We start from the raw sequence: 57671 nt of genomic DNA on the forward strand, positions 1-57671 counted from the left end.
ACCAGAACACCCTGTATTTTTACGATCTGAATGGTAAAATGAACTTTACCCTGGGCAGTAAAGACAGGCTGTACCTGAGCGGTTATTTTGGCCGTGATAAACTGGGCGTAGGTAAAACCTTTGCGCTTAACTGGGGTAACGGAACCGGTACCCTGCGCTGGAACCACATTTTCAGCAACAAGTTGTTCAGCAATACCTCTTTAATATTCAGTAACTACGATTATAAAATTTCTATCCGCAGCGGCAGTAACGATGTGGATGTGTTTTCACAAATCAGAGACTGGAACATTAAGGAAGAACTGCAGTGGTACGTGAGTGATAAGCACAACCTGCGTATGGGGGTAAACGCTATTTACCACACTATGCGCCCTGGTGAAATTACCTCTTCTGAATCATCCAACTTTAACAACAGCATTCTGCAGCGCAGATACAGCTGGGAAAATGCGGCTTATGTAAGTGATGTGTGGAAGGTATCGCCTAAGTTTAACCTGAGCTATGGCGTACGTGCTACTGCCTTCAGCATACTGGGTAAAGGCGATTTTTATAATATAGATGCAGATGGGAAGGTAACCGATACGGTACATTACAATGATGGCCAGGTAGTAAAAACCTATTTTAACCTGGAGCCACGCGCAGCGGCCAGCTATCAGCTGAACAGTTCTACCTCGTTAAAAACATCTTATGTACGTAACGTACAAAACCTGCACCTGATTTCTAACTCCACCTCTGCTTCCCCTACCGATAAGTGGGTGGCCAGTACCAATATTATTAAGCCGGAGATATCTGACCAGGTATCGCTGGGTTATTATAAAAACCTGGGCAACAATGTGTATGAGTTAACGGTAGAAGCGTACTACAAAACCATGCAGAACCAGGTGGATTACCGCGATGGTGCAGATGTGTTTAACAACGATGCTATTGAAACGCAACTGCTGTTTGGTAAGGGCCGTGCGTATGGTATTGAGTGGTTGCTGAAAAAGAAAGCAGGACAGTTTACCGGCTGGTTAAGCTATACGCTGTCTAAAACAGAGCGTAAGATTAACGGTATTAACAACGGCGAATGGTACAATGCCCGCCAGGACAGAACGCATGATATTGCTATTGTGGGTATGTACCAGTTGAACGATAAATGGACATTCAGCGCTAACTGGATTTTCTATACCGGTGATGCCATTACTTTCCCCAGCGGTAAGTATAAGGTGGATGACCAGGTGGTGTATTATTATACCGAGCGTAACGGTTACCGTATGCCAAACTACCACAGGCTGGATTTGGGTGCTACCTTACAGCTGGCTAAAAGGAAGAAGTTCAGCAGTGAGCTTACTTTCAGTCTGTACAACGCTTACGGCAGGGAGAATGCGTATACCATCAACTTCCGCGAAAGCAAAGACGATCCTAACAAAACAGAAGCGGTACGTGTAGCGTTATTCAAGTTTGTGCCGTCTGTTTCTTACAACTTCAAATTCTAATATTCATGCGAATGAAAAAGATACTTCACTTATCGCTTACACTGCTGGCGGCCGGAATGTTTGCCTCCTGCGAGCGGGTAATTGATATTAACCTTAACAATGCCGCCCCCAAATATGTAATTGAAGGGGTAATTACCAACCAGCCTAATGTGCCTGCAAAGGTGCTGATTACGCAAACCAAAAACTTTTCGGAAGACAATACTTTTCCGCCGGTAACAGGTGCTACTGTTACGGTAAGCGATAACGGCGGCGCGCCGGTTACGCTGGAAGCTAAAGCAGATGGCAGTTACCAGACATCTGCTTTTGTGGGTACACCGGGCCATACCTACGTGTTAAACGTGGTAATAAATGGCGCTGCTTTTACTGCTACCTCTACCATGCCGCAGCAGGTAAATATGGATAGCCTGTATACCAGCGATGAAAATTTGTTTGGGGATGTTATTAAAATAGCGAACGTAGATTTTAAAGATCCTGTGGGTAAGGGCAATGCGTACCGCTGGGTACAATACATTAACGGCAGAAAAGAGAAAACCATTTTTGTGCGCGATGATGATTTAACCGATGGTAAAGATGTACAGCGTAAACTGTTTTATTTTAACGATGATGATGACGATGATACACGTGATATTAAATTAAATGACAACCTGCGTATTGAGCAGTTGTGTATTGATATGAACGTATACAAATACTGGTACAGCTTAGATGCCAGCGCTACCGGCGAAAACCAGCAGGCTACCCCTGCCAACCCGGTAACCAATATTAAAGGTGGTGCGCTGGGGTATTTTAGCGCACATACCTACCAGGTAAAAGAGATTACAGTAGCGCAGTAAGCGATTATAAAGTTTGAAGGAAAAAAAGGAAGCTGTTTCCACGTTGGGGCAGCTTCCTTTTTTTTATTTATGTGCGGCTACAGATGCAGGTAATAAGGGCTTAACAGCTGTGTAAATTCAGGCGTGTAAGCGTTATCCGCATCTTTAATAACTATGCTTTCGGTAACGGCGTTGTACGCCTGCGTAGCGCCACGGCTCAGCAGCAGCATGGTGCGGAAGGGCGTGTGCCTGGGCGTTTGCTGTACGGCTGCTGCGGCCTGTACCTGCCATTGGTGCTTATGGGCCAGCGCCAGCGCTTCCTGGTTACGGTGCCAGGGCAGCAGCAGTGCAAACTGAGCCCGTGGCTGTGCCAGCGTGCCGGCAGCAATAAACAACTCATCCAATGAAAGGGCTGCACTGTGCAGGGCCAGGTTGCGTTTGTTATCGCTGCTTTTAAGATCGTTTTCAAAAAACGGAGGATTGCTCACCACCAGCTCATATCCATTGTCTGTACCCCCGTATAGCTGCACCGGCAGGGTATGTACCCGCAGGCGCTGCTGCCAGGGGCAGGCTGCAAAATTACTGCCTGCCTGTAAGGCCGCCTGCTCATCAATCTCCACCGCATCAATATCCGCTTCAATAGCCTGCGCCAGCATCAGCGATAACAAACCGGTACCCGCGCCTATATCCAGTATTTTTTTGATTTTTCCCTTTTGACTTTTAACTTTCTCCACCACCCATGCACCAAACAAACAGGCATCGGTACACACCTTCATAGCACAGGCTTCCTGGTGTACGGTAAACTGTTTAAACTGAAAATATCCGTTGGGCATTGCTTATTCTGTAATGCCTTCCAGCGTTAATAAAAAGGCGTAGTCCTGCGCAATATCTTTCAGGTAATCAAACCGGCCGCTGGCTCCGCCATGCCCAAAGTCCATATTGGTATGCAGTAACAGCAGGTTGTTGTCTGTTTTAGTGGCACGCAGTCTGGCTACCCATTTGGCTGGTTCAAAGTACTGTACCTGACTATCGTGCAGGCCGGTAGTTACCAGCATATTGGGGTAGGCTTTGGCCTGTACATTTTCGTAAGGCGAATAGCTTTTCATATAATCGTACGCCTCTTTGTTTTTAGGGTTACCCCATTCGTCAAACTCGTTGGTGGTAAGGGGTATGCTTTCATCCAGCATGGTGTTTACCACATCTACAAAAGGCACATCGGCTATTACGCCATGCCACAGTTCCGGTGCCAGGTTAACCACAGCGCCCATTAACAGGCCACCGGCGCTGCCACCCTGTGCATACAGGTGTGCTTTGCTGGTATATTTTTCCTGTATCAGGTATTCCGCACAGTCAATAAAATCAGTAAACGTGTTTTTCTTTTTCAGCATTTTACCATCTTCATACCATTGGCGGCCCATTTCCTGCCCGCCTCTTATATGTGCTATGGCATATACAAAACCACGGTTAAGCAGGCTAAGGCGTGCGCTGCTGAAAGTGGCATCCATACTGCTGCCGTACGAGCCGTAAGCATACAGCAGTAAAGGAGCATTGCCATCTTTTACAAATCCTTTCTTATACACCAGCGATATGGGCACCTTTGAACCGTCTTTTGCGGTAGCATACAGCCGCTCAGAGGCATAATCGCCGGGGTTATATCCACCCACAATTTCCTGCTGCTTTTTAAGTGTTTTTTCGCCGGTAAGCAGATTGTAATCGTACACGCTGCTGGGTGTGGTTAAAGAGGTATAGGCATACCGCAGGGTAGTGCTGTTGTATTCCGGATTGCCGGAGGTGTAGGCCATGTAAGCAGGCTCGCCAAAATCCAGATAATGCTCGCTGTTATCGGCCAGTTTGCGTATACGCAGCTGCATCAGGCCGTTTTTACGTTCAGATACTACCAGGTAGTCTTTAAACACTTCAATATCTTCCAGCAATACATCTGTACGGTGGGGGATGACCTCTTTCCAGTTTTCCACGCCGGTTTTATCCAGCGGGCATTCCATTAACCGGAAGTTTTTGGCGTCTTTATTAGTAATGATAAGGAATTTGCCTTCTACCGGAGTGGCATAGTACAATACCTCTTTCAGGCGCGGCTGAAACAGCTGAAACTGGCCGTTGGGCTCGTTGGCGTTAAGAAAGCGTACCTCGGAAGAAAGCGTAGCTTCGGATGATATAAGAATGTAAGCGCCGGATTTGGATTTGCCTACACCTATGTAATTGCTTTTATCCTGCTCCTCATACACCACTACATCCTGTTCAACCGGGGTATGCAGGGTATGCCTTTTAATTTTTTCCGATAACAGTGTTTCCGGGTTGTTGGCGGTGTAAAACAGGGTTTTGTTATCGTTAGCCCAGGCTACGCCACCGCTGGTTTGGGCAATAACATCCGTATATATTTCGCCGGTGGCCAGGTTTTTAATATGAATGGTATACTGGCGGCGCGATACGGTGTCTACCCCAAAAGCCAGCAAATTGTTATCGGGGCTTATGCTAAAGCCGGCAGCGGCATAGTAGGCGTGGCCCTTGGCCATTTCATCCACATCCAGCAGCAGTTCTTCCGGTGCTTCCAGCGTGCCTTTTTTGCGGCAGTATTTGTAATACTGTTTACCATCTTCGGTACGGGTATAATAGAAGTAGCCGTTTTTAAAAACGGGCACCGATTCATCTTTTTCTTTAATACGCTTTTTCATTTCGTTGAAAAGCGTGGTTTGCAGTGGTTTGGTACCGGCCATCATGGTATCCAGATACGCGTTTTCTGCTTTCAGATAATCTACCACCGCAGTGCTGTCAGGCCCTTTTTTAAAAAAGTCTATCATCCAGTAATAGGGATCGTTTACCGTATCGCCGTGGATGGTTCTGATATGCTCTTTTATGGCGGCTACAGGCGGCTGTACGCCCTGGGGCCATTGGTATTCGTTCTGTTTCATGTTTGCATTATTACGGGTGTTACAGGCTGCCAGTAACACGGGCAGCATACAGGCCAGGGTGTGTAGTTTCATTACGTTACAGGTTTACAATAAATATAGTATTAAAACACAGAAGACTGTTCGTGCAGGAACAGTCTTCTGGCTATTGGTACAAGTATGTATGTAAACCGGCACTCCGGCTGGTTTCAGTTATTCTGAAATCAGCGAAGCCAGGGTATACTCTTTGTTTAAGCGGGCAATATTGCTGAGGGAGATACCTTTAGGACAGGTAGCTTCGCACGCACCGGTGTTGGTACAGCCGCCAAAGCCTTCTTTGTCCATCTGGGCAATCATGTTCAGTACCCTGCTTTCTTTTTCCGGTTCGCCCTGTGGCAGTAAGGCCAGGTGAGAAACCTTGGCGCTTACAAACAGCATAGCAGAACTGTTTTTACAGGCCGCTACGCAGGCACCGCAACCAATACAGGCAGCAGCAGCAAAAGCAGCATCTGCATGGTCTTTCTTAATAGGCAGTGAGTTGGCATCTACTGCGTTACCGGTATTTACAGAGATGTAACCACCGCTCTGAATAATACGGTCGAAAGATGAACGGTCCGTTACCAGATCTTTAATAACCGGGAAAGCCTTGGCTCTCCATGGCTCCACCACAATGGTATCGCCATCTTTAAACGCACGCATGTGCAGCTGGCAGGTGGTGTTAAGCTCCCACGGGCCATGGGGCTTACCGTTGATATACATAGAGCAGGCGCCACAGATACCTTCACGACAGTCGTGATCAAATGCAATAGCGTCTTTACCCTCGTGAATCAGTTGCTCGTTCAGCACATCAAACATTTCCAGAAAAGACATTTCAGAAGAAATGCCATTTACCTTGTATGTTTCAAATTTGCCTTTCTTGTCGCTGTTCTCTTGTCTCCACACTTTCAGTGTGAGGTTCATATTATAATGTTCCATAGCAACCTCCGTTATCCCCGTGAGGGGAGGGTTTTAATGGTTTGAGTATTTAATTATTTGTAGTTACGTTGTGATGGTTTAATCACCTCGTACTTCAGTTCTTCTTTACACAGTTCCCAGTCGTGCTCGCCTTTGTACTTCCATGCAGCTACATACATGTAGTTGGCATCGTCGCGCAGTGCTTCACCATCTTCTGTCTGAGACTCTTCCCGGAAGTGACCGCCGCAGCTTTCATTTCTGTTCAGGGCATCAATACACATCAGCTCACCCAGCTCAATAAAGTCAGCCACACGGCCTGCTTTATCCAGTTCAGGGTTATACTCATTAATGGTACCAGGAATCTTCACATCACTCCAGAATTCTTTTTTCAGCGCGCGTATTTCTTCAATCGCTTCTTTTAAGCCTTCTGCAGTACGGCCCATACCGCACTTTTCCCACATAATTTTACCCAGGCGCTTGTGCAGGCTTTCTACCGTTTGCTTACCCTTAATGTTCATGAGGGTGTTTAAGCGGTCGGCCACCTCTTTTTCTGCCGCAGCAAATGCAGGGTGATCGGTAGATTCGGCTTTTTTATAAATTTCATCGGCCAGGTAGTTACCGATAGTGTAAGGAATAACAAAGTAACCATCGGCCAGGCCCTGCATCAGTGCAGAAGCACCTAAGCGGTTTGCACCGTGGTCGCTGAAGTTGGCTTCGCCCAGGGCATACATGCCGGGTACAGCCGTCATCAGTTCATAATCTACCCAAACACCACCCATGGTATAGTGTACCGCAGGGTAAATACGCATTGGGGTTTCGTATGGGTTTTCGCCGGTAATTTTGTCGTACATATCAAACAGGTTACCGTACTTCTCTTTTACTACCGCCAAACCGTGCTCACGAACAATCTGAGGGGTAGGATCGATACCCAGTTTACCACATTCAATTTTACCGTAACGGATAATCGCATCTGCAAAATCCAGGTATACCGCCTGCTTGGAAGTACCTACACCGTAACCGGCATCGCATCTTTCTTTGGCAGCGCGGGAAGCCACGTCGCGTGGTACCAGGTTACCAAAGGCAGGATACCTTCTTTCCAGGTAGTAATCGCGCTCATCTTCCGGTATGTCAGCCGCTTTGCGGGTATCGTTCTGTTTTTTAGGCACCCAGATACGTCCGTCGTTACGCAGCGACTCAGACATCAGCGTAAGCTTGCTCTGGTAATCGCCCGATACGGGGATACAGGTGGGGTGAATCTGCGTATAGCAGGGGTTGGCAAAGTGTGCGCCTTTTTTGTGTGCTTTCCATGCGGCAGTAACGTTGCTGCCCATGGCGTTGGTGCTGAGGTAAAACACGTTACCATAACCACCGCTGCACAACAGTACAGCGTGGCCAAAGTGGCGCTCCAGTTTACCGGTTACCAGATCGCGGGCAATAATACCGCGGGCAACACCATCAATAGTAACCACTTCCAGCATTTCGTGGCGGCTGTACTGGGTAACCGTACCCAGTGCTACCTGGCGCTCCAGTGCCTGGTAAGCACCTATCAGCAACTGCTGACCGGTTTGGCCTGCAGCGTAAAAGGTACGTTGTACCTGTGTACCACCAAAAGAACGGTTGCTTAATAAACCACCATATTCACGGGCAAAAGGTACACCCTGTGCCACGCACTGGTCAATAATAGCGGCGCTTACTTCCGCCAGGCGATGCACGTTGGCTTCGCGTGCGCGGTAGTCGCCACCTTTAATGGTATCGTAAAACAAACGGAACACAGAGTCACCGTCGTTCTGATAGTTTTTTGCGGCATTAATACCACCCTGTGCGGCAATGGAGTGCGCGCGGCGGGGGCTATCCTGGAAACAGAAGGTTTTAACTTTATAACCCATTTCGCCCAGTGCGGCAGCAGCAGAAGCACCTGCCAGACCGGTTCCTATAATAATTACTTCCAGTTTACGCTTGTTGGCAGGGTTCACCAGTTTACAATGACCCTTATAATCAGTCCACTTTTCCTCTAACTTTCCTGCAGGAATCTTTGAGTCTAACATTTTTTCGAGTTTATAAGTTTACAAGTTAACAGGCTGCAAAGCCTGCGTATTGTTCTTACGCTAAGAGATTATTTTACCCAGCCAAAGTACATGCTGATGGGCATCATGGCAAAAGCCAGTGGTACGATAACAGAGAAACCGTAACCGATAGCTTTAAGCATAGCTACATAACGTTTGTTATGCACACCCATGGTTCTGAAAGCGCTCTGGAAACCATGCGCCAGGTGATAGGCCAGAGAAATACAGCCAATCACATACAGAATAACCACTCCGATGTTTTCCTGGAAAGTAGCCATCATCAGTGAAAACAGGTCGTGTACTTCCACACCATTAGGCAGGGTAGTTTCTGCAACGCCGGTAAAACGGGAAGGAATCCAGAAATGCACCATGTGCACTACCAGAAACAGCAGAATAATAGTACCCAGCAAACCCATGCTGCGGCTGTACCATTTACTACCTCTGTTTCCATAGCTAACGGCATAAGGGGTGCCTCTTTTGCTGCGGTTGCTTGCTTCCAGCATTAAACCCTGAATAATGTGTAACAGGATAAATACAAAAAGCCCGATTTCGAGTACGCGGGGCACCACATTATCACCCATGAAGTGAGCGGCCCTGTTAAACATAACACCACCGTCCATAGCCCAGATACAGGCATTCAGCCCTGCGTGAACTATTAAGAATAAAATCAGGAAAATTCCGGAAAGGCCCATTGTCAGTTTTTGGCCAACAGAAGAAGTAAACACTTGTTTCCAGGTCATAATGAGATATTTGTGAAGAAATTCTGCGCAAAGGTATAACAGGAACGTCAGTTTACGTTTTTTGGAAAAATTTATTTTTCAGTAAGTTTTGAAATACTCAATGATAACGGGCGTTAGCTACCGCTCATAAAAATGACTGCGGTTGCTTTGTACAGGGGCTGTAAATTTGAAATATATGATTAAGGTAGCCGGTATTTTATGGAACAGCTTTATGATGGCTTTACAGGAGCTAAAGGTAAATAAGCTGCGTACTTTTTTATCGCTCTTTGGTATTACCATTGGTATCTTCTGCATTATTGGCGTACTGGCTACCGTAGGCAGTATGGAAGCGCAGATACAGAGGGAAATAAGCGATATCGGCTCTAATAGTATTTATATAGATAAATGGGAATACACCAACAGCAACGATTACCCCTGGTGGAAATATGTAAACAGGCCCGTGCCTAAATACAAAGAAGTGGCTTTTATAAAAGAGCGTAGCCACCTGGCTGCTTATGTAAGTTACTATAACTCTGTTACCACCAGCATTGCGTATGAGGATAACCAACTGAGCAACGTGGCGGTATATGGGGTAAGTGAAGACTTTGATAATATACAAACCGTAGATATTGCCTATGGCCGTTATTTAACAGATGCAGAGTTTTCACGTGGCTCGCCGGTAACAGTAATTGGTTACGAAAACGCAGAGCAGTTATTTGGTAATGCAGAGCGCGCGGTAGGTAAGGTAATTTCGTTTGATAAAAAGAATGTAACGGTTACCGGGGTGGTGGCCAAGCAGGGCGCCTCTATTATGGGCGGTGGTGGGTACGATTATGACCACGCGATAATAGTAAGCTATCGTTTTTTTGCTTCCAAATACAATGTAAACGCTACGTATCTGGACCCTTATATAATGGTGAAGGCAAAAGAAGGGGTGCCTTCCACAGCCTTGCAGGATGAGCTGAAAGGCGTAATGCGCCAGATACGTCAGCTGAAGCCTACGGAAGAAGATGATTTCTCCTTAAACGATATCAATTCATTCAGCGAGCAGATAGGCAGCTTCTTTGGTTCAGTAAACCTGGGTGGCTGGCTGATAGCCGGGTTAAGCCTGGTGGTGGGTGCTTTTGGGGTGGCTAACATTATGTTTGTTACGGTAAAAGAAAGAACCAGCCAGATTGGTTTAAAGAAAGCGATTGGTGCCAAAAGCAGCATTATACTGTACGAGTTTTTAATGGAAAGCGCCTTCCTGTGTATCATGGGTGGCTTTTTTGGCTTGCTGCTGGTGTGGTTGCTGGCGGCTGGTTTAAGTGCGGTAATGCCTTTTAAAATTATAGTAGCGGGTAATATTATTATACTGGCCTTTTCTATCTGCCTTATTTTAGGGGTGGCTGCGGGCATAATACCGGCGCGGATGGCCGCGCGCATGAACCCGGTAGATGCTATACGCTCTAAATAATTGCGGTATGCGAAAATATTGTGTGGCTGAATAAGGGGCGTTGGGTGTAACTTGCAGCCCGTGAAGCATCTGGTAGCACTTTTAACCCTTACAGGCAGGTACATATTTTTTATACGATCGGCATTTCGCAAACCGGAGAACCGTAATGTTTACTGGCGGGCTTTTATTGAGCAGTGTGAAGAGATTGGGCTGCGTTCGTTTTGGGTAGTATTGGGCATCTCTGCCTTTTTGGGTATGGTAACCGTTGTACAAACGGCTTACATGATTACTATTCCTGTTATTCCCAAGTTTGTAATAGGTATGGTAGCGCGCGATTCGGTAATACTGGAACTGGCGCCTACCGGTCTGGGCTGTGTGCTTTCTTCCATTGTAGGCTACCGCATTGCCGCGGAAATTGGTTATATGCGTTTGAGCGAGCAGATTGATGCACAGGAAATGATGGGCATTAATACCAAAGCATTTATTATTCTGCCACGCGTGTTTGCGGGCCTGTATATGATACCGTTGCTGATGATTTTATCTATAGTGGTAAGTTTGGTAGCAGGTGGTATTGCCGGCGTATCGCGTGGTATTTTAACGGAGCATCAATACCGCTTTGGATTGCTGAACGATTTTAAGCCATCGGGTGTAACCATGGCCTTTGTAAAAATATTTGTGTTTTCTTTTCTTATACCTACCATTTCCAGCTTTATGGGGTATTATGCAAAAGGCGATGAGCTGCAGGTAACCAAAGCGGCTACCCGGTCGGTTACGGTAAACTGCGTATTGATATTGCTGGCAGACTATATTATCACCTCTATCATGCTGGACTTTTAAGCTGCATTTTTCGCCGTAGTTTTGCGGCGTGAAACAAGACATCAGAATACTGGCCATTGAGTCAAGCTGCGACGAAACCAGTGCGTCCATTTGCGAAAACGGGAAAATTTTATCGAATTATATAGCCGGGCAGGCAGTGCACGAAAAGTACGGCGGGGTGGTGCCCGAGCTGGCCAGCCGTGCACATATGCAGAATATTATTCCGGTAGTACATGCTGCTTTAGAAACGGCAGGTACGGAATTACATGCTATAGACGCCATTGCTTTTACCCAGGCACCGGGCCTTATAGGCAGTTTGCTGGTAGGGGCGCAGTTTGCCAAATCGCTGGCGCTGGCGCTGGATAAACCCCTGATTGCCGTACACCATATGCAGGCGCATGTACTGGCTAATCTGATAGAAGACCCCAAGCCGGAATTTCCCTTTCTGTGCCTTACCGTAAGTGGTGGCCATACCCAGATAGTACTGGCACACAGCCCTTTGCACCTGGAAGTGCTGGGCGAAACCATTGATGATGCGGCGGGAGAGGCGTTTGACAAAACAGCCAAATTACTGGGGTTGCCTTACCCTGGCGGGCCACTGGTTGATAAATATGCCCAACAGGGCGATGCTAAAGCATTTACGTTTGCCGAGCCGCAGATACCCGACCTGAATTTCTCGTTCAGCGGTTTAAAAACCTCAGTGCTGTATTTTTTACAGGCGCAAACCAAAGCTAACCCGCAGTTTGTGCAGGAAAACCTGGTAAACCTGTGTGCCAGTGTACAGCATACCATTATAAACATTCTGATGAAAAAGGTAAAAAAGGCGGTGCAGCAAACAGGCATTCGCCGGGTGTGCATTGCCGGTGGGGTAAGTGCCAACAGCGGCCTGCGCAGTCGTTTGCAGCAGATGGGGCAGGAGCAGGGCTGGAAAACATTTATTCCTTCGTTTCAGTATTGTACCGATAATGCGGGTATGATTGCCATTACTGCCTACCACCAGTACCTGGGTGGAAAATTTACCACACTGGATGCGGGACCATCGGCCCGGTCGGAATGGTAGCTGTAGGGGCGCATAACTGATTTAAGGGGTTAGATTACAGTGGTTTATAAAATACAAGCCCTAATTTTGGCACTGCAATTGCATTTGGAAAACTAAAAAATAACTTTATGTCAAAGCATCCGAGGTACCTGGTTATTCTGTTAATGACAATGGTTACCGTGGCTTTTACTGCCTGCGGACCTACAAAAGGTATTACCAACAGCGAAAAAAGAGGCTATTCCGGTACGTGGACTTTAAATAACATCCATTTTGAAGGCATGCCTGCCGGTGCCAAATTTAAAGCCACCGTTTTTGATGATGTAACGTATTCCTGCCTGCAGGGCAGCCAGTGGAACCTTCCCGCAAGCGGCAAGGGCAGTTATGTAGTAAATTCCGGCGGGGCAGATTGTGTGCCTGGCGAGCGTTTTATTTTCTGGAGCACAGAAAAGGTGAACGATGTACAGTATTTTCAGTTTAAGCGTGTAGATGGCGGCATTAAGCCTAAAAATGTAACCACCGGTTACCGTATGGAAGTGAGTGGTTTAAACGAAACAGCAATGCAGCTGCGCGCACCTATTAACTTTGAAGGAACCAACGTGTATATTGTTTACGACTTTAGCAAACAGTAATACCGTTTTATTGTTTTTTGCCCATTGCGGGAATAGCGGGATACATGGTATTCTCCTGTTCCCGCAATGTTTTTATAGCTATTTATGTGCTACTTTTGCGGCCGGTTCGCAAAACAGCGGAATCTTAAATTAAGGAGCAATACGCATGATCAGTGTTAAAAATGTTACCCTGGCCTACGGTAAAAGGGTGTTGTTTGATGAAGTCAATATCAATTTCATGAAAGGCAACTGCTACGGTGTGATCGGAGCAAACGGAGCAGGTAAATCCACTTTCCTGAAAATTCTGAGTGGCGAAATAGAGCCCAACAAAGGATCGGTGGAGATTACCAAAGGTGAGCGTATGTCGTTCCTGAAACAGAACCAGTTTGAATTTGACGAACATACGGTATTGAATACCGTGCTGATGGGCCACAAGAAAATGTGGGAAGTGATGCACGAGAAAGATGCCATTTATATGAAGGAAGATTTTACCGAAGCTGATGGTATACGCGCAGGCGAGCTGGAAGCAGAATTTGGTGAAATGGGTGGTTATACTGCCGAAAGTGATGCCGGTACCATGCTGGGCCACCTGGGTATTACAGATGATATGCACTACAGCCTGATGAAGGATATTCCTTCTAACATGAAAGTGCGGGTGCTGTTAGCGCAGGCGCTGTTTGGTAACCCCGATATTCTGTTGTTGGATGAACCTACCAACGGCCTGGATATTGAAACCATCGGCTGGCTGGAAAACTTTCTGGCGGAATACGAGAACGTGGTACTGGTAGTAAGCCACGACCGTCACTTTCTGGACCAGGTGTGTACGCACGTGGCAGATGTGGACAGAAGTAAGATTAAGGTGTTTACCGGTAACTATAGCTTCTGGTACGAATCATCTCAGTTAGCGGCACGCCAGGCGAACGATAAGAATAAGAAAACCGAAGAGAAGCGCCAGGCCCTGATGGACTTCATTGCCCGATTTAGTGCTAACGCCTCTAAGAGCAAGCAGGCTACTTCGCGTAAGAAAGCTTTGGAAAAACTGACCATTGAAGAAATTGAACCTTCTAACCGCCGCTACCCTGGTATCATCTTCCAGCCACAGCGTGAAGTAGGTAACCAGATTCTGAACGTGGAAAACCTGAGCAAAAGCATTGATGGCAACAAGCTGTTTGATAAATTAAACTTCAGCGTAAACAAGGGCGATAAAATTGCCTTCCTGAGCCGCAACCCGCTGGCAGTAACTACTTTCTTTGAAATTATTAATGGAAACGCCGAAGCAGATGGCGGTAAGTTTGAATGGGGTACTACCATTACCAAAGCTTACCTGCCTATTGAAAACGGTGAGTTTTTTAAAGAGGGGCTGAACCTGATGGATTGGCTGCGCCAGTTTGTGCCACCGCACGTTACGGATGCAGATGAACCATTCCTGAGAGGCTTTTTGGGTAAGATGCTGTTTAGCGGCGATGATATTGCCAAGAAAACGAATGTATTAAGCGGTGGTGAAAAAGTGCGTTGTATGGTTAGCCGTATGATGTTACAGAACCCCAACCTGGTAGTGCTTGACCAGCCAACCAACCACCTGGACCTGGAAAGTATCCAGAGCTTTAACGAAGGTTGTAACACCTTCCCGGGTGTGGTACTGCTTACCTCGCATGACCATACTTTTATGCAAACCGTGGCCAACCGTATTATTGAGTTAACGCCTAAAGGTATTATTGACCGCCTGATGACGTTTGACGAATACCTGGCCGATGCGCGCGTAAAAGAACTGAGACAGGAAATGTATAGCTAGTTATAACATTATACAGAATGATGTACGGTGCGGATTGTCAACCCCCGCACCGTACATTTGAAAAAACTATTTGCTTGAACCTACCGGAAGTTGCTATTGTTATACTGAATTATAACGGAAGAAATTATCTGGAAAGATTTCTTCCCTCGGTTCTGGCTTCCACTTATCCCAACAAACGGGTAATTGTAGCGGACAATGCTTCGCTGGATGACTCGGTAGCCCTTTTAAAAGAACAATTCCCCACTGTAGAAATTATTCTCAACACCAGTAATTACGGCTTTGCCGGTGGCTATAACAAAGCGCTGGCACAGGTACAGAGCGATTACTATGTGCTGTTGAACTCTGATGTAGAAGTAGCGCCTGACTGGATTGAACCGGTGATAGCGCTGATGCAGCAGCAACCCACTATAGCTGTATGCCAGCCTAAGTTGCTGGATTACCACCGCAAAGATTTTTTTGAATATGCCGGTGCGGCCGGTGGCTGGCTGGATTTTTTAGGCTACCCCTTTGCCAGAGGCCGCATATTTGATATACTGGAGCAGGATACCCTGCAATACAACGAGCCTAAGCCTGTTTTCTGGGCATCGGGCGCTGCTATGTTTATTAAAACATCCGTTTACCACGAAGTGGGCGGGCTGGATGAATACTTTTTTGCACACCAGGAAGAAATTGATTTGTGCTGGCGGGTGCAACTGGCGGGGTATCAGTTGTATTGCTGCCCCGCTTCGGTAGTATACCATGTGGGCGGGGGTACTTTGCCTAAAGGGCACCGCAAAACCTACCTCAATTTTCGCAATAACCTGGTAATGCTGTTAAAGAACCTGCCTGCGGCAGAAAAGTGGTGGAAGTTTCCTTTTCGCCTGCTGCTCGATTGGGCTTTTGCTGCCAAATGTTTGCTATCGAAAGATGTGAACAGCGTAAAGGCCATTATGCAGGCGCATTGTGATGTATGGAAATGGATGTTTGCACAGAAGCCGCAGAAGCGGCTGGTTACCAAACCCATGAAACAACTGGCTGGCGTAAGTTATCGTTCCGTTGTATGGTCGTATTTTATAAAAGGCCGCAAACAATTTACAGAAATTGTTCATTAACAGGCTGGTTATATACCTCTACATCCTTATTTTTGCCACGCAATATTCAGACTATGTCACACGAGATAGAAGATAACTACAAAGAGAAAGATTTCAGGTACAACAGAGTAAGCTCATCACGTTTTGTGTTTTATGTGTCTTTTTTCTGCATCCTGGCATTTGTTTTAGGTGGATGTTTCCGTTTGTACAAGCAACGTTACAAGGGCAAGCCTGATGTTGAAATTCAGAGCAGCACCAAGTATACCCCAGAGTATAAATAAAATAGTTATCAGCCGGCAAACGGTTATTCATTTGCCGGTTGATCATCAGTTCTTATAGTGTAAATGCGGAAGTAGCTCATTTGGTAGAGCACGACCTTGCCAAGGTCGGGGTGGCCAGTTCGAGCCTGGTCTTCCGCTCAGAGAAGGAATCCCGCTTTGTGGCGGGATTTTTTTCCGGGATGCCCTTGTGGTGGAATTGGTAGACACGCAGGACTTAAAATCCTGTTCGCAGCAATGCGAGTAACGGTTCAACTCCGTTCGGGGGCACAGATTATCAGTAAATTATGTAAGCCGCGCATTGCGCGGCTTTTGCATTTCAGGGCTTCTTTCAAACATCTTTCAAACAACACCCTGTTAATGTATACTCCTTCCGGTAAAAACTATATCCGACCTTTGGCCGGATATACTGATATAGTAACAAAATATAGAGGCTGATCGGGTAATTGTATCAGACGTAATTGTATTGCTTACAGTTTTGAAAATTTTTCCAGTTCTGAGTTGAATTTTTCCATCTCTTCCAGAAACAATGCATGTCCGCTGTTTTCGAATTTAACAATGTAAGCATTTTTGATACCCTTTTGCAGCTGCTCTGCAAAGGCAAATTCACACAGCTTATCTTTTGTACCATGAAATATGGCTACCGGTACGTTTATTTTACCCAGCACCGGGCGTAAATCCAGGTTGCGCAATGCGGCAATAGCCTGGGTAGTAGCATAAGGTGAGGCATCTGAACTGATACTTTCCAGCCACTTGGCCAGTGGTTCAGGGATGCTGTTTTCAGTGGCTCCGAATCCTTTTCCAAAGCCGGCTATTAATTGTTGCCTGTTGGTTTCGGTTGTCTTAATCAAACCAGCTGCTCCTTCCTCCGAAATGCCATATGGATATCCGTCGCGCTGTTTCCAGGATGGTGCAGCGGCGCCAAATAAGGCCAGTTTACCTATATGTGCACCGTTATACTTAGCCATGTAGTGAATAACTACAGCCCCACCCATCGAAAACCCGCCGAGTACCGCATTTTCTATTTTCAACTTATCAAGAACCACCTTTATATCGTCAGAAAAAACATCAAAGTCGTACCTGCCGTAAGGTCTGTCGGATTTTCCAAAGCCTCTTAATGAAATACCGATAACCCTGAATCCTTTATTCACCAGATATTGATACTGATACTCGTACATGGCGTCGTTTAAAGGCCAGCCGTGTATAAGAACAATGGGTCTGCCTTCGCCAAGATCTGTTACATGAAGTTTTACATTGGGCTCTACTTCTATATATTCTGCCCTGCCGGCTGAAGCGGGCACTCTTTGAGTTTGCGCAAAAAGAGAATGGTTAAAAATGAAAGCCGTTAAGAGGCTGATGGTTAAGATTGCTGTTTTCATGACTGTTGTGTTTGTTTATCAATTAACAGTACAAAGATCAGCAGAAGGCAAGCGGTAGAGAATGGACAAAAGGACAGTTGTCTTGCAGATTTTTCCTTTCGGCGATTTTTAAATCTGTCTGTTTGGGATTATGGCGTAAAACTACCCGCTTCTATATTGCTTTGCGCAAGGTATTTTGCTTTAAAACCGGAAGGCGACTCACCTGTTTTTATTAAAAACAGGCGGCTGAAGTAAGCCGGGTCTTCATACCCCAATTCATAGGCAATCTCTTTGCCTGTCATGGCAGTATGTACCAGCAGCCTCTTCGCTTCCAGGATGATTCGGTTTTTAATTACTTCGTTAGGCTGGGGTAGCCCCAGCTGTTTAAATTTCCGGGTAATTGTTTTTGGAGGTATCAGCAATAGATCTGCATAATCAGCCACTGTATGTTTTTCCTTATAATGCGCTTCTACCAGCTGTGTAAACTTTCTGAAAAATTCAGCATCGTTGTTTTGGTGAGCCAGCACGCCATCCAGTTGCTGTTGCTTCCACAATCTTGTGGCTTTAATAAGCAATTGCTTTAAATAGGTGCGAAGCATTTCTTCGTGCGAAGCCTCTTTATCACTGAATTCATCTTCCATCCGGGCAAAAAGATAGTTGATAAAGGCCGCATCCTGTTCGGGCACGGTTGTCATAGGTAAGTTATGGATATTGTTAAATAACAGTCCGTCACAGGCCACTTCTTCATCATGTATCTGTATGCAATAGAAATCACGATTGTAAAACATAAAATAGCCCACTTCATCACATACGCCTTCCATACTGAGTACCTGATTGGGGCTAATAAAAAAAAGAGCAGGTTTTTCAGTTGTATAGATATCAAAATCTACCTTAATAGTATACCCCTTTGGCAGGTATAATACCTTGATGTAAGCTTTATAGGCATCAGAATTTACCACAGCAAGGCAGTCGCTGTTTACATGAATTAACCCTATTGTTTTAAGGCTAACGTCAAAAATGTGTTGTTTCATTGTGCTACGCTTTCATCAAAACGGCAGAAAAGTTTCTACCTGCTTGCAAAGGTAGCCCACGGAAAGCTACGTTCTTAGGGAGACTGAAAGCAAAGTAACTGTCATTTTCGGGATCTCTTTGGCTCGTTTGTGTTCATACTGCTATATTTGCCCCCGTGTTTGAAACGGAAACTACTTTTAAACACGGGGCAAATATCACTTGTTGAGCGCTCTTTAAGTTAGCAAAATTCTATGGCAGCCTTTTTCATTGCAGGGCCACAGCAATAAAATAGCTTTCTCAGATCCGTCACCCGGGGTAAATCAGAAACAGACCCGGCAATGGCACACTTAAACCATTTTTTCTATGAGACTTTTTTCACTTCTGATTTTGTTTTCGGTATGGCACCAGGCATCGTTTGGCCAGGTACGCACAGTTACTGAATTAAAAGACAACTGGAAATTCAGCAAAGGCAAAAATGATAACGCTTTTGCCACCGGCTTTGATGACAAAAGCTGGCAAACTGTACAGGTGCCGCACGACTGGGCTATTTATGGTCCGTTTGATAAAGAGGTAGACAAGCAGGTGGTTGCCATTACGCAGAACAACGAAAAAGTGGCCACTGAAAAAACGGGCAGAACCGGATCGTTGCCTTTTATTGGCGAAGGCTGGTATCGCAATAGCTTTACCCTGCCCAACTACAAAAAAGGCAGAAAAGTAATTCTGTTGTTTGAAGGCGCTATGAGCCAGCCGAAGGTGTTTTTAAATGGCCAGCCGGTAGGTTCCTGGAATTATGGATACAATTACTTTTATTTTGATATTTCTGATCGCATCAATGCCACCGGACAAAATTTACTGGCTGTTCATCTTAGCAATCAGGGCCTTTCTTCCCGTTGGTACCCAGGTGCCGGTTTATACCGTAAAGTGAGCATTATTGAAAAAGATGCAGAAAGTATAGAGCAGTGGGGCGTATCTGTTACAACCCCGGTGGCAACAGCTGCCCGTGGTAAAGTAAATATTAAAACTACAGTGGCGGGGCAGGATGCCTGGCTGGTTACAGAAATACGCGACCCGCAGGGCCGCTTTGTTGCCAGCGATACTGCACGCAAGCCATTTGGTAAAGAGTTTGATCAGAATTTAGCCGTGAATCAGCCATTGTTATGGAGTCCTGAAACACCATCGCTGTATACCGCTGTTTCCAGACTGTACAGCGGCAATGAGTTAAAGGATGAAGTAGTTACCCGTTTTGGTATACGCGAAATCAGTTACAAAGCGGGCGTAGGCTTTAGCTTAAACGGACAGGTAAGAAAGATAAAGGGTGTATGCCTGCACCACGATCTGGGCCCGTTAGGTGCTGCTATGAACAAATCTGCTTTACGCAGACAATTGCAGATTTTGAAAGATATGGGTTGTGACGCTATCCGCAGCTCGCACAACATGCCTTCGCTGGAGCAGCTGGAACTGGCTGATGAAATGGGCTTTATGTTTCTGGCAGAAAGCTTTGATGAGTGGGCTAAACCCAAAGTAGATAGCGGGTATGCCCGTTTCTTTAATACCGATGCAGAAAAAGATATTATTAATCTGGTAAAGGCTACTAAAAACCACCCCTGTATTATTATGTGGAGCAGTGGTAATGAGGTGCCTGACCAGTGGGGTAGTGAAGGGGTAAAACGTGCTAAATGGCTGAATGAGATTTTCCACCGCGAAGACCCTACCCGGCCTGTAACGGTAGGTATGGACCAGGTGAAGGCTACTATGCAATCTGGCTTTGGCGCCTTGCTGGATATACCAGGTTTAAACTACCGTACACACTTGTATGAAGAGGCTTACAAAACCTTCCCCCAGGGTATGCTGTTAGGTTCTGAAACTGCTTCTACCGTTAGCTCACGCGGTGTTTACAAATTTCCGGTAGTGAAAGGGGTTGAAAAACAATATGACGATTATCAGTGCTCTTCTTACGATATGGAATATTGCAGCTGGAGTAACCTGCCCGAAGAAGATTTTATGTTACAGGATGATAAGCCATGGGTGATTGGTGAGTTTGTGTGGACAGGTTTTGACTATTTAGGCGAGCCTACCCCTTACGATGACAAATGGCCTTCCAGAAGTTCTTACTTTGGCATCAATGACCTGGCAGGGCTTCCGAAAGACCGCTATTACCTGTACCGCAGCCGCTGGAATACACAGTCGCCTACCTTACACATATTACCTCATTGGAACTGGGCAGGCCGTGAAGGGCAGGTTACCCCTGTGTTTGCATATACCAACTACGATAAAGCAGAGTTGTTTGTAAACGGTAAAAGCATGGGCATTCAAACCAAAAACAATTCCACCCCGCAAAACAGGTATCGCCTTATGTGGATGGATGTGAAGTATGAGCCCGGTACCATTAAAGTGGTAGCTTACGACAAGAATGACAAGCCTGTGGCTGAGCAATCCGTATCTACCGCAGGTAAGCCTTATAAGATAGTGGTAGCGCCGGACAGAAGCACCATTAAAGCGGATGGTGAAGATATTTCATTTGTTACCGTATCTGTTGTGGATAAGAATGGCAATGTATGCCCAACGGCAGCCGATGAGCTTTCTTTTGCTGTAAAAGGTAATGGTACTTACCGGGCAGCCTGTAATGGTGATGCTACCTCTTTAGAGCAGTTTCATCTGCCGCATATGAAAGCCTTCAGCGGTAAGCTGGTAGTACTGGTTCAGGCAAACAAAACAGCCGGGCCAATTGAATTAACCGTTAGTGGTAAAGCGCTGAAAGCGGGAAAAGTAACTATTAACAGTACAGATAAATAGATAGTAAAAAGGCCGCCAGCTGGCGGCCTTTTTACTATCTATTCTACATTCAGATTCAATACCAATTGCCAGTCGGGCATCTGCTCTTTTAAAAACTGCGCTACTTCCATTTGCTCCTGCTCACTGCCAACACTGCCCGATACTGCCAGTGTGTTTGGCATAGTAGCAGCTACCCCCAGATTATTAATCTGAAAATATGCCTGCAACTGCCCGCTCACCTGTGTAGCTATTTCAAATGCCTGACGGGATAGTCTTATCTTTTCCTGTAATTCATTGTTCATAAAACATAATAATGCGATAGGAACGGCAAGTATTGCACCAGAATCTGATGCTGATGTATGCCCTGCCGACTGGGAAGACCGCAGAAAAAAATGAAATAAAATTTTGGCTTTCAATAATTACTTCTATATTTGCAACCCGATTCGCAATAAGCCACTGATACAAAAGTGCTTAAAACGAAGAAGGAAGTAAGTTCTTACAGGAAATGCGGAAGTAGCTCATTTGGTAGAGCACGACCTTGCCAAGGTCGGGGTGGCCAGTTCGAGCCTGGTCTTCCGCTCTCAGGAATCAATCCCGCTTACTGCGGGATTTTTTTTCCGGATGCCCTTGTGGTGGAATTGGTAGACACGCAGGACTTAAAATCCTGTTCGCAGCAATGCGAGTAACGGTTCAACTCCGTTCGGGGGCACACAACAAAAAAAGGCTGCACATTGTGCGGCCTTTTTTTGTTTTATGCATATACTTTATGTAATTACTTCTTAGCCGCTACATACGCATCATCATTTACTCCAAACGTGGTATGGCTGTCCGGATAGAAATAAAACAGACTCCGCTTTACTTGTCCGTTATTAAACTTCAACTCCAAACCAAATTCATTCAAAGTATATCTACCTGCCTTATTTTGAGAAGAATAGGCTGATACAGCAGTGCCCGCAGCGGAATTGCTTCCACCTCCCGTTCTTTCGTACGTAAACTGCCCCTGCTGGTTAAAACTGAGGTTGGCAGAAGAAAAAGTCATGGCTGAGCCACCTAATGCGGTATTGCCGCCACCGGAAATGGTGGTAAAGGAGCCGGTAATTTTCTCGCCTGGTTTGGCGGGAATGGTCCAGAACCAATGTTGCTCCCACCGGTCTGTTTCCATGCCGTTTTTTTCTGGCAGGGTTACTACCAGGGTTTTGCCCTCCAGCTTCCAGGTGCCCCAGCGGGTGGGTTGCGTTTGGCGGGAGGCGGCCACATCCAGATCGTAGGGTGAGCAGTCGGGGTATTTAAAAACGCTGCCATCTTTCAGCATCAGATAAGGGCGGTATTCTGTAATCATCATGCCGCCTACGCCGGTGCCATACTCCAGGTGAATAGCAACTCCTTTAATATCAGCTGGTTTTAGCCCTGCGCCGGGGGCTGTTACCGGCGTGCCGGCTTTTTTGTTTCGGGTGGCAGATTTACCTGTAGTGCTGCGGGATGATGTGTTGGGGGAGGTGGCAGCGTTGCCGGTAGTGCCGGATGAAGCAATGCCTGCCTGTTTAGACCATTTCATAAAATGCCCCACGGCAGGTTTAAGGTAAGTATTGCTATAGGTGGAAGGTAACATAATACGGGCGTAGCGGATAGTTTTATCCGTTTGCTGAAAGGCTATGAAGCTGATTGTCCACTTACGGCCCCTGGCATCGGTAACATTGGTAGCAAATGTTTGATACTGTTGCGCTGGTCTGCTGGTCACCTGGGTAATACCGGGTGTATAGCCTGCCGCTTTTATCTCAGCCAGTACCCGGTTATCCAGCCAGTTGGCAATGCTGCTGTCGCCGGCCTGTACCGGAGGCATAATTTCATAAGTAACTCCGGTTTTCAATAATGTTTTAGGCGTAAACAGGTAATACAATTGTTGCTGCTGCATATTCCATCCATTCAATGGCGGTACAGTGGACTGGCTGGTAGCGGTAAAAGCCAGCAGGCAGTAAAAAGTGGTAGCAATAATGGTGGTATACGGCTTCATAGGGTGTTTTTGTTGTAAAAGAAACAATTATCACACCAGGTGGCAACCTTCAGCCACAGGGGGAAAGCGCAAATTGTGAATTTGGCCCTCACCTTTCCTGATTTTACCCCCTGTACAAAAACTTAAAGCGCTGTTAAATTTGTGGCAGAGCAGACAGGAAATCTGCTGTAATGATTGCTTAATTACCTACTAACTGCGTTGCCGTATGAATTGTGTATTGCCATTATCTCCCTGTGTACAATTGACACTTTCGGGTACAGGTGTTATTTACAACCTGCACTGTTATAATCAGAAGGCTTCACATGATTACCCTGCCGCTTCCATTCAATTTTAATTAAACCATAGCATGCGTATGAAAAAAAGACAGCTTATCAAAGGCTGGCCTTTGACAATGATGGCGTTTTTGCTGTTGTTGCTACTGGCCAACAAGGCCGTCTCGCAAGACAACCTGATTACCGTTAGAGGTAAAGTCAGTTCAGACACTTCCGTTTTGGAAGGAGTGAGCGTAACCCTTAAAGCAGACCCTAAAAAAGGTTCCCGTTCCGATCAGAACGGCTTTTATTCTCTGAGAGTACCCGCCAACGGTATACTGGTGTTTACCAGCGTGGGGTACGAATTACAGGAGGTACCTATTAATGGCCAGAGTACCGTAAACATAACCCTGAAGGCCATGAATAACACATTGAATGACATTACTATTACCGGTTTTGGCGGTACCCAACGCAAGGCCAGTATGGTAAGCTCTATTACTACTGTGGATGTGAAAGAGTTAAAAGGCCCCACGGGTAACCTTACCAACATGATGGCAGGGCGTATACCAGGTATGATTTCTTTTCAGCAAAGTGGCGAGCCGGGTTTGGGAACCAATAACTCCACCTTTTACATCCGTGGCCTTTCCACCTTTGGTACCGGTAAACAAGACCCGCTGATTCTGATTGACGGTGTGGAGTCTTCTCCCACAGATATGGCGCGGATACAGCCGGATGATATTGCAGATTTCTCGGTGTTAAAAGATGCTGCAGCTGCATCTATATACGGTGCCAGAGGTGCCAACGGCGTAGTATTAATTAATACCCGCAGTGGTAAGGATGGTGCTGCTAAATTCAGCCTGCGTGTAGAAAACCGTGTTTCTAAAAACACACGTAATATAGAACTGACTGATAACATTACTTTTATGCGTGTGGCCAATGAAGCGGCAACCACACGTTCCCCCAACGCTATTCAACCCTATTCCCAAAACAAAATTGATCATACCATTAAAGGGGATGATCCCAACCTGTACCCTAACAATAACTGGGTTGACCGGCTGATTAAAAAACAGACCTCAAACCAGAGTTATAATCTGAACGTGAGTGGCGGCTCGCCCAAAGCGCGTTATTATGTGGCAGGTACGTACAACCAGGACAACGGTATTTTAAAAACTGATCCGGTAAACCAGTTCAGCAACAATATACGGCTGGCCAACTACTCGCTGCGTACCAATATTAATATTAATGTTACCAGCAATACCGAACTGATTATAAGAATGTACGGCCAGTTTGATGATTACCGCGGGCCTGTAGCCGGTGGTGCGGGAACGTTTAACAATGCACTGTGGAGTAACCCGGTAATGTTTCCGGCGGTATATCCTAAGTCTAAACTGCCTTATATAGAACATCCGTTGTTTGGTTCTGCACCTACCTTTTCCAATGGAGGTTTAAGCAGTACGCTGTATGTAAACCCTTATGCAGAAATGGTGAAAGGGTATAGAGTGTATAAAACCTCTAACCTGCAGCCGCAGCTGGAGCTGAAGCAGAATCTGAACTTTATTACGCCTGGTTTAAGTATGCGTGCAATGGGTTACCTGAGAAGGTATTCTTATTTTCAGGTATCCAGGTTTTACAATCCATTCTATTACAGAGCTGTATATAATGCTGCTACGCAGGACTATAACCTGAATGTGCTGAATGATGGTTCTGCTACTTCTATTGGTACCGTGGGTACAGAATACCTGGGATATGATGAAGGAGATAATGATGATAAGGTGGTAGACTCACGCTTATGGCTGGAGGGATCTGTTAACTATAATCACTCATTTGGGGCAATGCATCGCGTAAGTGGTATGCTTATCTCTTACATCTCTGATTATCAAACCGGTAATGCAGGCTCGGTAACCGCTTCGCTGCCACGCAGAAACCAGGGCGTTTCAGGCCGCTTTACCTATGCATACGATAACCGTTATCTGGCTGAATTTAATTTTGGTTATAACGGCTCTGAGCGTTTTGCAGGTCATAAAAGATATGGCTTCTTTCCTTCTGCAGGCTTAGGTTACCGCATATCTGAAGAAGCATTTTTCAGACCGTTAACCAAATGGTTCACCGATCTGAAGCTGCGGGCTACCTACGGTGTAGTGGGTAATGACCAGATAGGCAACGTGAACGATCGCTTCTTTTACCTGTCGGATGTAAATATGAATGATGGCCGTTTCAGGGCCGATTTCGGACGCAATGAGGGAGCGGGTAACTACTGGCGTAACGGGGTATCTATTAACCGCTATGCCAACCCCAATATTACCTGGGAATTATCCAGACAGTTGAACCTGGGGTTAGATATAAAACTGTTTAATGATGTGGAAATTACGGTAGATGCTTACCGCCAGGTACGCTCGCAGATATTGCAGCCTAAGAGTTATACAGAATCGGCTTACGGACTTACCGTTACCCCTTCTTCCAACTACGGTAAAGCAGAAAGCAAGGGTGTTGATATTGCTTTGAAATATCAGAAATCCTGGACAAAGGATTTCTGGAGTAATATACGCGGCACGTTTACCTATGCTACCAGCAAGCGTTTGGTTACGGATGAAATCAGTTATCCCACACGTCTTTCTTACTTATCCAGCAAAGGCCACTCTATCAGCCAGAACTGGGGCTATATAGCTGAGCGTTTGTTTGTAGATAAAAAAGAGGTAGAAAACTCGCCTGTACAATTTGGCGACCGTGGATTACTGGCAGGCGATATTAAGTACCGCGATGTAAGTGGCGATGGCCAGATAAACGAAGATGACATGGTGCCTATTGGCTTGCCGCAACAGCCGGAAATTATTTACGGTTTTGGTGCCTCTATGGGATATAAAAGATTTGATTTTAGTTTTTATTTCCAGGGGTCTGCACGCAGTAGTTTCTTTATCAACCCGGAGAACGTGCAGCCCTTTTTTCAAAACGGTGGCTATGAAAACGGTTTGCTCACTGCTGTTAATAACAGCTACTACAGCCAGACCAACCCTGATTTGTATGCCTTCTGGCCACGTTTAAGCACCTGGCGTGTGGAGTCTAACAACAAACGTTCTACCTGGTGGATGCGTGATGGAAGCTTTCTGCGTCTGAAGAGTATTGATATGGGGTACACGCTTCCTGATTTCAGAAAACTGGGCCTGAAGTCGCCGCGTATCTATTTCACAGCCAACAACGTAGCCCTGTTCAGCAAGTTTAAGTTGTGGGATGTGGAAATGGGCGGAAATGGCCTGGGATACCCAATTCAGGCGGTATACAGCCTTGGTGCCCAGCTTAATTTTTAATTGCGATTGCGAACTGTAAAATAATTGATTATGCATTTTTATAAAAAGCGAAGCGGATGGTATCTGTTGCCCGCACTGCTGTGTATGCTGGCTGGTATCAGTTCCTGCAAAAAATACCTGAACGTGGTGCCGGATAACGTAGCCACCCTGGATAATGCCTTTAAGCTGCGGGTAGAGGCAGAGAAGTTTTTATTTACCTGTTACTCGTATATGCCTAAAAATGGCGATGGCTGGTATAACCCGGCAATGGCAGGGGCAGATGAAATATGGTATCCACAAACAGACCAGACTACCTGGCATGCGGCCTTCCGTATTGCGCAGGGGCAGCAGAATGTTTCTACGCCATTGTTTGATGAGTGGGCAGGTTTGCGTAAGGGAGGAAACGGTAACACCAGGTTCGACTACCAGAAAATGTGGGCAGGCATAAGAGACTGTAACACGTTTATTGAAAACATGTCTGACCTTACCAAAGTGCCGGATATTTCCAGTTCAGAAAGAGAGCGCTGGATTTCAGAAGTACAGTTTCTGAAGGCATATTATCATTTTCATATGCTGCGGATGTATGGTCCCATTCCTCTGATTGACCAGAATATACCCATTGATGCTCCGCTGGAAAACACTACTGTAAAGCGTATGCCTGTAGACTCCTGTGTAAATTACATTGCTGCGTTGCTGGATAAGTCAATAACAAATCTGCCCGATCGTATAGTGAACCAGAACACCGAAATGGGGCGTGCTACCAAAAGCATAGTGCTGGCATTAAAGGCACGTTTGCTGGTAATGGCGGCAAGCCCGTTGTTTAACGGAAACCCTGACTATGCCGGTTTCAGAGACAGAGATGGTGTGGCCTTATTTAACGCCACTTATGTGCCAGCCAAATGGGAGCGTGCACGGGATGCCGCATGGGCGGCTATTCAGTCAGCAGAGTCCAACGGCGCTGTGTTATATACTTACCAGAACGATGTATATAAGCTGAGTGCGGAAACCAAAACACAGTTAAACATACGCAATGCGGTTACGCAGCGTTGGAATACAGAGCACATATGGGGTAATTCGCAGATGTACTTTCCTAACGAATCGCTTTGTATGCCACCTATGGAAAGAGGTTCTAATACCGACAGATGGGCATTGAGTGGTTTGTGGGCGCCGCCTATTAAAATAGCCAAGCTGTTTTATACCAAAAACGGCGTGCCTATTGAAGAAGACAAAACGTTAAGCTTTACCAACTACGAGCAGCTGCGCACCGCTACGCCGGCAGAAGCTTACCAGATAGAGCCGGGTTTTGTTACTGCCCGCCTGAACTTTGACCGCGAGCCGCGTTTTTATGCCGACCTGGGTTTTGATGGTGGTATCTGGTATATGAGAGATGGCAATAGCACCGGTAGTGATATCAATACCTTTTATGTAAAGGCCAAGAATGGGGAAAAAGCTGGCTTTGGGCATTTTACCAACTGGAGCGAGACGGGTTATTTTGTGAAGAAGCTGGTAAGCTGGGAATCTACCACTGCCGGCAATGCAGCCCCCGTATGGCGCAGCTACCCATGGCCTGAAATGCGGTTGGCTGATCTGTATCTGTTGTATGCAGAAGCTTTGAATGAAGCACAGCCAGCATCGGCACAAGCCATTGTATACATTGATAAAGTACGGCAGCGCGCAGGGTTGAAAGGGGTAGCAGAATCGTGGAGTACCTATTCTTCCAATCCGGCCAAATACACTTCGCAGGATGGGTTAAGAAGAATTATTCACCGGGAAAGAGCCATTGAGCTGGCGTTTGAAGGGCAGCGCTTCTGGGATTTACGTCGCTGGAAAGAGGCGGCAGAAGAGTTGAACAAGGATATTACCGGATGGACGATTACGGGCAAAGTAGCTGAAACGTACTATAAAGAAAGAACCGTATTCAGCCAGCAGTTTAATACCCCCAGAGATTATTTCTGGCCTATCGGAAACTTTGATACCCGCCGCAATCCCAAACTGGTAGAAAACCCCGGATGGTAATTGTATAAACTAAAAAAATAAGTATGCGAATTATATATTCTTATATGCTGGTAACGGTTGCTTTAGCAGCCACTTTTGCCGGCTGCCGTAAAGAGGCAGACAGGCACTCGCCACAGGTAGGCAGCGGAACGGTGCCGCAAAAGGTAAGCAATGTGCAGGTGGTAAACAAGCCTGGGGGCGCTGCCATATCTTATACCATTCCTAAAGATACTGTGTTGCTTTACGTAAAAGCCGTGTATAAACTGGGTAATGGCAAACAGGCGGAAACCAAGGCCTCTTATTTTTCCAACTCATTGCTGATTGAAGGGATAGCTGATACGCTGGAGCATGAGATAACCCTTTACTCTGTAAGCAGGAGTGAAGTACAGTCTGAGCCCACGGTGGTAAAAATAAAGCCGTTAGAGCCGCCAATACTGCGTGTGTTTAAAAGCCTGCAGGTTACCACTGCTTTTGGTGGGTTTAACCTGACTGCTTCTAACGCTACCCGCGATGACATTGTAATAAATGTACTGGGCAAAAACGTGTATGGTGAGTATGAAGTTGATATTAACAAAAGCGTATACACCAATGCAGATACTGTAATTGCCAAAATACGTGGCCTGGATACTACGGAGTACCGGTATGGTTTTACCGTATCAGACAAGTGGGGTAACATTACGGATACTTTGTTTAAAACCTTCCGCCCGCTGTATGAAACAGAATTCAGTAAAGCCAACTTTTCGGCATTTGTGCTGCCGGGTGATGCGCCGCAGGTAACCAATGGTGCCGCTTTACCTTATGCATGGGATAACAAGCTGGGCTGGCCTAATACCAGTTTTACGCACCAGGTAAACGGAGGTGACAAGCCACATATGATAACTTTTAACCTGGGTGCTACCGGTAAAATAAGCCGTATATGGATACGTCCTTTTCCGGAAGGCAACCGTTACTATTACCTTACTACTATGAAGCGTTTTGAGATATATGGCTCTGCATCTCCTTCGCTGAGTGGTGAGCTGGATAACAGCTGGCACCTGCTGGGTAGTTACGAGGTAATTAAGCCATCCGGAACGCCTTATGGTACTGATAGCAATACAGACCAGGCCACTGCGGCAGCTGGTTTTAACTGGGAGGTAGATTTGAATGCACCTAAGGTGCGATATATACGTATACGCTGCCTGGAAAACTTTGCAGGCGGTACGGCGCAGAGTATTAACGAATTATCGGTTTACGGCGATCCGCGTTAGAAGCCCGATTGTTGACCATTAATGAATAGTTATGAATAAAAATATTATTTACATCTGTTTGCTGACAGGCCTGCTAGCGGCCTGTTCAAAAAGCGATGATTATAAAGAAAAGTTTATTAGCAACGGGGGAGAAATCATCTATGTGGGAAAAGTAGATTCTCTACGTATTAAATCCGGTAACAGGCGTGTGCTGGTAAATGCGCTGATATCTCCCGATCCTAAAGTAACGTTTTGCCGTATTTACTGGGATAACAAGGCTGACTCGGTATCTGTTCCTATTGCGCATTCCGGAAAGGGAGATACGCTTAACCGTATTCTCACCGGATTACAGGAAGGGAGGCATACGTTTGAAGTAGTAACCTTTGATGCTTCAGGCAACCGCTCAGTAACAGTAACTGCCTCTGGTGCGGTGTATGGCGAAAGATATGAGGCCAGCCTTTCAAACCGTCCGGTACTGAGTGGTGAATTACTGCCCTCTGGCAATACCAGCATTGTATGGGGTGAGTTTGATTTGTCATCCGGTGCAAGGGCCAGTGTAGTATCGTACACTAAAACAGATGGCAGCACTGCTACGGTAACAAGCCCGGTAGAACAAATGACTACTACTTTGCCATCTTATAAATCGGGAAGTAAATACAACTACCGCACGGTGTATTTGCCGGATAGTGCCTCTATAGACACTTTTTACACTGCCTGGCAAAGTATGGGTGTAAAATTTGAAATAACCAGCCAGTATGTAAAAAATGCCGGCCCTGACTTTAAAAACTCAGCAGGTGGTAACGACCGTTGGCGTACACCGGCAGATTGGGTTACCAACGCAGATGTGCGTAATGCCAACGGAATAGGTGGCCTGGATGCCGGCTCGTGGCTGCCTTCTGTAGCGTTAAGCATGGAAGCAGGATGGGGGCTGCCAGCCGTAAATAATGGTAAGATTTACCAGACGCTTACCTTGCCGGCTGGTAAGTATTCACTGGAAGTGTTAACGGGTGATTGCTCAGATGCAGGTGAGAAATACCTGGTAGTAGCAAAAGGAGCCGGGCTGGCAGATATTGCGCAGGTAGCTTCCGGTTCGCTGGTGTATAAGTCGCTGGTGAAGAATACTACCAATGCTGTTAGTTTTGAGCTGACAACTGCCGGAGAAATTACCATAGGTGCACAGGCTAAACTGCCTGATACCGGCACTTTTTTCAAAATATTCAACGTAAAACTCTATAGCATGCCCTAGCGGAATGCTGGTTGTTTGTGTAAACAAGGGCCGCAGCAATGCGGCCTTTTTTGTAGGCCCTGCTGTTACAGAAAAATAAATTCTAAAAAAGACGCGGAAAATTTGTTTGATTATCAAACGCATTCCTATATTTGCAACCCGATTCGCAGTAAGCCACTGATACAAAGGTGGTTAACAAAGAAAAGGAAACGAGATCTTACAGGAAATGCGGAAGTAGCTCATTTGGTAGAGCACGACCTTGCCAAGGTCGGGGTGGCCAGTTCGAGCCTGGTCTTCCGCTCATATAATCCCGCTTTAGGCGGGATTTTTTTTGCCCCTGCACCAAAGGCTTACTGGCCGGGCCTGGTATTTTCTGTGCCGGAACAGTAACTTCCCATGGCAAGGTAATTGATGCACGTTTTACCATAAACGTACTACCTATGATACGCAGAGATGGCTTTTGCAGCAGCTTGTGGCAGGCGGAAATACAACCTTATATGCCGGTAAATATTGCTGATTCCGGCATTACTTACGATGTAATTATAGTGGGCGGCGGCATTACCGGTATTACTACCGGGTTGCTGTTACAGCAGCGGGGCAAAAAATGCCTGTTGCTGGAAGCGGCTAACCTGGGCTTTGGTACCACCGGAGGCACTACTGCCCATTTAAATACCCTGTTAGATGTGCCTTATACTACCATTAGTAAAAACTTTGGAAAAGAAGGCGCGCAGCAGGTGGCTATGTGTGTGCAGGAAGCAGTAGAATGGATAAAAAGCACCTGCAGCAGATATGCTATTGAATGCGGACTGAAGGATGCGGATGCATTTTTGTTTGCACAGCAGCCGGAGCAGGAAGAGGAACTGGAAGAGATACGTAAAGCAACCATTGAGGCAGGTGTTACTGCGGAATATACACCTCATATACCCGTACCCGTTGCTTTTACCAAAGCCTTGCAGGTAAAGGGGCAGGCGCAATTTAATCCGTTACCTTATATATATGGCCTTGCCAAAGCGTTTGAAGCAGCAGGCGGCTGCATTGTGCAGGATTGCCGGGTTACTGCTTCGCAGGTACTGGAAACGCATGTGGAGGTAACCACTGAAAACGGTATATTCCGTGGTGTAGATCTGGTGTATGCCACACATATACCGCCCGGTGTTAACCTGTTGCACCTGCGTTGTGTGCCTTACCGCAGTTATGCCATGGCGGTAACGCTGGAAGAGGAAGCCTATCCGGAAAACCTCGCTTACGATATGTACGATCCTTATCATTATTACCGCACACAGGAAGTAAACGGTCAGCGGTATCTGATAGCAGGTGGTGAAGACCATAAAACCGGCGAAGAGCCCAATACGCAACAATGCTTCCGCAAACTGGAAGCGCATGTGCGCAAATATTTTAAAGTAAAGGAGGTGGCCTATGAATGGTCGTCACAATACTTTGAACCGGCAGATGGTTTGCCTTACATAGGGCATTTGCCGGGTCAGGCAGACCATGTATATGTGGCCACCGGTTATGGTGGTAATGGAATGACGTATAGTACCGTAGCAGCTTTGCTGCTTACCCGCATGTTATTGCAGGAGAAGCCGGCAGGTGAAGTATTGTTTAACCCCAACAGAATTAAACCGGTAGCCGGTTTTACCAACTTCATCAGCCATAATGCAGATGTGGTAAAGCAGTTTATAGGTAAGCTGTTTTCTGGTACTACGCTGGAGCAACTGGCAGAACTGGCGCCGGGTGAGGCTAAAGTGGTGAAGTATGAAGATCATAAGGTGGCTTTGTATAAAAATGATGAAGGTGTTATACATGCAGTAAGCCCTTCCTGTACACATTTAAAATGTGATGTGGCGTGGAACACAGCAGAAAAGTCGTGGGATTGCCCGTGCCATGGAGCACGTTACGATTGTGACGGGAATGTATTAACCGGTCCTGCGGATGCTCCGCTGGAAGTAATTAACTTAGCGTGATTAAAAACGATTGCCATGGCCGAAGATATTGTTGCGCCCTATATACCTGCGCAGTATACCGGAGAAGAAACAGAAACCTCACATACGCTGGAAGCTCCGGATGAAGAAACGGCACTTGCCTGGTTTGATATTCTTGCCTTACGATTGAAAGATGTAAATAACTGGAACAAGTGGTGCGGTTTTTTATCATCGGGCTTTCAGCTTACCGATGATAAAGGAAACAAGCTGGCACTGGCTGCCGCTGAAGGGCAGTTTATACAGATTGATATACCCGGCCCCGGCCCCATAGCGGGTAATGGTTACGACTGGGTGCAGATTGAAAAGCTGGAACAGGTAAAGCTGAATGAAAGGCAGGAATTTGTGGTGTTACAGGCAAGGCCCGCAGCATCGCCTTTTAACAATATGAACGGAGTAGCTCATTTTCTGGATAAAGAAGCTACCAGTTCGTTTGTAGTAAAAAGAGATGGGCTTACATTAACTACTACCGTGTATGGCCGTAACGAGGTGCCTAATGTGCATGTGCACGAAACGGCTGATCGTATACGCAATGCTGTAGCAGGCTCAGCGGGTGCTATTGGCATATCCAAGCTACAGTGGAAGGCCCTGGTGAAAGGCTTGTTTGATTTTCTGGATAAAAAAACGTAACTTATGAATATGTCACTGGAAAAAGAACGGATACACGTAGATTATACGCGGGAAGATGTTCCCGCTTCAGTTAAAAACTTTCGACCCGATATATACCGGGATGGTAATACTTTTTATTGTGTGTTGGGCGCACCCCCGCACGATAATGTAATAGGTTCCGGCGCTACTATTGAAGAGGCCATGCTGCATTGGGATATTGAATACCACAAAAAAGCAGGCAAATAGCAGCGCCTTACACGCTGCTATAAAGCAACATGATTGTTCAGAAACGTAGTTAATGCGCTGATGAATACGGTATTGTGCTTTTCATCAGCCAAACGGTCGTGATAAATAAAAGCACCATTGCTGATATCAAATGAGTAGGGTACACCGGTGCTGTCTGGTATTTCCAAAGGCCGGGTTATTACATCGGCCGTGTTATCAGCAATGGTGTACGCTACCTCATACACAATATTCCCATAGGTAAAATGCTCTGGTATTTGCAGGTGTGTCATAAGCTTTATGCAGTGGCGGCGTGTTGCCGGTTAAATAATGTTTCCAGTGCCTGCCATACCAGATCGGCATGTGGCTCTCTGGTCCAGTCTATCACTTTATGAATATTCCGGTTTAACGGGCCCCATCTTTCGGGCTCGCCATCCATACTTATAATTACACTGGGCGTTTCCGTTGCAGAGGCAATATGCGATACGCCGGTACAATTGGCTATAAGCATATAGGCATCGCGTATTAACAGGCCAATAGCGCCCAGGCTGGTTTTGCCCGTAAGGTCAATGGCCGGGTGGCGCATACATTTCAATACTTCCCTTGTTATATCTCTTTCGTCTTTGGTTCCGGTTACAATAACCGTGTAACCTTTTTCAATACAGCTATCTGCAGCAAACGCAAAATAGTGGGGCGGCCACTGGCGCCAGGCACCACGGCTGCCGGGGTGTACAATTACATAACTGCGTTCCATAACAGGCAGATATAATTTTTTTACTTCTGCTTCGTCTTCCGGCAATACCGGAAACTCCATATGGCTGCCCTGTGCAGTAATGCCCAGGTGCTGCATCAGGTGCAGATGCCTTTTCAGCTCAGGCCCTTCGTTAGGATAATTAGCAAAAAGTGGTGAGTTTACATGGCTGTCTGCATTATGAAAACCTGCTACATGGCGGGCATACAGCTGGTGCATCAACGGATTAACCACGGTGCCATTACCCTGCATCTGTAGCAGCAAATCAAACTGTTCTTCTTTCATTCTGTTGGTAAAGCAGGCGAAACCTGTTTCATCAAAAGGTTGCTCCGGCAGGCCGGGGTAACCGGGAAAATGAATAAAGTCGTCAAAGTAATCGGGAAACCGTTGCAGCAGCGAGGCTGCCCAGGGCAGGCCAATCAGGGTAATGCGCGCATGTGGATAGGCCTGCCGCAACGCGCGCATGGCCGGTATGGTATTCAGCAGATCGCCCAGTTGCAGGGCTCTGAATACGGCAATTTTTCGGATTTGGTTTTGTGATAATATCATAGGAATAGTACTTTGTAACGAATAGCCCCGTAAAGCGTCCAGAATACGGATAAAAACGGGATGAGTGCGGAGGTATAAATCATTTCGCTTACATGCGACAGTGAACGTGATTTACCGGAAAGTCTTTTATAAGCAAAAGCGCCGGTTAACCAGGCCCAGCCCGCCAGCGCCAGCAGGGTGCTGGTATAAGCGCCATAGAAAGCGCTGATAAGCGTAAGCAGAAAGCACACAATAATGGCATAGTAGCGCCACTGCGGCCCCTGGGCAATACGGCGGCGATACATATCAGGAAACTTTTTATAGAGCAAGGCGTTATATACGCTTTTACGCTGCTCTTTAAGGCTTACACCCCAGTGTGCTGCGCGAACAGGATGTTCTACAATAGCGGTATCTATTTTATAAATAGGAATATTAGCATGCAGGAATTTAAATTCCAGATCGCTATCCTCCCGCCATGCTGCGGTAAAGGCTTCATCAAACCCACCTACATCTTCCAGCGCTGCACGCGTGCACGCGCAGTTGGCAGTAATAAAATCGGCAGTGGCCAGGTGTGCGGTGTTCTGTTCATAATCAGTAGGGTGTTTGCTCACAGGAACTATTACCTTACCTGAAAAAGCAATATATTTTTTATAGGTTGCCAGGCGTGCCTGGTGGTAAGCGGCTACAAAATCCCGGTGGGGTATGCAGTCGTCATCTGTAAAAACAATCAGATCGCCCTGTGCCATACGCCACCCTTTGTTGCGGGCGGCGGCCGGGCCTTTCTTTTCAGGCAATGCAGTTACATACATATAGGTATGGCCCAGTTGCTGAAAGCGGCGTACGGTGGCAAAACTTTCATCGTCCGGCCCATCAGTAACTACCAGTACTTCAAACTGATCCGGAGGAAAACTTTGTTGAGAAAGTGCCAGCAGGCACTTCTCCAGTAAATGCGGGCGTTGATACGTAGGTATAACAACAGAAATTTTAGCAGGCATACAACAGGTGTTTTTATAATTATACAGTAATGTCCAGTTCCAGTGCTTCCCGTTCGCGGCTGGCAATGGCAGCAGGTTGTACGGAAGGCTGTTTTTCTAACAGAAAAGATTGAATAACCAGCGCATCAAAAGGTGATGTCCAGAAACATTCAATCGCATCGCGTGGGCTGCATACCACGGGCTCGCCGCGGGTATTGAAGGAAGTGTTTACCAGTACCGGTACACCGGTAAGCTTTCTAAACTCATCCAGCAGATCGTAGTAAGCAGGATGCTGATGGCGGTTAATGGTTTGAATGCGGGCAGTTCTGTCTACGTGCGTTACAGCAGGTATTTCCTTTGCCTTTTCTTCAAACACTTTGTATACAAACAACATAAAGGGCGAGTATACTGCATTTTCAAACCATTCGCCTGCATACTCTTCCATTACCACCGGTGCAACCGGGCGAAAGTCTTCCCGGTCTTTAATCTCGTTCAGCTTCGCCTGCATATCTGCACTGATAGGGGAGGCCAGGATAGACCGGCTGCCCAATGCACGCGGCCCAAACTCCATACGGCCCTGGTACCAGCCAATTACTTTATCCTGCGCCAATATAGCAGCCGTTTCAGCGGCTACATTATCCATTTTGCGGTAAGGTACTTTGGTCCATTGCAAAAAGCGCTCTATCTCTTCATCAGAATACTCCGGTCCCCAGTAGGCATGCTGCATAATAAAGCTGCGTTCAGTAGTGTTACGCACCTGTGCATCTATCCATAAGGCAGCACCAAGGGCCGTGCCGGCATCGCCTGCTGCGGGTTGTACCCATATGTTTTTAAACGCGCTGTTATCGCGTATCACTGCATTTAATACACAGTTCAGTGCCACACCACCCGCCATGCAAAGGTTGTCTTCTCCGGTGGTTGTATGCAGCCAGTTAACCAGCTGCAAAACCGTTTCTTCCAGCACCTTTTGTAACGAGTGCGCAATATTGAAATGTTTTTCTGTAAACGGTTCGTGGCGTTTGCGTGCCGGGCCAAACCATTTTTCCAGTTGTAGTGGTGCTATGGTATACGTACCGTTGGGTTGTACCTGAATAGCTTTGCGCAACACATCCAGATAAGCTGGTTGGCCATACGAGGCAAGCGCCATTACCTTATATTCATCGGAAGAATGCAGAAAGCCCAGATGAGTGGTAACGCTTTCGTACAATAACCCCAGAGAATGCGGCATTTGCACTTCGCCTATTTGTGTAAGGGTATTGCCTTTACCTGTGTAGTAGCTGGTAGTTGTCCATTCGCCACGTCCGTCAATAGTAAGTACGGCAGCGCTATCGTAAGGCGAAGGCAGAAAGGCGCTGGCCGCATGGGCAATATGATGTTCTACATAATGCCATTCAAAATCGCTTATACGTGCGCCATAAAAGCGTTGCTGCAAATGATGCGGATAGCCATCCACCAACTGTGCAGGCGCTTCTTTTACATAGCGCAGAAAAAGTTCTTTAATGGGCATGCCCAGGTCTGCCTCGTTGCTTTGGGTGGTTTCTATTTTAGAAGGATCGAATGCATAGGCTATATGATCTACATCGGATAAACGGATGCCGGCTACCTGTAAACAGTAGTCAATGGCATGATAAGGCAACTCGTAAACCGAAAAAGGCACCGGGCGTTTACCATGTTTAATATGGGTAAAACGCTCTTCCTCCGCTGCTGCCAGCAATTGTCCGTCTTTTACAATACAGGCAGACGAGTCGTGAAATGCCGCATTAATGCCTAATGTGTACATCAGTATAATTTTAATAGTTCTGTAAGTAATTGGATAAACAGCGCAAGGTTAGTGTTGGGTGTGATGCAATAAGTGGTCCACGGGGCTTTTGTACCCGTGTACCAGCAAACGAGGCAGCAGAGAAGCGTTTCCCATCTCAGGCTGTAGAAGCGCTTCTACAAGTGTTAACAATTCTTTACAGTACTGATATGGCACTATCTTTTAACCTGCCGGGCTTGCACCATCTACTATAGATAATTATGATTAAGACTTCTACACCAGGCAGAAGGCTGAAAATTTTTACGTGGCATATCCACGGCAGCTACCTTTTTTACCTTGCCCAGGGCAACTACGACCTGTATATACCCGTAAATAAAGAAAGGAATGAGGGCTATTACGGCAGGGGGCGTACGTTTCCTTTTGGCAGCAACGTAATAGAAGTACCGGCAGAGGAAGTGCGAAATATGCAGTTTGATTGTATTCTGTTCCAGAGCACTAAAAATTTTCTGGCAGACCAGTACGAAGTACTGAGTGAGGCGCAGCGCAAGCTGCCCCGTATTTATGTAGAACACAACACGCCGGATAAACACCCCACAGATACCAGGCACCCTATGAACGATGCGGAGGTATGCCTGGTGCATGTTACGCATTTTAATAAGCTGATGTACCATAACCAGGTACCTATGGTGGAGGTAATAGACCATGGTATTACCACACAGGCAGCCACGTACACGGGGGAAATAAACAAAGGAATAGTAGTAGTGAATCACTTGCATCAACGCGGGCGAAAACTGGGCGGCGATATTTACGATATCATCCGCAAACAGGTTCCTGTAGAGCTGGTAGGTATGGGAACAGAGGAATATGGAGGACTGGGAGAAGTGTTGCATCCTGACCTGCCGGCTTTTACAGCCCGTTATCGTTTTATGTTTAATCCTATACGTTATACCAGCCTGGGGCTGGCCGTACTGGAAGCTATGATGCGTGGTATACCGGTAGTGGCGCTGGCTACTACCGAATATGTAACGGTAATTAAAGATGGGGTTTCCGGCTTTATACATACTGATATAGACTACCTGATAGAAAAAATGAACAGCCTGCTAAACAATCCGTTACTGGCGGCAGAACTGGGGGCCAATGGTAAGGCGACAGTAGAAGAACGTTTTTCTATTCAACGGTTTACCCGCGATTGGGAAAGCCTGTTTAACAGAATGGTATCGGTTCATGCAAACAAATACACCTATGAAAAAGAGAATAGCATTTATTAGCGATCATGCTTCTCCGCTGGCAACCCTGGGCGGCGTGGATAGTGGCGGACAGAATGTGTATGTGGCAGAGCTGGCTAAACGCCTGGCAGATACGGGGTACGAGATAGATATTTTTACCCGGAAGGATGATAAAGCGCAGGTGGAGATAGTAGACTGGTTGCCAGGTGTACGTGTAGTGCATGTGAAGGCAGGCCCTGAAATGTTTGTGCCCAAAGAAAAGCTGCTGTACTACATGCCTGATTTTGTGGAGTATATGCTGGCTTTTATGCAGCGGCAACAGGTAAGGTACAACCTGGTACATGCCCATTTCTTTATGTCGGGTTGGGTAGCCTCTGAACTACGTAAGCTTACCGGAATACCATATACCATCACCTTCCATGCACTGGGGCTGGTAAGAAAGCAGCACCAGAAGGAAATGGATCAGTTTCCGGCAGAGCGGTTGCAGATAGAAGCTATGCTGGTAAAAGATGCTGACCATATTGTTGCAGAATGTCCCCAGGATAAAGCAGATCTGATAACATTTTATAACGCAGAGGAAAGTAATATCACTGTTATTCCCTGTGGCTTTTGCCCCGGAGAGTTTGGGCCGGTAGATAAAAAGACTGCCCGCGAAATGCTGCAACTGAATCCTGATGAAAAAATATTGTTGCAACTGGGGCGTATGGTGCCCAGAAAAGGGGTGGACAACGTAATACGTGGGTTGGGTACTGTAAGCAAAAAGCTGAACAACGTTCGCCTGCTGATAGTGGGCGGGGAAGCTGATATGCCCGAAGTGCTGCAAACGCCTGAGGTACAGCGTTTACAGCAGGTGGCTATGGAGGCAGGTGTGGCAGACCGTGTAACTTTTACCGGGCGCCGCAGCCGCGATGTATTAAAGTATTATTACGCTGCGGCAGATGTGTTTATTACTACGCCCTGGTACGAGCCTTTTGGTATAACACCGCTGGAAGCAATGGCCTGTGGCACACCGGTAATAGGTGCCAATGTTGGGGGTATTAAGTATAGTGTGGTAGATGGTAAAACCGGCTTGCTGGTGCCGCCGCGTAATCCGCTGGTACTGGGCAACGCTATAGTAAAAATGGTAACCAACGACAAGCTGCTGGCTGCTATGCATAAAAATGCACTGATACACGTAAACAGGTATTTTACCTGGAACCGGGTGGCGCGTTCTATGCATACATTATACCAGCAGCTTACAAATATTCCGGTACCGGCTGCAAACAAGTGGCACAGTAATTTGTTATTAAAAGATATCAGCAGTTTTATTAAGGAATCTTTTTTATCATCCGGACTGGAACCCCATATGCAGGGCCAGATAACTCAATAGCCAATATTGAATAGCATGAATAAAGCAGTATTTATCGACAAAGACGGAACACTGGTTAAGAATGTGCCCTACAACATAGATCCGGCAAGGATGATGGTAGAGCCCGGAGCCGTAGAGGCACTTACCCTTTTACAACAGAACGATTACCTGATTGTGGTGGTATCTAACCAGGGAGGCATTGCCAAAGGATATTTTACCGAGAAGGACCTGATGAAAGCCAACAGCCACCTGGCGGGCATGCTGGCAGAAGAAGGTGTTTTTGTAGATGCATTTTATTACTGCCCGCACCACCCCGATGGTATTATTGCAGATTACGCTACCAAATGCAGCTGCCGCAAACCAGCGCCCGGTATGTTGCTGCGTGCAGCACAGGAATTGCAGATAGACCTTTCCGAATCGTGGATGATTGGTGATATACTGGACGATGTAGAGGCAGGCCACCGTGCCGGTTGTAAAAGCATTCTGTATGATGTAGGTAACGAAACAGAATGGGTGCTGGACCGCTTCCGCAATCCCGACCATAAAATCACGAATCTGCTGAAGGCAGCTGATATTATCTGTCAGTTGAACTATAACAAAGTATTGGAGCATGAGCCAGCCCCGGAGTCAGTATAAGAATATTTTGTGTGTAAGGGCGGATAACATGGGCGATGTGCTGATGAGCGCACCGGCCATGCGTGCGTTAAAGCAAACCTTCCAATGCCGTATTACCCTGCTTACCTCTAAAATGGGCGCATTGATAGCACCCTTTGTGCCGGAAGTGGATGATACCCTGGTATGCGATATACCGTGGGTAAAAGCCGTAGAAGCACAGGATGGTAAAGCAGCACTGCAACTGGTGCAGCAGATACAGGCAGGTAAGTTTGATTGTGCTGTTATATTCAATGTATACAGCCAAAGCGCGCTTCCCGCAGCTACCTTACTATATATGGCCGGGGTGCCGGTAAGGCTGGCCTACAGCCGCGAAAACCCCTACGGGCTATTAACCCACTGGGTACCCGACCAGGAACCTTACCAGCTGATAAGGCATCAGGTAGAACGCGACCTGGCGTTGGTGGCTTATATAGGCGCCGCCACGCGCGATGAAAAATTGGCCATTACCTATAGCAAAGAATGTTTACTGCGCACCCAGCAGAAGGTACTGAAGAAAACCGGTGTAGGGCCGGGCAACCGTTACCTGGTTATTCATCCCGGTGTAAGTGAATTAAAGCGTGAATACCCGGCTGATAAGTGGGCAACCGCCGTAGCAGGCCTGCATAACGCAACAGGGCTGCCGGTACTGATAAGTGGCTCGGTTGCCGATAGCCCGCTGGCAGAAAAAATTATTGCAGAAGCAGGGGTGGGGTGTTATTCCCTGGCAGGCCACCTTACCATTGAAGAATGGATTGCGCTGATAGCCGGTGCTGCCCTGGTAGTTTCTGTAAACACCGCTACCGTGCATGTGGCAGCGGCTGTGCAAACACCGGTAGTGGTATTGTATGCCCTTACTAATCCGCAACATACGCCGTGGCTGGTACAAAACACCATTCTGCCCTATTCAGTTAAAAAGGATATGAAGAGCAGGAACGAGGTAATACGGTATGTGGATGAAGAAATGTTTGCAGAGGAAGTGCCGCTGCCCACTCCCGATAAAATTATAACTGCTGTACAGGCGCTGTTACGCCAGCCCACTTCAGGTACGGTAAGCCGTTCTATTCTATTCCGCTACACGGCACCCGCAACGGGCTTTGCCCGTTTAAATTAACTGCCGGCGTTGGCTGTAAGCGCCAGTTCCAATTGCTCTAAAGCCACTTTGGTATAATGCAGTTGAACAGCAAAGCTATCCTGCTGTGCATCACCCTCCACACGCAAACGCCCTACTACCTCATTGCGGTAAGCAATGGCTATATAAGCGTATAATTCGTTAATATTCATTTCAGGCACAGTGGCAGCATAGCCGGTAATACCAATAGCATAATGGCTTAAAAATAATTTATTGGCATGCAGGGCCATATCATCTGCAATTTGCTGGCTTACACAATTGGTTTTAAGCGCACAAATGGGCTCTATTTCCAATAGTTTGGTTTTTTGCCCGGCATTATAGGCGGTAACGCCACCCTGGAAAAAAGCAGAGGCTTCCCGGGCCTGCGAAAAAGCTACCTGCAGGTGGCCGGAGGTAACGCTTTCAGCTACAGCTACCGTGCCTTCCCGGTTAAGCAGTGCATGGCGGATGTTTTCAATCGTTTCTAAAGGATACCTATTTTTCATGGCTGAATACTTTTCTTTTTAACTTTTATAAGCGCGCGCAGCTGTTCGTGCCAGCTGATAATATTTCCTATAATAAAATATTCCTTCAGGTTACTTTTAATACTGGTGCGCATAATACGTTTTACCACATCCTTTTCTACCTCGCCTACTTCCCGCACAGGCACCAGCAATTCCATAGATAACAAGGCCAGCAAAGCACCAATCAGAAACAGAAAGTTCCATTCGTGCAGCGATACCAGTTTGCCCACCTTATGAAAATTGGGGCTTGACCATTGGGCAGTAATCAGTAACGTACGGCTGGTAAAATAATCGGCCAGTATACCGCCAACCAGGGGGCCTATGGAGGAAAAGAAGGCAGTAATAATATTTTTTACCGATAAATACACAATAGCATCTTCCTTAGGTGCCAGCTTAAGGCCGATGTTGGTGAGCGATAGATTAATGCCCGAGGTGGATATGCCACTGAATATATGAATGATTACCAGTAGTATAAGGTTGGCGTACATGCGGGAGTAAATGCCCACAAAACACCAGGCTACAATACAGAGTATATAAATAGGTGCAGTAAGTGCAATAATGCTTTTGTTGCTATACCTGTCAGCAAACGTGCCCCACATGCGTATGGTAAGTATGCTGGATAACTGACTGATAATAGTAAGCACTATGATATAAGAAATAGGAAGCCCTAACGCCTTCATCATAAACACGGTAAAAAACGGCGTGGCAATATTCAGGGCAAACACCCAGGCCGAGTTGAAGGCCAGCAGTCTGCGGAAATTTAAATCTTTCAGTGGCTGGCGGAACAGTGCAAAAATGCGTGCGTTGGAAAGGTACGATTGCGGCTCCGGTGCTTTGGATAATACATAACCACCAAAAATGCCCACCACACCCGCAATAATAAAAAATACGGAATATACATGCAGCTCGTATTGCGGGTAGCGGCTTTTTACAAAATCCAGCAAAACGGCCAGTACAATGCTCAGTACCACATCCAGCGTTTGATTGTAGCGGCTGCGGCGGGAGAAGTAATCGCCCAGCATGTTTTCCGGAATCAGGTCTTTCATCCACGAGTTCCAGCTGGGGCCGGCTATAGAGCCAAACAGGTAATAAAAAAACAAAAAGAAAATAAGTATCTGTATAGAGCTGCCTGCAAACCACAGGGCTGATATGCCCACCAGCACCAGCGGAAACCGGGCCAGAAAAGAACAGTACACGGCTATGGCGCGGCGGTTGTTAAACTTACGCACCAGCCAGATAGAGATGAGTTGAAATATGTTGGTAAAAGTGGGTAAAGAGGCCAGCAAACCTATCTGCACGTTATTGGCTCCCATCAATAATGCCATGGCTACCAGAAAAGCGCTTCCGGTAAAAGTGGTCATCATTTCCGAAGCAAGGCCGTCCCATATCACCACCTTCATTCCTCTTTTTACCTCAGCTTCTGTAAGTACTGTTTGGGGGCGTAAATTCATAAGACGGCATTATTCAGGTTATTGTTCTACTGTGGAATTACAAATATCATTCCTGTAACAACTATTGTTTCCTTCCTGCTGTTAGTAATGCTGCTTACCAATTGTAAATAAGCAACTATGAAAAACAGCGTAATACTCTCTCTGCTGCTGGGCAGCTTTATTTCAGCTATACAGGCACAGCCCGTGGCTACGTATACGGCGCAGGACCGCTGGTATAAGAATGCAGTTATTTATAATCTGGATGTTAAAACATTTCAGGATAGTGACGGAGATGGAACAGGAGACTTTCGCGGAATGGCAGAGCGGTTGGATTATCTGCGCGCATTAGGGGTAGATGTGCTTTGGCTGGCCCCCTTTCAACCCTCGCCGCTGAAAGATGATGGATATGATGTGGCAGATTACTATGGTATAGATTCCACCTGTGGTACTCCCGGCGATTTTGTGTTTTTTATGCGGGAATGTGAAAAGCGGGGCATACGGGTAATGATGGATGTGGTATTGAACCATACTTCTGATGAACATCCCTGGTTTACAAAGGCGCGGATAGATACCGGCAGTATGTACCACCAATGGTATGCCTGGGCTACCCGCCGGCCGGAGAACTATAACAAGGGTATGGCTTTTCCGGGTGTGCAGCAGGAGGTGTGGACGCAGGACAGTGTTACCCGCAAATGGTACTTCCATCGCTTTTACCGCTTTCAGCCCGATCTCAATTTCAGCAATCCTTTTCTGGTAGAAGAAGCAGAGCGTATACTGGCCTATTGGCTAAAGCTGGGCATTTCCGGCTTCAGGCTGGATGCAGTGCCGTTTATGATTGAGGTGGCGCAGCCCGGTAATGATGAGCCCCCGCAGTTATACGACCTGATACCGCGTATGCAGCGTTTTGCGCAATGGAACCGGGGAGATGCTATTTTGCTGGGAGAAGCCAATGTGCCACCTGCCGATAACAGTAAATACTTTGGCAGCAAGGGAGATGGTTTGCAGATGATGTTTAACTTTTATGCCAACCAATATTTGTTTTACGCACTGGCCACCGGTAAAACGGCATTGCTGAAGAAGGCACTTACCGAAACACGCCCGCAGTCCGAAGTATCGCAATGGGCTTACTTTTTACGCAATCACGATGAAATTGATCTGGGCCGTTTAACAGACGCACAACGTAAAGAGGTATACCAGGCTTTTGGCCCGGATACCAGTATGCAGTTGTACAACAGGGGCATACGCCGACGCCTTGCCCCTATGTTTAATAACAACCGGCAAATGCTGGATATGGCCTATAGCCTGCTGTTTAGTTTGCCCGGTACACCGGTAATACGTTATGGCGATGAAATTGGCATGGGCGATGATCTGCGTTTGCAGGAGCGGCTGGCAGTGCGTACGCCCATGCAATGGTCTGATGCAGCAAATGCAGGTTTTACCAGCGCAGCAATGCCTTTTCGCCCGGTGATAAGTAATGATACATTTGGCTACCGGAAAGTAAATGTAGATGCGCAGCAGTTACAGAATGGTTCGCTGCTGCAGCTGATGAAACAGCTGATAGCCTTACGCAAAGAACATCCGGAAATAGGCATGGGTAACTGGCAGCTGCTGGAAACAAACAACGACAATGTGCTGGCTATACAATATCGTTATAACAACCGCACTACTATAGCAGTGCACAATTTTGGCAGGCAACCGGTAAAGCTTTCGCTGGCGGCCATAACAGGTAATCAGCTGCAAAACCTGCTTCAGCAACAGAAAGCTATTGGTGAAAGCAAAGGCATATGGAACATTGGCTTACCGGCATACGGGTATCGATGGTTTGCGGCAGTGCCACCATCAGGCAAATAGCTCCTGCTCATCTGTATAATAAGTTTTACGGCCACCTGCGGCTTTCTTTTGTATCTGCGCGCCGTTGGGGCTCTGTGTCATATGTGCATTGTGTATCTGCATAAAATCTCTTATTTCACCACTGATAATATCAGGATGGTGTTTGCGTATTTTCTTTTCGGCTTCCTTTAGTACCTTAGGTATTATGCGCGCCAGCTTTTTTACAGCGGCCGCCGGTATTTTATTGGCAACGGAAAAGGGTGAAATACCTGCCTGCCATAATATTTCATCGGCATATGCATTGCCAATGCCCCTTACCACCTGCTGATCCAGCAATACGTTTTTAATTGCAGAACGGGTAGCAGCCAGTTGTTTTTGCAGATAGGCAGCAGTAAACTGTTTAGACAATGCATCCGGTGCTTCCTTTTCTTCCGGGTCAAGCGAGGGCACTGCGGCGCCCTGATAATCGCTCAGTGCAAGGCCGGTACCATCTGTAAACAACAGAGCAGTAGTTACATATTTCTTATCCGGCTTTTTGGTAAAAAAATGCAACTGACCATGCAGCATCAGGTGCATGCCCAGTATATGGCCATTGGCAAACGCAAAACGCAGTTCCTTGCCCTCACGGTACACTTTGGTAAGCTTTTGTTGTTGCAGCGCTTTTTTAAAAGCCGCTGAAGAGGTCTTTGTTTTTTTAGAAGAGATAGTAATGCGTTCCAGTGTTTTGCCAGCCAGCTGTTTGGTAAGGTTGCTGCTGAACACCTGCAAATCGGGTAACTCTGGCATAGTAGTAAACTTTAATGGCGGATAACTGCCCGCCATGCAAAAGCTTCATATTCTATGCCATTGTACGGCCAGTACAAGGCACGATTTTGTTAGCACCCGCTGTATGAAAGGTAAAGTATACATTGGTACATCGGGCTGGAGTTATAAGCATTGGCGGGAGATATTTTATCCGGTTGAATTAAAACCGGTAGAATACCTGCGCTATTACTGCGGTTATTTTACAGTATCTGAAATTAATACCAGCTTTTACCATCTTCCCAGGCCGGGTACTGTGGCTGAATGGATGAAAACAGTACCGCGCGGTTTTCGCTTCTGCCCCAAGATGAGCCGTTTTGTTACCCATATTAAAAAGCTGAATGAGCCGGAAGTTTCTTTGCCGCGCTTCTTTGATGTGTTTGATGCTTACCAGCGGAAGCTGGGGCCGGTGTTGATTCAGCTGCCTCCCAACCTGGCTTTTCATGCAGAAAAAGTAACCGCTTTTTACAAAGCCCTGCAGCAATACAAAGGCTACCGTTTCGCACTGGAGCCCAGGCATACCAGCTGGTTTGAGGAAGAAAGCCTGGCGTTAATGCGTAAATACAAAATAGCTTTTGTAATAGGCGAATCGGGTAAAAGGTGGCCAACTGCCGCTGAGGTTACGGCAAAACACATTTACATCCGTTTCCATGGACAGTTGGGGTACGATTCTGCTTATTCTAAAAGAAAGCTGCAAACATGGGCAAACAAAATAAAACAGTGGCAGGAAGCAGGGCATGATGTGTGGGTGTTTTTTAATAACGATGGCAATGGTAATGCATTGCACAACGCGCTGGCTTTAGCTGATATGACGCAATAAAAAAGCCACTGCCCAAACGGGCAATGGCTGATTTATAAAGGATCAAAGCTAGGCGTGATAGTCTCCGCTTTCTACGCCGGCGGTTTCGTTAATGCGATCTCTTTCGCGGGCAGAAGCATCATGTTGGGGATATGTTCTGCCGTCCTGTTTATCGGATACTTCCATTTTCTTACGCATGTTGGCAGCATTCGCTTCATCCGGCATCATGTTAGCCATGTATACGTGCATTTTTGTTTTGCTGCCCGATATAATTTTACTTTCTCCACTCATCAGCGCTTCGTAACCATCTTTAGCTACTTCCTGTGGTGTTTGTAATTCCTCTTCTCTGTACGTTTTAGAGGCTTCTCCATGGGCTTTATGAAAGAAGTCAGTATCTGCTGCGCCCGGTAATAATACGGTTATGGTTACACCGGTATCTTTCAGTTCATTGCTTAGTGCGGTACTAAAAGAAATAACAAATGCTTTGGTAGCAGCATATACAGATAACAGCGGCATAGGCGCTTTACCTGCTTCAGAACCCAGCTGCAATATTTTACCTTCGCCACGGGCCACCATATCTGCAACAAAGTATTTGGTAAGTGCCACCAGCGAGGATATGTTTAACTGAATTATATCCAGACTGCGTTCCAGTGGTATATCAACAAACTTACCCCATTCGCCCTGGCCTGCATCGTTTACCAATACGTCTACTTCAATACCCATTTGTGCAACCCGGTCGTAGATTTCTCTGGCTGCTTCCGGGCGAAACAGGTCTGCTGCTACCGGGGTAGCTTCTATAGCAAATTCGTTTTTCAGCTCATCGGTAATCTCTTGCAGGCGTTCTTCAGAGCGGGCTACAAGTATAAGATTATAGCTGTCTCTGGCAAACAGCCGGGCCAGTTCGTAACCAAAGCCACTGGTAGCACCGGTAATAAGTGCATACCGGTTACGGTTAACAAGATTTGTGTTTTGCATAATGATTAGTTTATCTGAACAAAAGGTTTTGTACAGCCTGGTTTCCAAAAAAACTATTCCGCAACTGATAACACCTGTTCATGCGGCGGCATGATTTTTTAATTGCGGTACGGGTTACAGCTACAGAATGTATGCTGATTTCCCCCGATAATAAATGTCTATGAAAACATACACTCCATTATTCATTTGCCCGGCCGGGCAAGTGGCAACGTAACCGGCATGCCTGCTGCTTTTAGTGATGAAATGTGTAACACCAACTGAAACAATAAAACATAAGTTATGGATAAGCTCAAAAAAGTACGTACATCGCTGAAATCCGCTTCTTCAGAACGCCAGGAAAAACAAACCCGGCCAAGAGCCATTGAAAAAGATCCGGGCTTAAAAAATGAGCCGGACGAGTTTCAGTTACCGGTTAATATTCCACCAGGCAAACCTTACCCGTTGGGTGCCACATGGGATGGTAAAGGAGTGAATTTTGCGTTGTATGCCGATTATGCTACCGGGGTGGAGTTGTGCTTATTCAATACCCCGGATGATAAGCGGGAGTGTTGCCGCGTGCACATGATTGAACGGTCGCACCAGGTGTGGCATATTTACTTACCTGGCCTTAAGCCGGGGCAGTTGTACGGCTACCGGGTGCATGGTCCTTATAAGCCGGAGGAGGGCTTGCGGTTTAATCCGAATAAGCTGCTGCTCGATCCTTATGCAAAAGCCATTGCCGGTATTGTTAACTGGCACGATGCGCTGTTTGGATATCAGATTGGACACCCGGATGCTGATATGAGTTTTAGTGAGGAAGACAGTGCGCCCTATATACCTAAATGCGTGGTGGTAGATAATAGCTTTGACTGGCAGGGAGATCAGCCATTGCATATTCCTTACCATGAAAGCATTATTTATGAAATGCATGTAAAAGGTTTTACACAAATGCATCCGGATATACCCGATGAAATGAAAGGTACTTACGCAGCCATTGCCCATCCGGTTACCATTAAATACCTGAAAGAGCTGGGTGTTACGGCTGTTGAATTATTGCCTATACATCATTTTGTGGTAGACAGACACCTGGCCGAAAGGGGGCTTACCAACTACTGGGGGTATAATACCATTGGCTTTTTTGCTCCGGACGCCCGGTATTCATCTGCCGGTGTAACCGGCCAGCAGGTATCTGAATTTAAATACATGGTACGTGAGTTACACAAGGCAGGTATAGAAGTAATTCTGGATGTAGTATATAATCATACGGCAGAAGGTAACCATATGGGGCCTACTCTTTGTTTCCGTGGTATTGATAATGCATCGTATTACCGGTTAACAGAAGATAAGCGGTATTATATGGACTATACCGGAACAGGCAATACACTGAATGCCGTACTGCCCAATGTATTGCAGCTGATTATGGATAGCCTGCGTTACTGGGTGGAGGAAATGCATGTAGACGGCTTTAGGTTTGACCTGGCCGCTGCACTGGCAAGGGAGTTGCATGAAGTGCAGCGGCTGAGCGCCTTTTTTGATATTATACATCAGGACCCCATTATCTCGCGCGTGAAGCTGATTGCAGAGCCCTGGGATGTGGGGGAAGGTGGTTATCAGGTAGGCAAGTTTCCGGCAGGTTGGGCAGAGTGGAATGGTATGTTCAGAGATTGTATACGCGACTACTGGCGGGGTGCAGACAGTATGCTGGGTGAATTTGCACTGCGGTTTACCGGTAGCCCCGATCTGTATCAGAACGATTATCGCAGGCCTACTGCCAGCATCAACTTCATCACTGCACATGATGGGTTTACCCTGCACGATCTGGTGTCTTATGAACACAAGCATAACGAACCCAACTGCGACGATAACAACGACGGAACAGACGATAACTTTTCATTTAACCATGGAATGGAAGGTGAAACGGATGATGAGCATATTAATAACCTGCGGCGCTTAATCAAACGCAACTTTATAGCCACCCTGTTTTTATCGCAAGGGGTGCCTATGTTGCTGGCCGGAGATGAGGCTGGCAATACACAAAATGGTAACAATAATGCGTTTTGCCAGGACAATGAACTGTCGTGGCTGGATTGGAGTAAAGGGGATAATGAATTAAGGGAATTTACCCGCCGTATGATTGAATTACGTAAAAAGCATCCGGCGTTTTGCAGGCGCAGGTGGTTTCAGGGCATTCCTATTAAGGGGCAGGGTGTAGAAGATATAAACTGGTTTTTGCCGGATGGAAACGAAATGCAGGATGACCACTGGAATACTTATTACGCAAAATCTATTGGCATTTATTTAAACGGACGTGGATTGCGTTGCCTGGCAGATGATGGCAAGCGTATGATAGATGATGATTTTTATGTAATATTCAATGCACATTCCGAACCACTGGATTTTGTGTTGCCCGCTGAAAAATATGGCCATGAATGGACGATGCTGCTGAACACCGCAGATGTGAAGGTGGGGTTGGAAGATGGGCCTAAGTACAAGCCGGGAGATAGTTTACAGGTGCCAGGCAGGGCAATTGTATTATTGCTGCACCCTGCTGCGCAGGAAGATTTGAAACGGATTAACCGTTTGCCAAACGAAACAACGATATAATAAAATCCGCTTCTTTTAAAGTGTAGCTTACTTCCATAGAAGTGGATAAGGCTGTGCCTGTATAGAGTGTATTTGCTGTTGCAGTGCATGTACTATACAGGTACAGCCTTTATACGTATTAATAGTTAAGAGTAATACCGGCGCCCCAACCCATATCGCTATCATAGTGGGTAGAGAGCGATAAAAACTTATTGGTTACATACCGGAAGCCTGCCATATACTCTTTATCTGAGTTAACCATAAAGTTAAAGCGCAGGCGGCTGCTTACCGGAATATCTTCCCGCATCAGCTGCATACGCAGCTTGCCATCTGTATCTATACGCCCGTCTGCTACCAGCAGCCAGGGTAAGGTGTACTGTAAACCAAAACAAACGGCAGCCCGCTGGTCTTTGGTATTCGCCTGTCCGAATATGTTTTTCTCCATTTCACCTTCTTCCATTTTGCGGTACCGCCAGTCAAAGCCTATGTAGGGGAACAGCCATTGCATACGATCTATATAGCGGCCCAGATGTACTTCGCTTTCGTAACCATGCATATCGTTATAGCCCAGGCGCCACTCTGCCTGTAGCTTCCAGCGTGTGTTTTGCAGCATGGCCTCGCCATCATTGCCATTGCTGGCAAAATCATTCTGTGCCATAAAATGAATGCCTTTGTCTTCTTTTAAAAACTGCTTCCAGGCTTTAAGGGTATCAGGCAATTCGGGGTTAGGGGTGGAGTTTTCGTAACTGAATACGCGGCCCATACCACTCATCATATGATACAGTATGTGGCAATGGAAAAACCAATCGCCATCTTCCGTACCGGCAAATTCCAGTGTATCGGTTTCCATGGGCATTATATCCAGTACGTTTTTTAAAGGTGCGTAATCGCCCTGCCCGTTTACAATGCGGAAGAAGTGACCGTGCAGGTGCATGGGGTGGCGCATCATGGAATTGTTATAGAGTATCAGGCGCACATTCTCCCCCTTTTTAATCATGATCTTATCCGTTTCTGAAACCGTTTTGTTATTGATGGTCCAGGTATAACGGTTCATATTGCCCGTAAGCTCAAACCGCAGCTCTTTAAAAGGGGCCTGCGGCAGCGTTGTTTTTTGCGGAGCCCGCAGCATGGCATAGTTAAGTGTTACAATGTTGGACAGTGTGTTGCTGTTGTAGCGGTTGTTTGTAGTGTGCTTGCCTGCATGTGCCTGCGCGGCGGAGCCGGATTTGTTGCCCGGGCCGGTTATTTCAGGATACATTACCACGTTCATATCCATCTGCTGCAGGCTCATGTTCATACCCATATCATTCAGCGTGCCGTTCAACTTCATCATATCATTCATCATCTTCATGCCTTCAAAATACTTCAGCGGCTGTAGTGGCAGGGCCAGTTGTTTAATGCCATTGCCCAGCCATAGAGAAGTGGAGCGTGTTCTGTCTTCCGCTGTGGCCAGAAACTCGTAAGCAGTGCTATCTGCCGGCAGGGTTACTTCTATGTCAAAAGTTTCTGCTGTGCCAATAATCATACGGTCTACCGGTACCGGTGTTACATCCATGCCATCACTGGCGGTAACGGTAAGCTTACTGCCTGCAAACTGCAGCCAGAAGTAGGTGGTGGCGCTGCCGTTAATTACATGCAGCTTTACAGTTTCGCCGCCTTTAAACTGCGGGGCCTGTATCTCCGGCTGGCCGTTGGTAAGAAAGCGATCGTAATACACATCGCTCACATCCATGGCCGTCATGCGTTTCCATTCATTTGTAACTTTGGTACCCAGGTGTCCGGCGCGGATGGCTTCGGCATAGCTTTGGGTAGCGCCCTTTTGCAGTTTGCTTTTCTGAATGGCAAACCAGTCATCTGCATTGTGTAAACGGCGGTGTACATTGCCGGGGTGCATATCCGTCCATTCACTCAGTATCAGTGTATATTCCTTCATGGGTGGCTGCTGCCGCTTATGAATAATAAAGGCACCATGCATGCCATTCTGCTGCTGGTGGCCGGTATGCGAATGGTACCAGTAAGTGCCACTCTGTACCAGCGGAAAGCGGTACTCATGTGTTTCACCTGCTTTAATAGGGGCAGTAGTTAAATAGGGTACGCCATCATACCTGTTAGGTAATATAAGGCCATGCCAGTGCAGTGATGTTTCATCGTGCTTTAACTGATTGTGTACATAAATTAATGCCGTATCCCCTTCGGTAAAAGTGAGGGTAGGCATAGGAATATGTCCGTTTACGGCGTAAGCCATTTTGGTTTTGCCGGTATAATTCACCATCGTATCAGTAACATATAAATCGTACCGTACGGTTTTCTGTGCGTGTGCGGCAGCTGCTGATAACAGGGCTGCATACAGCAGATAGCATACTTTTTTCATGAAACGTAACAGGGGTATCGGTTATGGAATGGTTTCAGTGGTTTTGCCACAGGTAAGCATCTGGTTGCCGTAATAGGGGTTACGTACCGTTTTTTCCTGGCTCAGCCAGTCTGCCCCTTCTTCAAACATAGGGCAGTGCTGATAATACAGCTGACGGCCTGCCCCACCTGCTTTTACAACCGGGTACAGATGGGCAGATAAAGCTGCAAACTGTACGCGCTGTTTTTCCAGACTGTTAATAGCTGCAATAGCAGATGCAATCTCTGTAAGACTGTTTTTTTCTTTCATCCATACCATATGCTGTTCATGAGCAAGGGCCTTCATATCTACAGCTGCAAGGGCGGCAGTAAGCTGTTTTGCCTGCGTGGCTGCTTCTGAGGCGGCACTGTTTACCAGAGCATCTTTTACCAGCAGGTAGGCGTTAATTACCGGGGCCAGTGCATGGGCAGCCGTATTTTCTGCAGCCGGGGAATGGCTGGAAGAAGAAGCTGTTGCTGATGTATGGGCTGATGCACCGTTGGTAAGTGGCGCTTTTTTAGCGGTACGTGTATACTGGCAGCAGGCCGGAAGTTGTGCGTACACTGCATCTGGTGCGAGGTATTGATCGTTATCATAACCTGCCAGTGCAATGTTTTTTAGTACCGCGGAAAGTGTGGTGCGTGTGCTATCCCAGGTAATAACAGCAAGGTGATTAGCACTGTTCCAGCTGGCGCTGGCGTATTGGTTTTGTGCGGCAGCAGCCTCAATAGTGGGTTTGCATTGCTCATTGTTACCGTGTACCAGCACGGTGGCGGTAGCGGCATGTTTTATTTGCGCGCTGGCAGCACTGCCCAACGCTATAGATAAGGCAAAAAGAATGGCTTTCATAAACGATTCGTTTGATTAGTGAAGAATAGAAACAGTAATAAACCGGGCAGTGGTTTACTGCCGGATGGGCACAGCTATGGCTGTACCATAACGAATCAGCCTATTTTAGGCGGTATTTTGCAGGAGAGATATACCGAAGGAGGAAGCGTTACCTGGTAGTACCAGCGCATAGGTTGCGACAGGGCAGTAACGGGTATATAGGTAAAATACGGTGGTAATACGCTTACAGTAGTGTTACAGCTGGCTGAGCAATGGCAGCCGGAGTGGGTGCATTTGCCGCTGCAACCGCAGGCGTGTCTGGTGCGCACAGTGTGCACGTTTTTGCCGGTATATACTGATTGTGTAGCGGGTACTTGTGGTGCAGTAACTGCCGGCTGCCCCAGAAGCTTTAAAGATGCGGATACTGTACCTGTTTTTTTACAGCAGGATGCGGCATGTCCGCAGGCATAACTGCGGTGCAGCGGAGCCAGTAAAAAGCCCGCCATCAGTAACCACACTATGTACCAGTATTTCTGCATCCGGCCCCAAAGGTAGGCAGTTAATGCGGCCTGGCTTTACACAATTTCGGGTTTTTGTTACAGTATAGTTGCAGGTACTGTTGCTATGGGGTAAAAAAGGCCCGTACTGCCTGGGGCAGACGGGCCGGTATATAAAACAAAGGGAAAGTTGAAAGGGAAGGGGCAGCATCAGGATGTACCCAGCGCCTTGCGCAATGCAGCTTCATTCACTTTATACGTTACTTTGGCATCAATCATATCGCTGAAGGCCTGCTGCCACAGCGTTTGTGCTTCCAGTACGTCTTTGCCAATGATGGTGCCTGCTTTCAGACGGTCCGTACTCAGGCGCAGGTTTTCTTCCGCCTGCTCCAGCGATGCGGCAGACAATTCCACCCGCCGTGCGCTTTGGTTCAGCTGTAACCAGGCCTGGCGTACTTCCAGCGAAATCAGTTCTTCCTGCTCTTTCAGCTGGTATTCCTGTGCCTGTATTTTATACTGCTGCTCTTTTACCTTCTGTTTTCTTTTGCCCCAGTCAAAAACGGGAATGTTAACGCTGAGCATGCTGTACCAGGTAGCCATAAAGTTACTGCTGCTGGTAGGGTTAATACCCTGTTTGCCAAAGGCCGTTACCCCGTTTACACCCAGGTTTACCGAGGGTAGCTGATCGGCTTTCAACAGGTTTTCCTGTATTTTACCTGCAGCAATGTTGCGTTGCAGAATACGCAGTTCCGGGCGGCTGAGGCCTGCGCCTGCCTGTACAGTATCGTTAAGTACAGGGGAGAAGCTACCGGTAATGGTATCGCTGATGGTAAAGCCGGTAGCGCTGTCCAGCCCGGTAATCTGCGCCAGGCTTAACTGTGCCAGTGTAAGGGCATCCCGTGCCTGCAGCAGGTTTAACTCATTTTCGTTTTGCTGCACCTTAATGCGCAATACATCGTTCTTATACGTAATACCCGCCTGGTATTGGTTGTTTAAATCGGTATACAAAGCCTGTAGCTGTTTGTTATACTGTACAGCCAGCTTTATTTTTTCGCCGGCAGCCACTACCTGCCAGTAAGCTTTGTCTGTATTGTACAGCACTTCGCTGGCGGTAAGCGCCCGTTGTTCTTCTTCCAGGGTAACGCCATTGGCGGCCAGTGCCTTGCCCAGTTTTACTTTGTTGCCGTTATACACGGACTGCGATATACTTACGCCGGGGCTGATGCCATATTCGGGCAGCAGCGAGTTAAGCGGCTTGCCAAAATAGAAGCCGGTGGCAGATACATCCACGGTGGGTTTACCACCCGCTTCGGCCTGTGCCTGGCGTGCTTTGGCAGCAGCAATGTTTAATGCGGCGGCTTGCAGGCGGTGGTTGCGTTGCGAAGCCAGCTGCCTGCATTGCTCCAGGGTAAGCGGCTGTTGTGCAGCTACCGCCCCGGCAAGCAATACACCGGTTATTAAAAAAGATACATATTTCATGCAGGAATAATCTTTACTGTTAACAATGAATTAGTGCGAAGGCTTGTATTGGATGTGTTCATCTGCATCGGGCTGTAACTGTGCCTCAGCAGGCTCCGGTATCGGCTTAATGAATTTGTAGTAGAGTACAGGTACAATAAACAAAGTCATTACCATGCTTACCAGCAGGCCTACAGCCAATACGCTACCCAGTGGCGCCCACAAAGGCGATTTGCCCAGTATCATAGGCACTACCCCAATAGCAGCGGCAGAAGAAGTAAGGAAAATAGGGCGCATTCTTCTTTTGGCAGAAGCCAGTGCTGCCGCCTTAATGGTATAGCCATGTTCCAGTATCAGTTCATCAGCATAATCTACCAGTATAATACCGTTACGTACCACTATACCCATAAGGCTTATGATACCCATAAAGGCCGTAAAGCCAAAAGGGTTACCGGTAAGCAGCAGGCCCAGCATGGCACCCAGTAAGCTGAGCGGAAAAGTGGCCAGTACAATCAGTACCTTACCTACGTTCTTAAACTGAAACAACAGGGTAAGAAATATCAGTACCAGGCTTATCAGCAGCGATTTACCCATGCCCGGCCCGGTTTCCATGCTGGATTCCTCTTCACCACCAAAGCTTAGGGTAATACCTTCCGGCAGTTGCAGTGCGGCCAGCTGTGGTTTAACAGCAGCTACAATAGCAGTAGCTTTTACACCCATCTGTGCTTCGGAACGTACGGTAAGTGTGCGCAGGCCGTTGCGGTGGGCAATAACGCCGGTATGCCAGGAGGGTTGCAGATCTGCCACCTCTTTCAGCGGTACTTTGGTATTGTAGCGTGTGCTGATGTACATGTTCTGCAACTGATTAAAATCAGCCCTGTTATGCGCATCCAGCCGCAGCAGTATGTCCACCGGTTTATCGCCTTCCCAGAAGGTGGAAACGGTATAGCCTTTTACTTCCGCACCCAGTGTTTGCGTAATGTTGTTATTGGTTACACCCAGCCTGCTGGCGGCATCTTCACGCGTAACGGCTTTAATACCAAAATAGTCATCCTGATAATCGGTGCGTATCCAGTTGGTGCCTTTCGTTTTTTCCAGAATGGCTTTTACCTGTGCAGCCACTTTCTTCTGATCGTTCAGGTTATCGCCTGTCACTCTTATTTCAACCGGGGCGGGTGTTTCTTTTAACGATAGTTGTCTTATGCGTACATAACCATTGGGCAAAAAGTTGTTAAAGCGTTTCAGGTATTCCTGCGCCATTTCTTCGGTAGCTTTTGCACTTACGGTATTAATAAATATTTGTGCAAAGTTTTTACGCGGTGTTTCCGGTGCGTA

General features: G+C 46.8%; 45 protein-coding genes and 5 tRNA genes (2 of these 50 running past the window's edge). 28 read left to right on the forward strand and 22 right to left on the reverse strand.

The genetic code is table 11. The features are described 5' to 3' along the window. Together IEY13_RS00790 and IEY13_RS00795 are read left to right on the forward strand one after the other, a co-directional pair. On the forward strand, positions 1-1469 hold the 3' portion of the coding sequence (locus IEY13_RS00790; RefSeq protein ID WP_188949723.1) for a TonB-dependent receptor. Its footprint begins 874 nt before the window's first position; only the last 1469 of its 2343 coding nucleotides appear in the window; its start codon lies beyond the left edge, outside the window; its stop codon occupies positions 1467-1469. 11 nt (positions 1470-1480) lie between these two features. Further along, entirely contained in the window at positions 1481-2299 is an 819-nt protein-coding gene (locus IEY13_RS00795; RefSeq protein WP_188949725.1) for a DUF4249 domain-containing protein, read from the forward strand. Positions 2300-2376: 77 nt separating this feature from the next. Here the strand turns inward: IEY13_RS00795 and IEY13_RS00800 are convergent, their stop codons facing one another. From IEY13_RS00800 to IEY13_RS00820, 5 genes are all read right to left on the reverse strand, one after another. After that, positions 2377-3111: a tRNA1(Val) (adenine(37)-N6)-methyltransferase gene (locus IEY13_RS00800; protein WP_188949727.1), complete on the reverse strand. Its 735-nt coding sequence runs from the start codon at positions 3109-3111 to the stop codon at positions 2377-2379. Between the two features lie 3 nt (positions 3112-3114). Further along, positions 3115-5277 carry a S9 family peptidase gene (locus tag IEY13_RS00805; protein WP_229687656.1) on the reverse strand — a complete coding sequence of 721 codons (2163 nt, stop codon included), beginning with the start codon at positions 5275-5277 and terminating at the stop codon, positions 3115-3117. A 117-nt stretch (positions 5278-5394) separates the two neighbouring features. Further along, entirely contained in the window at positions 5395-6156 is a 762-nt protein-coding gene (locus tag IEY13_RS00810) for a succinate dehydrogenase/fumarate reductase iron-sulfur subunit (protein ID WP_188949729.1), read from the reverse strand. A 53-nt stretch (positions 6157-6209) separates the two neighbouring features. Beyond that, entirely contained in the window at positions 6210-8180 is a 1971-nt protein-coding gene (locus IEY13_RS00815; RefSeq protein WP_188949731.1) for a fumarate reductase/succinate dehydrogenase flavoprotein subunit, read from the reverse strand. 68 nt (positions 8181-8248) lie between these two features. Then, positions 8249-8938 carry a succinate dehydrogenase cytochrome b subunit gene (locus tag IEY13_RS00820; protein WP_188949733.1) on the reverse strand — a complete coding sequence of 230 codons (690 nt, stop codon included), beginning with the start codon at positions 8936-8938 and terminating at the stop codon, positions 8249-8251. A gap of 175 nt (positions 8939-9113) precedes the next feature. On the opposite strand from IEY13_RS00820, the gene IEY13_RS00825 reads away from it, so the two are divergent. The 8 genes from IEY13_RS00825 to IEY13_RS00860 all read left to right on the forward strand — a co-directional run bounded on the left by IEY13_RS00825 (position 9114) and on the right by IEY13_RS00860 (position 16225). Next, positions 9114-10373 (forward strand): ABC transporter permease, encoded by a 1260-nt coding sequence (locus IEY13_RS00825; protein WP_188949735.1) that lies wholly within the window; start codon positions 9114-9116, stop codon positions 10371-10373. 60 nt (positions 10374-10433) lie between these two features. Then, a complete protein-coding gene (locus tag IEY13_RS00830) occupies positions 10434-11189 on the forward strand; it encodes an MlaE family ABC transporter permease (protein WP_229687658.1) in 756 nt (251 codons plus the stop codon). A 28-nt stretch (positions 11190-11217) separates the two neighbouring features. Continuing rightward, positions 11218-12228 (forward strand): tRNA (adenosine(37)-N6)-threonylcarbamoyltransferase complex transferase subunit TsaD, encoded by a 1011-nt coding sequence (tsaD, locus tag IEY13_RS00835; RefSeq protein ID WP_188949737.1) that lies wholly within the window; start codon positions 11218-11220, stop codon positions 12226-12228. Positions 12229-12335: 107 nt separating this feature from the next. Then, positions 12336-12836: a hypothetical protein gene (locus IEY13_RS00840; RefSeq protein ID WP_188949739.1), complete on the forward strand. Its 501-nt coding sequence runs from the start codon at positions 12336-12338 to the stop codon at positions 12834-12836. A 145-nt stretch (positions 12837-12981) separates the two neighbouring features. Continuing rightward, a complete protein-coding gene (locus IEY13_RS00845) occupies positions 12982-14607 on the forward strand; it encodes an ABC-F family ATP-binding cassette domain-containing protein (RefSeq protein WP_188949743.1) in 1626 nt (541 codons plus the stop codon). Between the two features lie 74 nt (positions 14608-14681). Continuing rightward, positions 14682-15698 (forward strand): glycosyltransferase family 2 protein, encoded by a 1017-nt coding sequence (locus tag IEY13_RS00850; RefSeq protein WP_229687660.1) that lies wholly within the window; start codon positions 14682-14684, stop codon positions 15696-15698. Positions 15699-16023: 325 nt separating this feature from the next. Continuing rightward, positions 16024-16096, forward strand: a tRNA-Gly gene (locus tag IEY13_RS00855). A 43-nt stretch (positions 16097-16139) separates the two neighbouring features. After that, positions 16140-16225 (forward strand) — tRNA-Leu (locus IEY13_RS00860). Positions 16226-16425: 200 nt separating this feature from the next. Here the strand turns inward: IEY13_RS00860 and IEY13_RS00865 are convergent. After that, positions 16426-17334, reverse strand: a complete 909-nt coding sequence (locus tag IEY13_RS00865) for an alpha/beta fold hydrolase (protein ID WP_188949745.1) — start codon at positions 17332-17334, stop codon at positions 16426-16428. A 128-nt stretch (positions 17335-17462) separates the two neighbouring features. Then, positions 17463-18344, reverse strand: a complete 882-nt coding sequence (locus IEY13_RS00870) for a helix-turn-helix domain-containing protein (RefSeq protein WP_188949747.1) — start codon at positions 18342-18344, stop codon at positions 17463-17465. A 343-nt stretch (positions 18345-18687) separates the two neighbouring features. Here IEY13_RS00870 and IEY13_RS00875 point away from each other — a divergent pair, with 343 nt between their 5' ends. Next, positions 18688-21117 (forward strand): DUF4982 domain-containing protein, encoded by a 2430-nt coding sequence (locus tag IEY13_RS00875; RefSeq protein ID WP_188949749.1) that lies wholly within the window; start codon positions 18688-18690, stop codon positions 21115-21117. A gap of 38 nt (positions 21118-21155) precedes the next feature. Here the strand turns inward: IEY13_RS00875 and IEY13_RS00880 are convergent, their stop codons facing one another. Beyond that, the gene (locus IEY13_RS00880) at positions 21156-21398 is read right to left on the reverse strand and encodes a hypothetical protein (protein ID WP_188949751.1); all 243 of its coding nucleotides are present in this window, start codon (positions 21396-21398) and stop codon (positions 21156-21158) included. Positions 21399-21603: 205 nt separating this feature from the next. Between IEY13_RS00880 and IEY13_RS00885 the strand changes: the two genes are divergently transcribed. Together IEY13_RS00885 and IEY13_RS00890 are read left to right on the forward strand one after the other, a co-directional pair. Beyond that, a tRNA-Gly gene (locus IEY13_RS00885) sits at positions 21604-21676 on the forward strand. A 43-nt stretch (positions 21677-21719) separates the two neighbouring features. After that, positions 21720-21805 (forward strand) — tRNA-Leu (locus tag IEY13_RS00890). Between the two features lie 63 nt (positions 21806-21868). On the opposite strand, the gene IEY13_RS00895 is transcribed toward IEY13_RS00890, so the two are convergent. Continuing rightward, the gene (locus IEY13_RS00895; RefSeq protein WP_188949753.1) at positions 21869-23107 is read right to left on the reverse strand and encodes a hypothetical protein; all 1239 of its coding nucleotides are present in this window, start codon (positions 23105-23107) and stop codon (positions 21869-21871) included. Positions 23108-23459: 352 nt separating this feature from the next. Here IEY13_RS00895 and IEY13_RS00900 point away from each other — a divergent pair, with 352 nt between their 5' ends. The 8 genes from IEY13_RS00900 to IEY13_RS00935 all read left to right on the forward strand — a co-directional run bounded on the left by IEY13_RS00900 (position 23460) and on the right by IEY13_RS00935 (position 33919). Beyond that, a complete protein-coding gene (locus tag IEY13_RS00900) occupies positions 23460-26660 on the forward strand; it encodes a SusC/RagA family TonB-linked outer membrane protein (protein ID WP_229687662.1) in 3201 nt (1066 codons plus the stop codon). 30 nt (positions 26661-26690) lie between these two features. Then, entirely contained in the window at positions 26691-28655 is a 1965-nt protein-coding gene (locus IEY13_RS00905; RefSeq protein ID WP_188949755.1) for a RagB/SusD family nutrient uptake outer membrane protein, read from the forward strand. 23 nt (positions 28656-28678) lie between these two features. Further along, positions 28679-29881: a DUF5000 domain-containing lipoprotein gene (locus IEY13_RS00910; protein WP_188949757.1), complete on the forward strand. Its 1203-nt coding sequence runs from the start codon at positions 28679-28681 to the stop codon at positions 29879-29881. Between the two features lie 31 nt (positions 29882-29912). Then, positions 29913-31106 carry a DUF4998 domain-containing protein gene (locus IEY13_RS00915; protein ID WP_188949759.1) on the forward strand — a complete coding sequence of 398 codons (1194 nt, stop codon included), beginning with the start codon at positions 29913-29915 and terminating at the stop codon, positions 31104-31106. A 207-nt stretch (positions 31107-31313) separates the two neighbouring features. Then, positions 31314-31386, forward strand: a tRNA-Gly gene (locus tag IEY13_RS00920). Between the two features lie 139 nt (positions 31387-31525). Continuing rightward, on the forward strand, positions 31526-33049 hold the full coding sequence (locus IEY13_RS00925; RefSeq protein WP_188949761.1) for an FAD-dependent oxidoreductase: 1524 nt from the start codon (positions 31526-31528) through the stop codon (positions 33047-33049). A gap of 15 nt (positions 33050-33064) precedes the next feature. Further along, a complete protein-coding gene (locus IEY13_RS00930; RefSeq protein WP_188949763.1) occupies positions 33065-33694 on the forward strand; it encodes a hypothetical protein in 630 nt (209 codons plus the stop codon). Positions 33695-33697: 3 nt separating this feature from the next. Next, positions 33698-33919 carry a hypothetical protein gene (locus IEY13_RS00935; RefSeq protein WP_188949765.1) on the forward strand — a complete coding sequence of 74 codons (222 nt, stop codon included), beginning with the start codon at positions 33698-33700 and terminating at the stop codon, positions 33917-33919. A 17-nt stretch (positions 33920-33936) separates the two neighbouring features. On the opposite strand, the gene IEY13_RS00940 is transcribed toward IEY13_RS00935, so the two are convergent. From IEY13_RS00940 to IEY13_RS00955, 4 genes are read right to left on the reverse strand one after another with little or no spacing between them, the layout of a single operon-like run. After that, positions 33937-34188: a hypothetical protein gene (locus IEY13_RS00940; protein WP_188949767.1), complete on the reverse strand. Its 252-nt coding sequence runs from the start codon at positions 34186-34188 to the stop codon at positions 33937-33939. Between the two features lie 5 nt (positions 34189-34193). Beyond that, a complete protein-coding gene (locus IEY13_RS00945; RefSeq protein WP_188949769.1) occupies positions 34194-35195 on the reverse strand; it encodes a glycosyltransferase family 9 protein in 1002 nt (333 codons plus the stop codon). Beyond that, positions 35192-36169, reverse strand: a complete 978-nt coding sequence (locus IEY13_RS00950) for a glycosyltransferase family 2 protein (protein WP_188949772.1) — start codon at positions 36167-36169, stop codon at positions 35192-35194. Before IEY13_RS00950 ends, IEY13_RS00945 begins: the two co-directional genes overlap by 4 nt. A 19-nt stretch (positions 36170-36188) precedes the next feature. After that, entirely contained in the window at positions 36189-37928 is a 1740-nt protein-coding gene (locus IEY13_RS00955) for a carbamoyltransferase family protein (RefSeq protein ID WP_188949774.1), read from the reverse strand. A gap of 239 nt (positions 37929-38167) precedes the next feature. Here IEY13_RS00955 and IEY13_RS00960 point away from each other — a divergent pair, with 239 nt between their 5' ends. Genes IEY13_RS00960 through IEY13_RS00975 form a run of 4 tightly spaced genes read left to right on the forward strand, consistent with a single transcriptional unit; the run spans position 38168 to position 42246 of the window. After that, positions 38168-39175 carry a glycosyltransferase family 4 protein gene (locus tag IEY13_RS00960; RefSeq protein WP_188949776.1) on the forward strand — a complete coding sequence of 336 codons (1008 nt, stop codon included), beginning with the start codon at positions 38168-38170 and terminating at the stop codon, positions 39173-39175. Then, on the forward strand, positions 39150-40502 hold the full coding sequence (locus tag IEY13_RS00965; protein ID WP_188949778.1) for a glycosyltransferase family 4 protein: 1353 nt from the start codon (positions 39150-39152) through the stop codon (positions 40500-40502). Before IEY13_RS00960 ends, IEY13_RS00965 begins: the two co-directional genes overlap by 26 nt. 15 nt (positions 40503-40517) lie before the next feature. Continuing rightward, positions 40518-41117: a D-glycero-alpha-D-manno-heptose-1,7-bisphosphate 7-phosphatase gene (locus tag IEY13_RS00970; protein WP_188949780.1), complete on the forward strand. Its 600-nt coding sequence runs from the start codon at positions 40518-40520 to the stop codon at positions 41115-41117. Then, entirely contained in the window at positions 41092-42246 is a 1155-nt protein-coding gene (locus tag IEY13_RS00975) for a glycosyltransferase family 9 protein (protein WP_188949782.1), read from the forward strand. The genes IEY13_RS00970 and IEY13_RS00975 overlap by 26 nt, the downstream gene beginning before the upstream one ends. Here the strand turns inward: IEY13_RS00975 and IEY13_RS00980 are convergent. Beyond that, positions 42243-42749 (reverse strand): CinA family protein, encoded by a 507-nt coding sequence (locus tag IEY13_RS00980; protein ID WP_188949785.1) that lies wholly within the window; start codon positions 42747-42749, stop codon positions 42243-42245. The two genes, IEY13_RS00975 and IEY13_RS00980, sit on opposite strands and share 4 nt — an antisense overlap. Continuing rightward, positions 42746-44218 (reverse strand): MFS transporter, encoded by a 1473-nt coding sequence (locus IEY13_RS00985; protein ID WP_188949787.1) that lies wholly within the window; start codon positions 44216-44218, stop codon positions 42746-42748. Before IEY13_RS00985 ends, IEY13_RS00980 begins: the two co-directional genes overlap by 4 nt. Positions 44219-44335: 117 nt before the next feature. Between IEY13_RS00985 and IEY13_RS00990 the strand changes: the two genes are divergently transcribed. Further along, positions 44336-46048: an alpha-amylase family protein gene (locus IEY13_RS00990; protein WP_188949789.1), complete on the forward strand. Its 1713-nt coding sequence runs from the start codon at positions 44336-44338 to the stop codon at positions 46046-46048. Here the strand turns inward: IEY13_RS00990 and IEY13_RS00995 are convergent. Beyond that, complete coding sequence (locus tag IEY13_RS00995; protein ID WP_188949791.1) at positions 46037-46813, reverse strand: Fpg/Nei family DNA glycosylase; 777 nt, start codon at positions 46811-46813, stop codon at positions 46037-46039. The two genes, IEY13_RS00990 and IEY13_RS00995, sit on opposite strands and share 12 nt — an antisense overlap. A gap of 103 nt (positions 46814-46916) precedes the next feature. Here IEY13_RS00995 and IEY13_RS01000 point away from each other — a divergent pair, with 103 nt between their 5' ends. Beyond that, positions 46917-47648 (forward strand): DUF72 domain-containing protein, encoded by a 732-nt coding sequence (locus IEY13_RS01000; protein ID WP_188949793.1) that lies wholly within the window; start codon positions 46917-46919, stop codon positions 47646-47648. Between the two features lie 48 nt (positions 47649-47696). Here the strand turns inward: IEY13_RS01000 and IEY13_RS01005 are convergent, their stop codons facing one another. Beyond that, positions 47697-48602 carry an SDR family NAD(P)-dependent oxidoreductase gene (locus tag IEY13_RS01005; RefSeq protein WP_188949795.1) on the reverse strand — a complete coding sequence of 302 codons (906 nt, stop codon included), beginning with the start codon at positions 48600-48602 and terminating at the stop codon, positions 47697-47699. 279 nt (positions 48603-48881) lie between these two features. On the opposite strand from IEY13_RS01005, the gene glgX reads away from it, so the two are divergent. Then, a complete protein-coding gene (gene glgX, locus IEY13_RS01010) occupies positions 48882-51185 on the forward strand; it encodes a glycogen debranching protein GlgX (RefSeq protein ID WP_188949796.1) in 2304 nt (767 codons plus the stop codon). A gap of 118 nt (positions 51186-51303) precedes the next feature. On the opposite strand, the gene IEY13_RS01015 is transcribed toward glgX, so the two are convergent. The 5 genes from IEY13_RS01015 to IEY13_RS01035 form a co-directional block, all read right to left on the reverse strand. After that, positions 51304-53535 (reverse strand): multicopper oxidase domain-containing protein, encoded by a 2232-nt coding sequence (locus IEY13_RS01015; protein ID WP_188949799.1) that lies wholly within the window; start codon positions 53533-53535, stop codon positions 51304-51306. A 21-nt stretch (positions 53536-53556) separates the two neighbouring features. Continuing rightward, positions 53557-54402: a DUF3347 domain-containing protein gene (locus IEY13_RS01020; RefSeq protein WP_188949800.1), complete on the reverse strand. Its 846-nt coding sequence runs from the start codon at positions 54400-54402 to the stop codon at positions 53557-53559. Between the two features lie 95 nt (positions 54403-54497). Continuing rightward, the gene (locus IEY13_RS01025) at positions 54498-54920 is read right to left on the reverse strand and encodes a hypothetical protein (protein ID WP_188949802.1); all 423 of its coding nucleotides are present in this window, start codon (positions 54918-54920) and stop codon (positions 54498-54500) included. 168 nt (positions 54921-55088) lie between these two features. Further along, a complete protein-coding gene (locus tag IEY13_RS01030; RefSeq protein WP_188949804.1) occupies positions 55089-56357 on the reverse strand; it encodes a TolC family protein in 1269 nt (422 codons plus the stop codon). Between the two features lie 30 nt (positions 56358-56387). Then, positions 56388-57671, reverse strand: the end of a protein-coding gene (locus tag IEY13_RS01035; protein ID WP_188949806.1) for an efflux RND transporter permease subunit. 1848 nt of this gene lie beyond the right edge of the window; only the last 1284 of its 3132 coding nucleotides appear in the window; its start codon lies beyond the right edge, outside the window; it ends in the stop codon at positions 56388-56390.

It is taken from the genome of Filimonas zeae (assembly GCF_014641615.1).
GTDB lineage: Bacteria > Bacteroidota > Bacteroidia > Chitinophagales > Chitinophagaceae > Filimonas > Filimonas zeae.

Excerpts from the sequence above, each read along its gene's own strand:
- IEY13_RS00795 (WP_188949725.1), top strand. The coding sequence starts at position 1,481 with ATGAAAAAGATACTTCACTTATCGCTTACACTGCTGGCGGCCGGAATG.
- IEY13_RS00800 (WP_188949727.1), bottom strand. The coding sequence starts at position 3,111 with ATGCCCAACGGATATTTTCAGTTTAAACAGTTTACCGTACACCAGGAA.
- IEY13_RS00805 (WP_229687656.1), bottom strand. The coding sequence starts at position 5,277 with ATGAAACTACACACCCTGGCCTGTATGCTGCCCGTGTTACTGGCAGCC.
- IEY13_RS00810 (WP_188949729.1), bottom strand. The coding sequence starts at position 6,156 with ATGGAACATTATAATATGAACCTCACACTGAAAGTGTGGAGACAAGAG.
- IEY13_RS00815 (WP_188949731.1), bottom strand. The coding sequence starts at position 8,180 with ATGTTAGACTCAAAGATTCCTGCAGGAAAGTTAGAGGAAAAGTGGACT.
- IEY13_RS00820 (WP_188949733.1), bottom strand. The coding sequence starts at position 8,938 with ATGACCTGGAAACAAGTGTTTACTTCTTCTGTTGGCCAAAAACTGACA.
- IEY13_RS00825 (WP_188949735.1), top strand. The coding sequence starts at position 9,114 with ATGATTAAGGTAGCCGGTATTTTATGGAACAGCTTTATGATGGCTTTA.
- IEY13_RS00840 (WP_188949739.1), top strand. The coding sequence starts at position 12,336 with ATGTCAAAGCATCCGAGGTACCTGGTTATTCTGTTAATGACAATGGTT.
- IEY13_RS00845 (WP_188949743.1), top strand. The coding sequence starts at position 12,982 with ATGATCAGTGTTAAAAATGTTACCCTGGCCTACGGTAAAAGGGTGTTG.
- IEY13_RS00865 (WP_188949745.1), bottom strand. The coding sequence starts at position 17,334 with ATGAAAACAGCAATCTTAACCATCAGCCTCTTAACGGCTTTCATTTTT.
- IEY13_RS00870 (WP_188949747.1), bottom strand. The coding sequence starts at position 18,344 with ATGAAACAACACATTTTTGACGTTAGCCTTAAAACAATAGGGTTAATT.
- IEY13_RS00875 (WP_188949749.1), top strand. The coding sequence starts at position 18,688 with ATGAGACTTTTTTCACTTCTGATTTTGTTTTCGGTATGGCACCAGGCA.
- IEY13_RS00880 (WP_188949751.1), bottom strand. The coding sequence starts at position 21,398 with ATGAACAATGAATTACAGGAAAAGATAAGACTATCCCGTCAGGCATTT.
- IEY13_RS00895 (WP_188949753.1), bottom strand. The coding sequence starts at position 23,107 with ATGAAGCCGTATACCACCATTATTGCTACCACTTTTTACTGCCTGCTG.
- IEY13_RS00900 (WP_229687662.1), top strand. The coding sequence starts at position 23,460 with ATGAAAAAAAGACAGCTTATCAAAGGCTGGCCTTTGACAATGATGGCG.
- IEY13_RS00905 (WP_188949755.1), top strand. The coding sequence starts at position 26,691 with ATGCATTTTTATAAAAAGCGAAGCGGATGGTATCTGTTGCCCGCACTG.
- IEY13_RS00910 (WP_188949757.1), top strand. The coding sequence starts at position 28,679 with ATGCGAATTATATATTCTTATATGCTGGTAACGGTTGCTTTAGCAGCC.
- IEY13_RS00915 (WP_188949759.1), top strand. The coding sequence starts at position 29,913 with ATGAATAAAAATATTATTTACATCTGTTTGCTGACAGGCCTGCTAGCG.
- IEY13_RS00925 (WP_188949761.1), top strand. The coding sequence starts at position 31,526 with ATGATACGCAGAGATGGCTTTTGCAGCAGCTTGTGGCAGGCGGAAATA.
- IEY13_RS00930 (WP_188949763.1), top strand. The coding sequence starts at position 33,065 with ATGGCCGAAGATATTGTTGCGCCCTATATACCTGCGCAGTATACCGGA.
- IEY13_RS00935 (WP_188949765.1), top strand. The coding sequence starts at position 33,698 with ATGAATATGTCACTGGAAAAAGAACGGATACACGTAGATTATACGCGG.
- IEY13_RS00940 (WP_188949767.1), bottom strand. The coding sequence starts at position 34,188 with ATGACACACCTGCAAATACCAGAGCATTTTACCTATGGGAATATTGTG.
- IEY13_RS00945 (WP_188949769.1), bottom strand. The coding sequence starts at position 35,195 with ATGATATTATCACAAAACCAAATCCGAAAAATTGCCGTATTCAGAGCC.
- IEY13_RS00950 (WP_188949772.1), bottom strand. The coding sequence starts at position 36,169 with ATGCCTGCTAAAATTTCTGTTGTTATACCTACGTATCAACGCCCGCAT.
- IEY13_RS00955 (WP_188949774.1), bottom strand. The coding sequence starts at position 37,928 with ATGTACACATTAGGCATTAATGCGGCATTTCACGACTCGTCTGCCTGT.
- IEY13_RS00960 (WP_188949776.1), top strand. The coding sequence starts at position 38,168 with ATGATTAAGACTTCTACACCAGGCAGAAGGCTGAAAATTTTTACGTGG.
- IEY13_RS00965 (WP_188949778.1), top strand. The coding sequence starts at position 39,150 with ATGAAAAAGAGAATAGCATTTATTAGCGATCATGCTTCTCCGCTGGCA.
- IEY13_RS00970 (WP_188949780.1), top strand. The coding sequence starts at position 40,518 with ATGAATAAAGCAGTATTTATCGACAAAGACGGAACACTGGTTAAGAAT.
- IEY13_RS00975 (WP_188949782.1), top strand. The coding sequence starts at position 41,092 with ATGAGCCAGCCCCGGAGTCAGTATAAGAATATTTTGTGTGTAAGGGCG.
- IEY13_RS00980 (WP_188949785.1), bottom strand. The coding sequence starts at position 42,749 with ATGAAAAATAGGTATCCTTTAGAAACGATTGAAAACATCCGCCATGCA.
- IEY13_RS00985 (WP_188949787.1), bottom strand. The coding sequence starts at position 44,218 with ATGAATTTACGCCCCCAAACAGTACTTACAGAAGCTGAGGTAAAAAGA.
- IEY13_RS00990 (WP_188949789.1), top strand. The coding sequence starts at position 44,336 with ATGAAAAACAGCGTAATACTCTCTCTGCTGCTGGGCAGCTTTATTTCA.
- IEY13_RS00995 (WP_188949791.1), bottom strand. The coding sequence starts at position 46,813 with ATGCCAGAGTTACCCGATTTGCAGGTGTTCAGCAGCAACCTTACCAAA.
- IEY13_RS01000 (WP_188949793.1), top strand. The coding sequence starts at position 46,917 with ATGAAAGGTAAAGTATACATTGGTACATCGGGCTGGAGTTATAAGCAT.
- IEY13_RS01005 (WP_188949795.1), bottom strand. The coding sequence starts at position 48,602 with ATGCAAAACACAAATCTTGTTAACCGTAACCGGTATGCACTTATTACC.
- glgX (WP_188949796.1), top strand. The coding sequence starts at position 48,882 with ATGGATAAGCTCAAAAAAGTACGTACATCGCTGAAATCCGCTTCTTCA.
- IEY13_RS01015 (WP_188949799.1), bottom strand. The coding sequence starts at position 53,535 with ATGAAAAAAGTATGCTATCTGCTGTATGCAGCCCTGTTATCAGCAGCT.
- IEY13_RS01020 (WP_188949800.1), bottom strand. The coding sequence starts at position 54,402 with ATGAAAGCCATTCTTTTTGCCTTATCTATAGCGTTGGGCAGTGCTGCC.
- IEY13_RS01025 (WP_188949802.1), bottom strand. The coding sequence starts at position 54,920 with ATGCAGAAATACTGGTACATAGTGTGGTTACTGATGGCGGGCTTTTTA.
- IEY13_RS01030 (WP_188949804.1), bottom strand. The coding sequence starts at position 56,357 with ATGAAATATGTATCTTTTTTAATAACCGGTGTATTGCTTGCCGGGGCG.